At 66.3% G+C, this 57,391-nt stretch carries 48 protein-coding genes (1 of these 48 cut by a window edge); 22 read left to right on the top strand and 26 right to left on the bottom strand.

Translation table 11 applies throughout. The features are described 5' to 3' along the window. The 6 genes from IB268_RS30050 to IB268_RS30025 all read right to left on the bottom strand — a co-directional run. A protein-coding gene (locus tag IB268_RS30050) for an MOSC domain-containing protein (protein WP_192355258.1) crosses the window boundary here: on the bottom strand, positions 1-870 show its 5' portion. It extends 3 nt beyond the left edge of the window; only the first 870 of its 873 coding nucleotides appear in the window; it begins with the start codon at positions 868-870; the stop codon falls past the left edge of the window. Between the two features lie 96 nt (positions 871-966). After that, positions 967-1,893 carry an ectoine hydroxylase gene (gene thpD, locus IB268_RS30045; protein WP_054458697.1) on the bottom strand — a complete coding sequence of 309 codons (927 nt, stop codon included), beginning with the start codon at positions 1,891-1,893 and terminating at the stop codon, positions 967-969. Between the two features lie 17 nt (positions 1,894-1,910). Continuing rightward, positions 1,911-2,315 carry an ectoine synthase gene (locus tag IB268_RS30040; protein ID WP_006387829.1) on the bottom strand — a complete coding sequence of 135 codons (405 nt, stop codon included), beginning with the start codon at positions 2,313-2,315 and terminating at the stop codon, positions 1,911-1,913. After that, positions 2,312-3,619, bottom strand: coding sequence for a diaminobutyrate--2-oxoglutarate transaminase (ectB, locus tag IB268_RS30035; RefSeq protein ID WP_054458699.1), 1,308 nt, complete (start codon positions 3,617-3,619; stop codon positions 2,312-2,314). The genes IB268_RS30040 and ectB overlap by 4 nt, the downstream gene beginning before the upstream one ends. A gap of 123 nt (positions 3,620-3,742) precedes the next feature. Continuing rightward, positions 3,743-4,303: a diaminobutyrate acetyltransferase gene (gene ectA / locus IB268_RS30030; protein ID WP_054458701.1), complete on the bottom strand. Its 561-nt coding sequence runs from the start codon at positions 4,301-4,303 to the stop codon at positions 3,743-3,745. Further along, positions 4,300-4,848 carry a MarR family winged helix-turn-helix transcriptional regulator gene (locus IB268_RS30025; protein WP_054458703.1) on the bottom strand — a complete coding sequence of 183 codons (549 nt, stop codon included), beginning with the start codon at positions 4,846-4,848 and terminating at the stop codon, positions 4,300-4,302. Before IB268_RS30025 ends, ectA begins: the two co-directional genes overlap by 4 nt. Positions 4,849-5,107: 259 nt before the next feature. Here IB268_RS30025 and IB268_RS30020 point away from each other — a divergent pair, with 259 nt between their 5' ends. From IB268_RS30020 to IB268_RS30005, 4 genes are all read left to right on the top strand, one after another. Next, positions 5,108-6,037, top strand: coding sequence for a MurR/RpiR family transcriptional regulator (locus IB268_RS30020; RefSeq protein WP_054458705.1), 930 nt, complete (start codon positions 5,108-5,110; stop codon positions 6,035-6,037). Between the two features lie 48 nt (positions 6,038-6,085). Continuing rightward, positions 6,086-7,426: an aspartate aminotransferase family protein gene (locus IB268_RS30015; protein WP_175163896.1), complete on the top strand. Its 1,341-nt coding sequence runs from the start codon at positions 6,086-6,088 to the stop codon at positions 7,424-7,426. Between the two features lie 156 nt (positions 7,427-7,582). After that, on the top strand, positions 7,583-8,587 hold the full coding sequence (locus IB268_RS30010; RefSeq protein WP_054458708.1) for a TAXI family TRAP transporter solute-binding subunit: 1,005 nt from the start codon (positions 7,583-7,585) through the stop codon (positions 8,585-8,587). 148 nt (positions 8,588-8,735) lie between these two features. Further along, positions 8,736-11,354 carry a TRAP transporter fused permease subunit gene (locus tag IB268_RS30005; RefSeq protein WP_175182326.1) on the top strand — a complete coding sequence of 873 codons (2,619 nt, stop codon included), beginning with the start codon at positions 8,736-8,738 and terminating at the stop codon, positions 11,352-11,354. On the opposite strand, the gene IB268_RS30000 is transcribed toward IB268_RS30005, so the two are convergent. From IB268_RS30000 to IB268_RS29980, 5 genes are all read right to left on the bottom strand, one after another. Next, positions 11,355-12,554 carry a DUF418 domain-containing protein gene (locus tag IB268_RS30000; protein ID WP_192355257.1) on the bottom strand — a complete coding sequence of 400 codons (1,200 nt, stop codon included), beginning with the start codon at positions 12,552-12,554 and terminating at the stop codon, positions 11,355-11,357. Continuing rightward, on the bottom strand, positions 12,551-13,174 hold the full coding sequence (locus tag IB268_RS29995; RefSeq protein WP_175214395.1) for a TetR/AcrR family transcriptional regulator: 624 nt from the start codon (positions 13,172-13,174) through the stop codon (positions 12,551-12,553). The genes IB268_RS30000 and IB268_RS29995 overlap by 4 nt, the downstream gene beginning before the upstream one ends. Before the next feature lie 113 nt (positions 13,175-13,287). After that, positions 13,288-15,627 (bottom strand): DNA topoisomerase IV subunit A, encoded by a 2,340-nt coding sequence (gene parC, locus IB268_RS29990; RefSeq protein WP_192355256.1) that lies wholly within the window; start codon positions 15,625-15,627, stop codon positions 13,288-13,290. A 35-nt stretch (positions 15,628-15,662) separates the two neighbouring features. After that, positions 15,663-16,268: a YcxB family protein gene (locus IB268_RS29985; RefSeq protein ID WP_054458717.1), complete on the bottom strand. Its 606-nt coding sequence runs from the start codon at positions 16,266-16,268 to the stop codon at positions 15,663-15,665. Then, positions 16,268-18,229: a DNA topoisomerase IV subunit B gene (locus IB268_RS29980; protein WP_054458719.1), complete on the bottom strand. Its 1,962-nt coding sequence runs from the start codon at positions 18,227-18,229 to the stop codon at positions 16,268-16,270. Before IB268_RS29980 ends, IB268_RS29985 begins: the two co-directional genes overlap by 1 nt. Before the next feature lie 326 nt (positions 18,230-18,555). Here IB268_RS29980 and trxA point away from each other — a divergent pair, with 326 nt between their 5' ends. Both trxA and rho read left to right on the top strand, forming a co-directional pair. Beyond that, positions 18,556-18,882 carry a thioredoxin TrxA gene (gene trxA / locus IB268_RS29975; protein ID WP_006218534.1) on the top strand — a complete coding sequence of 109 codons (327 nt, stop codon included), beginning with the start codon at positions 18,556-18,558 and terminating at the stop codon, positions 18,880-18,882. 117 nt (positions 18,883-18,999) lie between these two features. Then, complete coding sequence (gene rho / locus IB268_RS29970) at positions 19,000-20,259, top strand: transcription termination factor Rho (protein WP_054458721.1); 1,260 nt, start codon at positions 19,000-19,002, stop codon at positions 20,257-20,259. A gap of 109 nt (positions 20,260-20,368) precedes the next feature. Here rho and IB268_RS29965 read toward each other — a convergent pair whose 3' ends face one another. Continuing rightward, complete coding sequence (locus IB268_RS29965) at positions 20,369-24,034, bottom strand: YhdP family protein (RefSeq protein WP_370540043.1); 3,666 nt, start codon at positions 24,032-24,034, stop codon at positions 20,369-20,371. Between the two features lie 82 nt (positions 24,035-24,116). Here IB268_RS29965 and glnE point away from each other — a divergent pair, with 82 nt between their 5' ends. Both glnE and IB268_RS29955 read left to right on the top strand, forming a co-directional pair. Further along, positions 24,117-26,897 carry a bifunctional [glutamate--ammonia ligase]-adenylyl-L-tyrosine phosphorylase/[glutamate--ammonia-ligase] adenylyltransferase gene (glnE, locus tag IB268_RS29960; protein WP_119451021.1) on the top strand — a complete coding sequence of 927 codons (2,781 nt, stop codon included), beginning with the start codon at positions 24,117-24,119 and terminating at the stop codon, positions 26,895-26,897. 85 nt (positions 26,898-26,982) lie between these two features. Beyond that, positions 26,983-27,657: an epoxyqueuosine reductase QueH gene (locus IB268_RS29955; RefSeq protein ID WP_054458727.1), complete on the top strand. Its 675-nt coding sequence runs from the start codon at positions 26,983-26,985 to the stop codon at positions 27,655-27,657. On the opposite strand, the gene IB268_RS29950 is transcribed toward IB268_RS29955, so the two are convergent. The 10 genes from IB268_RS29950 to IB268_RS29905 form a co-directional block, all read right to left on the bottom strand. Further along, a complete protein-coding gene (locus IB268_RS29950; RefSeq protein WP_054458728.1) occupies positions 27,658-28,617 on the bottom strand; it encodes a helix-turn-helix domain-containing protein in 960 nt (319 codons plus the stop codon). A gap of 148 nt (positions 28,618-28,765) precedes the next feature. Continuing rightward, positions 28,766-29,248, bottom strand: coding sequence for a cytochrome c (locus IB268_RS29945; RefSeq protein WP_225590564.1), 483 nt, complete (start codon positions 29,246-29,248; stop codon positions 28,766-28,768). A gap of 38 nt (positions 29,249-29,286) precedes the next feature. Further along, complete coding sequence (locus tag IB268_RS29940) at positions 29,287-29,808, bottom strand: methylamine dehydrogenase light chain (RefSeq protein ID WP_054458730.1); 522 nt, start codon at positions 29,806-29,808, stop codon at positions 29,287-29,289. Then, the gene (gene mauD, locus IB268_RS29935) at positions 29,792-30,430 is read right to left on the bottom strand and encodes a methylamine dehydrogenase accessory protein MauD (protein WP_054458732.1); all 639 of its coding nucleotides are present in this window, start codon (positions 30,428-30,430) and stop codon (positions 29,792-29,794) included. Before mauD ends, IB268_RS29940 begins: the two co-directional genes overlap by 17 nt. A gap of 11 nt (positions 30,431-30,441) precedes the next feature. After that, positions 30,442-30,999 (bottom strand): MauE/DoxX family redox-associated membrane protein, encoded by a 558-nt coding sequence (locus IB268_RS29930; RefSeq protein ID WP_192355255.1) that lies wholly within the window; start codon positions 30,997-30,999, stop codon positions 30,442-30,444. Beyond that, positions 30,996-32,186 (bottom strand): amine dehydrogenase large subunit, encoded by a 1,191-nt coding sequence (locus IB268_RS29925; protein ID WP_192355254.1) that lies wholly within the window; start codon positions 32,184-32,186, stop codon positions 30,996-30,998. Before IB268_RS29925 ends, IB268_RS29930 begins: the two co-directional genes overlap by 4 nt. Positions 32,187-32,218: 32 nt before the next feature. Continuing rightward, positions 32,219-33,100 (bottom strand): transporter, encoded by an 882-nt coding sequence (locus IB268_RS29920; RefSeq protein WP_054458738.1) that lies wholly within the window; start codon positions 33,098-33,100, stop codon positions 32,219-32,221. 68 nt (positions 33,101-33,168) lie between these two features. Then, positions 33,169-34,680, bottom strand: coding sequence for a phenylacetaldehyde dehydrogenase StyD (gene styD, locus IB268_RS29915; protein ID WP_175164230.1), 1,512 nt, complete (start codon positions 34,678-34,680; stop codon positions 33,169-33,171). A 176-nt stretch (positions 34,681-34,856) separates the two neighbouring features. After that, on the bottom strand, positions 34,857-35,846 hold the full coding sequence (locus IB268_RS29910) for a quinone oxidoreductase (protein ID WP_054458742.1): 990 nt from the start codon (positions 35,844-35,846) through the stop codon (positions 34,857-34,859). Positions 35,847-35,917: 71 nt separating this feature from the next. After that, positions 35,918-36,895, bottom strand: coding sequence for a DMT family transporter (locus tag IB268_RS29905; protein ID WP_175164228.1), 978 nt, complete (start codon positions 36,893-36,895; stop codon positions 35,918-35,920). A gap of 76 nt (positions 36,896-36,971) precedes the next feature. Here IB268_RS29905 and IB268_RS29900 point away from each other — a divergent pair, with 76 nt between their 5' ends. The 5 genes from IB268_RS29900 (at position 36,972) to IB268_RS29880 (ending at position 42,734) form a co-directional block, all read left to right on the top strand. Beyond that, complete coding sequence (locus IB268_RS29900) at positions 36,972-37,865, top strand: DMT family transporter (protein WP_054458744.1); 894 nt, start codon at positions 36,972-36,974, stop codon at positions 37,863-37,865. Between the two features lie 33 nt (positions 37,866-37,898). After that, positions 37,899-38,405, top strand: coding sequence for a MarR family winged helix-turn-helix transcriptional regulator (locus IB268_RS29895; protein ID WP_192355253.1), 507 nt, complete (start codon positions 37,899-37,901; stop codon positions 38,403-38,405). A gap of 96 nt (positions 38,406-38,501) precedes the next feature. Further along, positions 38,502-39,923, top strand: coding sequence for an efflux transporter outer membrane subunit (locus tag IB268_RS29890; protein WP_054458748.1), 1,422 nt, complete (start codon positions 38,502-38,504; stop codon positions 39,921-39,923). 22 nt (positions 39,924-39,945) lie between these two features. Then, complete coding sequence (locus IB268_RS29885; protein WP_119451017.1) at positions 39,946-41,139, top strand: efflux RND transporter periplasmic adaptor subunit; 1,194 nt, start codon at positions 39,946-39,948, stop codon at positions 41,137-41,139. After that, entirely contained in the window at positions 41,136-42,734 is a 1,599-nt protein-coding gene (locus IB268_RS29880) for a DHA2 family efflux MFS transporter permease subunit (protein WP_192355252.1), read from the top strand. Before IB268_RS29885 ends, IB268_RS29880 begins: the two co-directional genes overlap by 4 nt. Before the next feature lie 56 nt (positions 42,735-42,790). On the opposite strand, the gene IB268_RS29875 is transcribed toward IB268_RS29880, so the two are convergent. From IB268_RS29875 to IB268_RS29865, 3 genes are all read right to left on the bottom strand, one after another. Further along, positions 42,791-43,750: a hypothetical protein gene (locus IB268_RS29875; RefSeq protein WP_192355251.1), complete on the bottom strand. Its 960-nt coding sequence runs from the start codon at positions 43,748-43,750 to the stop codon at positions 42,791-42,793. A 32-nt stretch (positions 43,751-43,782) separates the two neighbouring features. Next, positions 43,783-44,850 carry a tartrate dehydrogenase gene (locus IB268_RS29870; protein ID WP_054458781.1) on the bottom strand — a complete coding sequence of 356 codons (1,068 nt, stop codon included), beginning with the start codon at positions 44,848-44,850 and terminating at the stop codon, positions 43,783-43,785. A gap of 152 nt (positions 44,851-45,002) precedes the next feature. Beyond that, positions 45,003-46,529 carry a helicase HerA-like C-terminal domain-containing protein gene (locus IB268_RS29865; protein ID WP_054458783.1) on the bottom strand — a complete coding sequence of 509 codons (1,527 nt, stop codon included), beginning with the start codon at positions 46,527-46,529 and terminating at the stop codon, positions 45,003-45,005. A 161-nt stretch (positions 46,530-46,690) separates the two neighbouring features. Between IB268_RS29865 and IB268_RS29860 the strand changes: the two genes are divergently transcribed. From IB268_RS29860 to IB268_RS29830, 7 genes are all read left to right on the top strand, one after another. After that, a complete protein-coding gene (locus tag IB268_RS29860) occupies positions 46,691-47,422 on the top strand; it encodes a YebC/PmpR family DNA-binding transcriptional regulator (RefSeq protein ID WP_054458755.1) in 732 nt (243 codons plus the stop codon). A 138-nt stretch (positions 47,423-47,560) separates the two neighbouring features. After that, positions 47,561-48,868 (top strand): phosphoribosylamine--glycine ligase, encoded by a 1,308-nt coding sequence (gene purD / locus IB268_RS29855; protein WP_054458757.1) that lies wholly within the window; start codon positions 47,561-47,563, stop codon positions 48,866-48,868. A gap of 12 nt (positions 48,869-48,880) precedes the next feature. Beyond that, entirely contained in the window at positions 48,881-49,792 is a 912-nt protein-coding gene (hemF, locus tag IB268_RS29850; RefSeq protein ID WP_192355250.1) for an oxygen-dependent coproporphyrinogen oxidase, read from the top strand. Further along, entirely contained in the window at positions 49,789-50,376 is a 588-nt protein-coding gene (gene nadD, locus IB268_RS29845) for a nicotinate (nicotinamide) nucleotide adenylyltransferase (protein ID WP_192355249.1), read from the top strand. The genes hemF and nadD overlap by 4 nt, the downstream gene beginning before the upstream one ends. A gap of 75 nt (positions 50,377-50,451) precedes the next feature. Beyond that, positions 50,452-50,853 carry a ribosome silencing factor gene (gene rsfS, locus IB268_RS29840; protein ID WP_013392761.1) on the top strand — a complete coding sequence of 134 codons (402 nt, stop codon included), beginning with the start codon at positions 50,452-50,454 and terminating at the stop codon, positions 50,851-50,853. Between the two features lie 7 nt (positions 50,854-50,860). Next, a complete protein-coding gene (rlmH, locus tag IB268_RS29835; RefSeq protein WP_175164216.1) occupies positions 50,861-51,331 on the top strand; it encodes a 23S rRNA (pseudouridine(1915)-N(3))-methyltransferase RlmH in 471 nt (156 codons plus the stop codon). Positions 51,332-51,365: 34 nt separating this feature from the next. Next, positions 51,366-51,980, top strand: a complete 615-nt coding sequence (locus tag IB268_RS29830) for a nucleoside triphosphate pyrophosphatase (RefSeq protein ID WP_054458764.1) — start codon at positions 51,366-51,368, stop codon at positions 51,978-51,980. Positions 51,981-52,125: 145 nt separating this feature from the next. Here the strand turns inward: IB268_RS29830 and IB268_RS29825 are convergent, their stop codons facing one another. Then, complete coding sequence (locus tag IB268_RS29825; protein ID WP_175164214.1) at positions 52,126-53,499, bottom strand: dicarboxylate/amino acid:cation symporter; 1,374 nt, start codon at positions 53,497-53,499, stop codon at positions 52,126-52,128. A gap of 292 nt (positions 53,500-53,791) precedes the next feature. On the opposite strand from IB268_RS29825, the gene IB268_RS29820 reads away from it, so the two are divergent. Together IB268_RS29820 and IB268_RS29815 are read left to right on the top strand one after the other, a co-directional pair. Then, the gene (locus IB268_RS29820; RefSeq protein WP_192355248.1) at positions 53,792-55,771 is read left to right on the top strand and encodes an ATP-binding protein; all 1,980 of its coding nucleotides are present in this window, start codon (positions 53,792-53,794) and stop codon (positions 55,769-55,771) included. Next, positions 55,755-57,164 (top strand): sigma-54 dependent transcriptional regulator, encoded by a 1,410-nt coding sequence (locus IB268_RS29815; protein WP_175164210.1) that lies wholly within the window; start codon positions 55,755-55,757, stop codon positions 57,162-57,164. The genes IB268_RS29820 and IB268_RS29815 overlap by 17 nt, the downstream gene beginning before the upstream one ends. The last annotated feature ends 227 nt before the right edge of the window (positions 57,165-57,391 follow it).

Below are 57,391 nucleotides of genomic sequence, written 5' to 3'. Positions count from 1 at the left end.
GAAATCCAGTTCGATCCCGACCTCGTCGCCGACCTTCAGGCGCGCGCCCTCGGGCGCGTCCAGGATGGCGTTCTGGCCGAACACCACGCCGATTTCCAGATTGCGGTAGCCGGCCAGTGTGCGGCCAGGCTCTTCATACTGCTGGGCGGTGTTCTGGTCGATGTCGGGGATCGAGCAACGGGTGCAAGGCTTGACGAAAGCCATCTTCACGCCCGCGGCTTCGATCAGGGCGGTGTGGTCTTCCTCGAAGGCTTCCCATTCGCCCTGGACCACGATATTGGGTCGGAAGCGGTCCATCGGCACCGGCGCCACGCCCTTGGCCTGCAGGCGAGCGTTCAGGTCGTCCAGCGAGGCCTGGTTGGCCACCAGCAGCGGGAAGCCGTCAGCAAAGCCAAAGCAGTGCTGGCCCGCGAACGGTTCGGCCAGGTCTGGATGCGCGTCCACCCAGCGCGACACCCAGTCCGGCTTGGCGTTGCGTTGCGCGGCCGCGTCCACCTTGTACAGACGGCACGGCGTCTTCAGGAAGTCGGAAAACCACTGCCCGGCCGCCGCGCTTTCGCGCCGGCCGGACGTGGTATCGCTCCACACGGCCACGGACTGCGCCTCTTGTTCCAGTCCCGATCCGTCCAGGGCAACGTTCAGATCGGACATGCCCGGCGCTGACAGGCGCAGCGTGTCGGCCGTGAGCGCCGTGCGGATCAGGGCCATCGCAGGCCATTGGCGCTGCGTCATGAACTGGCCATCGGCGCCGATCAGCATCCAGCGGCGGTCGTGGGCCAGCCCAGCGCGGTCGATGGGCGATTCGTCCAGGGCAATGCCCGCGCAGGATTTGACCGGGTAGATGTGCAGGCTGAGGATGCGGGCGGACATGGCGTGCGGAGTCTCGATGGGGCGAAGTGCGCAGAGAATAGCAGACGCCCGGAAGAAAAAATGCCCAGGCAGCGCCTGGGCATTTTCACAGGAGGCTCAGCCCCCCACCAGCTTCAAGGTATCCAGCGGGGTGACCGCCTTGAATCCCTTGCGCGTCGCGATGTGCTCGGGACGCGGAGTCAGGCCGTACTTGGGCGGGTTCAGCGTGTTTTCCATGCTGTTGTAGACCATGAACACGTTGGCGCGCGGCCACGGCGAGATGTTGCTGTTGGAGCCGTGCATCGTGTTGCAGTCGAAGAACACCACCGAACCGGCCTTGGCCGTCATGGAGCGGATACCGCCCTGCTCCACCAGCAGCTGCAGGCTGACCGGATCCGGCACGCCGTATTCCTGCTTCTTCAGCGACTGCTTGTAGTGTTCATTCGGCGTCTCGCCCACGCACGAGATGAACTGGCGATGCGATCCGGGCACCAGCATCAAGGGGCCGTTGCACTCGTTGTTGTCGGTCAGCAGCACCGAGCAGCTCAGCGCGCGCATCGCCGGCATGCCGTCCTCGACGTGCCAAGTTTCGAAGTCGGAGTGCCAGTAGAACTCCTTGCCCTTGAAACCGGGCTTCATGTTGGCGCGCGACTGGTGGATGTACACCTCGGACCCCAGGATCTGCCGCGCCACATTGACCAGGCGCGGATCGCGCACCAGGCGCGACAGGATGGGATTGAGCACGTGCACCATGAAGATCGAGCGCACCGCATTGCTGCCGGGCTCGGTGATGGACTCTTCGCGGCGCACGATCGAGGGGTCGCGCGTCATGCGCTCGACCTCGGTGGACAGCGCGCGGATTTCATCTTCGGAAAACAGGTTCTCCAGCAGGATGAAGCCGTCGCGCTCGTATTGCTCGACCTGGCCGGCGTTCAATGCGCTGGCGTACTGGCCGTTTTCATAGACCACCGGGTCCTGGCGGGCGATGATGGCGGAACTTCGATCCGTACGGGAGGCGTACGGATCCTGTGCAGGTGAGATCATGCGAACCTCCTTGTGTTTCAGGCCGCTTGGGCTTCGGCTTCAGGCAAGGCGTAGACGCCTTCTTTGTCATGCACTTCCTGGCCGGTCAGCGGCGGGTTGAAGACGCAGATGACGCGCAGCGGCTCCTTGCCGCCGCACAGCCAGTGCTCGTCGTGTTCGTTCAGGGCGTAGACCACGCCGGGCCCCAGTTCGTACTTCTTGCCGTCGGCGATGGTCTCGATGGAACCGTCGCCTTCGATGCACCACACCGCTTCAAGATGGTTCTTGTAGTGGATGTGGGTGCGGCCGCCCGGAAAGATGGTGGTCTCGTGAAAGGAGAAACCCATGCCGTCCTTCTTGAGCAGCACGCGGCGGCTGACCCAGGTGTCGGTGCGGACTTCGTCGGCGGTGCCGATCACATCTTTGACATTGCGTACGATCATTGACGTTTTCCTCCAAATTTCAGGATGCGGGCGGACTGCCCTTCTTCGGCGAGCGCTTCCGCGACACTGGCTTCGATCACGTCCAGGCCCTTGCCGAGCAGCTCTTCCTCGATGGTCAGGGCGGGCAGCAGCTTGAGCACTTCATCGTGCGCGCCCGAGGTCTCGATCACGACGCCTTTCTTGAAGGCGTTCTGCGCGATGCGGTTGGCCAGCGCGGGCGTGGCGTTGCACACCAGACCCTGGATCAGGCCGCGGCCGCGCACCGACAGGCCGGCGTTGGGATAGCTGTGAACCAGGTTCTCCAGCCAGTCGCGCACCTGGCGCTCCTTGCGCTGGATTTCGGTGGCGAAGGCGGTGTTAGCCCAATAGGTTTCCAGCGCCTGCGCGGCCGTGACGAAGGCCAGGTTGTTGCCGCGGAAGGTGCCGCTGTGGGCGCCGGGTTTCCAGATGTCCAGCTCGGGCTTCATCAGCACCAGCGACATCGGCAGGCCGAAGCCCGACAGCGATTTCGACAGGGTAATGATGTCGGGGCGGATACCGGCGGACTCGAAACTGAAGAACGTGCCGGTGCGCCCGCAGCCAACCTGGATGTCGTCCACGATCAGCAGCATGTCGTGGCGCTTGCACAGCTTTTCCAGTTCCTTCAGCCAGCGCAGCGTCGCCACGTTGACGCCGCCTTCGCCCTGCACCGTTTCCACGATGACGGCCGCCGGCTTGTCCATGCCGCTGCTGGGATCTTCCAGCATGCGTTCAAGATAGGCCATGGTGTCCACGTCCGGACCGAAGTATCCGTCGTAGGGCATGAAGGTGGTGTTGCCCAGCGCATAGCCGGACGCGTCGCGGAACTTCATATTGGCCGTCACCGCCAACGAGCCGCCGCTCACGCCATGGAAACCATGGGTGAAAGAGATGACGTTGGGACGTCCCTTGACCTGGCGCGCGATCTTCAGCGCAGCTTCAACCGCGTTGGTGCCGGTGGGACCGGTGAACTGCAAGGTGTATTGCCAGTTCCGCGGCTTGAGCAGCACGCGGTCCACCGTCTCCAGGAAACGCTTCTTCGCGCTGGTGGCCATGTCCAGGCCATGCACCACGCCGTCCGACTGGACGTACTCCAGCAGCTTTTCCTTGAGAACAGGATTGTTGTGGCCATAGTTCAGCGTGCCGGCGCCGCTGAAGAAATCGATGTATTCGGTGCCGTCCTCATCGATCAGGGTCGAGCCCCTGGCCTGGCTGAATATCACGGGGAACGACCGGATGTAGCCCCGTACCTCCGACTCCATCCGGTCAAAGATCTTCAAGTCCATGATTAATCCTCCCTTTTCATCTCATGAGTGGACGGACGGCCAGAACCCTTCCGGGTGCGCTTGCGCATCCGGATCGGCCAACCATCCCGGTAATTCGATAAGACCGCTGGGCTTGCGCCGCCCCTAGGGGGCTGGCAAGGCGAACGGACCTATCCTCAACAACATCTCGTCGTCATGGTCCGCGCCGCCGAAAAGCTGCCGGTCGAAGAACGGCTGCTCGGAGACGTGGGCGCCGAGTTCGCTGGCCAAGCCGGCAAAGCTGCGGCGCGATGCCTGGTTGTCAGGCCCCACCGTGGTTTCGAGATAGCGGACATGCTCGAGACCCTTGCGGCGCAAGAGCTCGCGGAGCATGGCGCGGCCCAGTCGATGGCCGCGTGCGCGGGTGTGCACCGCGACCTGCCAGACAAACAAGGTGTCGGGCCGGTCCGGGATCACGTATGCGGAGATAAAACCGTCGATGCGTCCGCCGGCGCTTTCGGCCAGGACGCAGGTGTCGCGGAAATGCTCAGCGAGGAGCAGGTACGCGTAGAGGGAATTCAGGTCGAGCGGCGGGCACTCGGAAATGAGGCGGTGGATGGCGGCGCCGTCTTTGCGGTCGGGCAGACGCATGGTATGGGTCTGCGCGCTGACCGCCGGCGCCACGGCACTTGAGAGGGTTGGGGTATCCAGTTCGGTTTTCTTCATGCAACGATTCCCGATTCAGGGGGTGCCCCGCCCGTGGGCACTTCAAGGATGGGCGAAGACACGTCGCCATGCGTGTCGACGGCGGCCTGGCCGTCCTGCTCCATGAGCGCCACGATGCGCTCCAGGGACAGCGTGATGGTGGCCTGTTCCAGTTCGGGCAAGGCATTGAGCGCGTCGGCCAGATGCTTTTGCAGCGGCGACGGCGCGCCTTGCGCCAGTTCGCGGCCCGCGTCCGTGGCCGTGACGAATACGATGCGACGGTCTTCGCGGCCGCGTTCGCGGCGGATCAAGCCCTTGTCTTCCAGGCGATCCAGGATCCCGACCACGGTGCTGGGACTGACGTGCATTTCGCGGCTGATCGCGGTGGCCGTCATCGGACCGTTGGCGATCACGGTGCGCAGGCACATCAGTTGCGGCGCCGTAATGTGGCTGACGGCGGACAACTGGCGCGAATGCAAGGCGATGGAACGCGTGATGCGGCGCAGGGCCCGCAAGATGCGCAAATCGTATTGCTGTGCAGGGTCGGATTTCGCGGTGTCAGTCATGGGAAAACGTGTTCGGTCAAATTCATTTCTACACAAATGATATGCGCACGATTCATTCCCGTCAAACAAAAATCCCGTTGCGTGATGTAAGTAAATGAGCGCCGATTTGCGGGAATTGGCAGCGAATTTCAAGGACTTACCCGCGAGCGAGCTTGCCTAGACCGTCAGACGCTCTAGGTGGAACCCCTTATAAAAACATATGTTTTTTTATTGATTCAAGATTTATCATCTGTTTTTTTACAGCCTCTTCCCGCCGTACATGTCCTTGCCGTCCGACCTCCTCCTGACCCTCCAGGAAAAACTGGAACAACTGCCGCCGGAACTGCAGCGGGCGGCGCATTGGGTCGTGGCGCATCCCGCCGAGGTCGGCCTGTGGTCCATGCGGCGCCAGGCCCAGACCCTGGGCGTGGCGCCGGCAACCATGCTGCGGCTGGCGCGGGCCGTCGGTTTTTCCAGCTACGAGGATTTCCGTCAGCCCTTCCAGCAGGCCCTGGCAGGGCAGGCCGCGCCGGGACTGCGCGAGCGCGCCGCCGCGCTGCAGGCCGCGGCGGGCGAACCCGCGGCGCCCGGGCACGACGTGCTCACCGACTATCAGGTTCGGGCCATGAGCTCCGTCTGCGCGCTGAACCCGCCCTCCGCCTTCGACGCCGCGGTGCAGACCCTGCTGGAAGCCAGGCAGGTCGGCTTCCTGGGCACGCGCTCAGCCTTCGGCATTGCCTTCCAGATGCGCTACGCCTACCAGCTGGTGCGGCGCAACAGCGTGCTCATAGACGGCCTGGGCGGCGCGCCCGCCGAGCAAGCCGACAACCTGGGACCCGGCGACGCGCTGATCGTGATCTCGCAGGCGCCCTATCCCACCGCCACCGTGCAACTGGCCCGCCAGGCCGCGCAGCGCGGCGTGGCGCTGATCGCGCTGACCGATGACCCCTTGTCGCCGCTGGCGGTCGACGCCCGCCACACCCTGCGCTTCGCGCCTCCTGACCGCGAAGGCGTGCGGGCCCGCCCGGCGCGCCAGGGGCCCGGGTCGTTCTTCCACACCACCGCCGGCCTGCTGGGCCTGGCGGAGCACCTGATCGCCCGGCTGACCGCGCGCGGCGGCGAGGAGGTGCTGAACCGGCTGACCGAAGTGGAACAGCGCCTGCTCAACGACAACGTTTACTGGAGCGCGCCGCCGCGCCGCCCCGCCTGACATCCCGTCCGGATTCGCCTTCAACCTCCTGCATTGCGGAATTGCCCCATGAGCCACACCCATGTCATGCATCGTTCATTGCGCCAGACGCCTCCCGTCGCGGTCCGCGGCCAGGGCGTGTGGGTCTACGACAGCGCCGGCCGCTCCTACCTCGACGGTTCGGGCGGCGCGGCGGTCTCCTGCCTGGGACACAACCACCCCGACATCCAGGCCGCCATGCATGCGCAGATCGACGCGCTGGCCTATGCCCACACCAGCTTTTTCACGACCGAGGTCGCGGAGCAATTGGCCGAGCGCCTGGTGGCCGATGCGCCGCCGGGCATTTCCCATGCCTACTTCGTCTCGGGCGGCTCGGAAGCGGTCGAAGCCGCGCTGAAAATGGCGCGGCAGTACTTCGTGGAAATCGGCCAGCCGGAACGCCGCCACATCGTCGCGCGGCGCCAGAGCTATCACGGCAACACGCTGGGCGCGCTGGCGGTGGGCGGCAATGCCTGGCGCCGCGCGCAGTTCGCGCCGCTGTTGATCGAGGTCGAGCACGTGTCGCCCTGCTACGCCTACCGCGACCAGCGCGAGGGCGAAAGCCCCGAGCAATACGGCGAGCGCCTGGCGCAGGAACTGGAACAGACCTTCGAGCGCCTGGGTCCGGGCACGGTGATGGCTTTCGTGGCCGAACCCGTGGTCGGCGCCACCGCCGGCGCCGTCACGGCTGTGCCGGGTTATTTCCGCCGCGTCCGCGAAGTCTGCGACCGTCACGGCGTGCTGCTGATCGCCGACGAGGTCATGTGCGGCATGGGCCGCACCGGCACGCTGTACGCAGTGGAACAGGAAGGCGTCACGCCTGACCTGATCACCATCGCCAAGGGCCTGGGCGGCGGCTATCAGCCGATCGGCGCGGTGATGGTGCAGCAGCGCATCGTGGATGCCATGCAGCAAGGCAGCGGCTTCTTCCAGCATGGCCACACCTATCTGGGCCATGCGATTGCCTGCGCCGCGTCGCTCGCCGTGCAGGAGGTGATCCGGCGCGACGGCCTGCTGGCGCGCGTGCAAGCGCAGGGCGCAGGCTTGCGCCAGCGGCTGGAGAGCGCGCTGGGCGCGCATCCGCACGTCGGCGACATCCGCGGCCGCGGCCTCTTCATGGGCATCGAGCTGGTGCAGGACCGCGCCAGCAAGCAGACCTTCGACCCCGCGCTGTCGCTGCACGCGCGCATCAAGCGCGAAGCCATGGCGCTCGGTTTGATGGTCTACCCGATGGGCGGCACCATCGACGGCCGCCACGGCGACCACGTGCTGCTCGCCCCGCCCTTCATCATCTCCGACGATGAACTGGACCAGTTGACCGAACGTCTGAGCGGCGCCATCGACGCCGCCATCGCGCAGGCGCGCGCCTAGCCGCCTGCTGCAAGCGCGGCGCAAGCGATTGCGCCGTGCCGCCCGCCTGGCGCGGGCTCGTGATGATACGCACAGGGTGCTCCGCGGCTCGCGGGGCGCACCAACCGCCGGCCAAGACCGGCAATATCACGGGGAAAAACCCCAAAAGGAGTTTGCATGACCACGTCCGTCAAACACCCCTTGGGCCATCGCAACGCCTGGACGCTCGCAGCCGCGGGCCTTGCCACGGCATTGCTGTCCACGGCGCCGGCGCCCGCCGCCGCCCAACAGAAGTTCGTCAGTATCGGCACGGGCGGCGTCACCGGCGTCTACTATGCCGCCGGCGGCGCCATCTGCCGCCTGGTCAACAAGGATCGTTCCAGCCACGGCATCCGTTGCTCGGTCGAATCGACCGGCGGCTCGGTCTTCAACGCCAACACCATCAAGGCCGGCGAGCTGGACCTGGGCGTGGTGCAATCCGACGTCGGCTTCAACGCCTACAAGGGCGAAGGCCAGTTCAAGCAGGCCGGACCGTACACCAAGCTGCGCTCGGTGTTCTCCATCCACCCCGAGCCCTTCACCGTCGTGACGCGCAAGGAAGCGAACATCAAGAGCTTCGAAGACCTCAAGGGCAAGCGCTTCAACGTCGGCAACCCCGGCTCGGGCACGCGCGCCTCGATGGAGGAGTTGCTGAGCACCATGGGCTGGACGCTGAAGGACTTCTCGCTGGCGTCCGAACTGCGTCCCGACGAGCACGGTTCCGCGCTGTGCGACGGCAAGATCGACGGCTTCTTCTATGGCGTGGGCCACCCCTCGGCCAACATCCAGGACCCCACCACCAGCTGCGGCGCCAAGCTCGTGTCGCTGACCGGTCCCGCCGTGGACAAGCTGGTCGAGAAGTACCCGTACTACGCCCACGCCTCGATTCCGGCCGGGCTGTATCCGAACAACCCGACGGAAACCAAGACTTACGGCGTGACCGCTACCTTCGTCACTTCCGCCGACGTGCCCGAGGCGACGGTCTACACCGTGGTCAAGGCGGTGTTCGACAACTTCGACGACTTCAAGAAGCTGCACCCCGCGTTTGCCAACCTGAAGGCGGCGGACATGGTGAAGAACGGACTGTCGGCGCCGCTGCATCCGGGCGCCGAGAAGTACTTCAAGGAAAAGGGCCTGCTCTGAGGCCCAGGCCCAAGGGCCGCTGAAACGGCACGCATGTGTGGCCGGGTCCAACCCCGCCACGCAGGCTGCCGTCCCCTGCGCACAGCAAGCGCGGGGGCTCAACGCGCGCCGCGCCGCCGGCGCGCGCCATGACACGTAGGGGAATTTCATGAATAAAGAGCCGCATACGCCGGCCCCGGACCTGGAACAGCTGGTCGCCGACGCCGACCGCGGAGGCCGCAATGTGCGCGGCCTGGCGGGCGCCACCTTGGCGGCGGGCGCGCTGATCTGGTCCCTCTTCCAGCTCTGGTACGCGTCGCCGCTGCCGTTCTCCCTGAATTGGGGCATCTTCAACGACACCGAGGCGCGCGCCCTGCACCTGGGCATCGCCATGTTCCTGGGCTATCTGGCCTACCCCGCCAGCAAGCGCTCGGCGCGCGACCGCATGCCCTGGTACGACTGGGCGCTGGCGCTGATGGCGGGCTTCTGCGGCAGCTATCTGTACGTCTTCTACAACGAGCTGGCGGGCCGTCCCGGCCAGCCGACCACCATGGACGTGGCCACTGCCGCGATTGGCCTGGCGCTGCTGCTGGAGGTGACGCGCCGCGCGCTCGGCCTGCCCATGACCGTGCTGGGCCTGGTGTTCGTGGCCTACGCGCTGGCCGGTCCCTGGTTGCCCGACGTGCTGGCGCACCGCGGCGCGTCGCTGGAACGCCTGATGTCGCACATGTGGCTGACAACGGAAGGCGTCTATGGCGTGGCGCTGGGCGTATCGGTGTCGTACATCTTCATCTTCGTGCTGCTGGGCTCGATGCTGGACAAGTGCGGCGCGGGCAACTACATGATGCAGGTGTCGTTCGCGCTGCTGGGGCACCTGCGCGGCGGGCCGGCCAAGGTGGCGGTGGTGTCCTCCGCCGTCAACGGCCTGGTGTCGGCGTCGTCGGTGGCCAATGTGGTGACGGGCGGCATCTTCACGATTCCGCTGATGAAGAAGGCCGGATACGGCGGCGTGCGCGCCGGGGCCATCGAGACCGCCTCGTCCGTCAACGGCCAGATCATGCCGCCCGTGATGGGCGCAGCCGCCTTTTTGATGATCGAGTATGTCGGCATTCCTTACACCGACATCATCCGCCACGCGATCCTGCCGGCCGCGATCTCCTACATCGCGCTGTTCTACATCGTCCACCTGGAAGCCCTGAAACTGGGCATCCAGCCCATGATGGCCTCGGGTCCCGCGCGCACGCCGCTGCAGAAGCTGGCCGGATGGGGCATGGGCATCAGCGGCACCTTGCTGGTGATGGGCGCGGTCTACTGGATAGGCACGGGCGTGCAGGCCGTGGCAGGCGCCGCGGCCATCTGGGTGTTGCTGGCCATCCTGGCCGTGCTCTATCTGTGGCTGCTGCGCGTGGCGGCGCGCCACCCCGACTTGCCGCAGGACATCGACATCAACCATCCCGTGCGCCCGCAACCCTGGCCCACGGTGCGCGCCGGGCTCTACTTTCTGATTCCCATCGGCATCCTGGTCTGGTGCCTGAGCGTGGAAGAGCTGTCGGCCGGACTGTCGGCGTTCTGGGCGGCGATGGCGATGCTGTTCCAGATGGTGACGCAGCGTCCGCTGATCGCCTGGTTCCGCAAGCAGCCGGTGTCCGCGGCCTGGCGCCACGGCTGGCGCGACGCCATCGGCGGCCTGGAGGACGGCGCCCGCAACATGATAGGCATCGCCATCGCCTGCGGCACCGCCGGGCTGATCGTGGGCGCCATCACCCTGACCGGCCTGGGCCTGCGCATGACGGCCTTCGTCGAACTGGTGTCCATGGGCAACGTGCTGCTGATGCTGATCTTCACGGCGGTGGTGTGCCTGATCCTGGGCCTGGGCATGCCGACCACGGCCAACTACATCCTGATGGCGACGCTGATGGCGCCCGTGGTGGTGGAGCTGGGCGCGCAGAGCGGCCTGGTGATTCCGCTGATCGCGGTGCACATGTTCGTCTTCTACTACGGCATCATGGCCGACATCACCCCACCCGTCGGCCTGGCGACCTTCGCGGCCGCCGCCATCTCGGGCGAGGACCCGATCAAGACCGGCATCCAGGGCGTGACCTACGCGGCGCGCACGGCCATCCTGCCGTTCATGTTCGTGTTCAACCCCATGCTGCTGCTGATCGACGTCACCTACGGTTGGGAACTGGCGCTGGTCGTGACGGGCGCCACGATCGCCTCGCTGACCTTCGCCGCCGCCACCATGCGCTGGTTCCGCGTGCGCTGCACGCTGGCCGAAGTCGGCGTGCTGCTGCTGGTCACGTTCATGCTGTTCCGTCCGGACTGGTTCATGGACCATTTCGCGCCGCGCCATGAAAGCCGTCCGGCCTCCGAGATGCAGGCCATCGCGGGCGCGCTGCCCGACAATGGAAGGCTGACGGTGGTGCTGCGCGGCATTAACCTGGAAGGCGACGAACTGACCAAGACGGTGGCCGTTGCCCTGCCCGAATTGACGGACAACCCGGGCGGGCAGGACGCGGGCCGCAAGCGCCTGGCCGAGGCCGGACTGACACTGATGAGCCTGGGCGAGCAGACGCAGATCGGCGGCGTGCGTTTCGGCAGCCGCGCCCAGCGCGCCGGCTGGGAACAAGGCTGGGACGTGCTGGAAGTGAAGGCGCCCAACCCGCAGCGCTGGTCCGACTTCTGGGTATATGTGCCGGCGTTGCTGCTGCTGGCAGGCATGTGGGCGCGCCAGGGCCGGCGCGACGGCGGCGCCCCCGTCGGCCGGCTGCGCGCCAAGCCGGTCTGATCAGTCAGCCCGCGCGCGCCGCCAGGCCGGCCAGGCGCCGATGGTGAGCGCGCGCAGGAACCACTCGACCGGGCCGTAGGCGTGGCGCCGCAGCCACCAGGCGGACAGCGGCAACTGCGCCGCGAATATCGCGACGGCAATGCAGAACGTCGCCAGGGGCGAGACCGAGCCGAACAGGCGCAGGCCCCAAGCGGTGAAAAGAAAGGCGCAGACCACGGATTGCATCAGGTAGTTGCTCAATGCCATCCGCCCGGCGGGCGCGAGCCAGCCCGCCAGCCGCGCCCCCGGCTGCGTGCGCATGGCCAGCAGCAAGGCCGCCGCGTACGACATGCTGAGCAACGGCGCGGTCAGCAGGTCCACCGCCAGACCCGGCAGTTCCCAGGCTGCCCCCGCTGACGGCAGCGTGCTGAAGGCGTAGGCCGCAGAACCGGCCAGGCCTGGCGCCAGGCCCAGCGCGCACAGCAACCACAGCACACGAGGCTGACGCCAGGGATCGGCCAGCGCGTTACGGCGGCCCAGCGCGTAGCCCGCCAGGAACATTGCGAACGCGAACGGCCCTTGCACGAACAGCACCGTGAACCACACGCCCCCGGTCAGCTCTTTCCAGTGCTGCGCGATGGTCGTGCCTATGCTGCCCCGGTAGGCGTCGATCGCCGCCAGGGCGTCCGCGTGGTACTGCGCCTCGTACCCGGGCGACACCGGGTCCAGATAGCTCAATGCGCCCAGAATGGCCCACAACGAGGCCGTCAGCACGATGAGCCACAGCGAAATGCGCAGCGCCCGCCGCGGCTCCATCCGCCGGCACAGCAGCAGCGCCAGGCCCAGCAATGCGTAGGTCAGCAGTATGTCGCCCTGGTAGAACAGCACCGCGTGCGCCAGCCCCAGCAAAGCCAGGCCCGCCAAGCGGCGCAGGAAGCGCGGCGCAAAAGCCGCCTGGCTGCGTTCGGCAGCGGTCATCTGCAAGTTGAAGCTGTACCCGAACAGGAAAGAGAACAGCAGGTAGAACTTGGTCTCGAACAGCCACGCGATCAGCCAGCGCACGGCCAGGTCCAAGGGCTGCGAGTACGCCGGGTCGGCCACGCCGGCGCCATAGAACGGCGACGAGAACACGCCGATGTTGACCACCAGGATGCCGAAGAGCGCGAAGCCGCGCAGCGCATCGACCTGCTCAAGCCGCGCATGGGTTGCCGTCGCGCTCATGCCTGCCCCCCTGCGGCTGCGCCTTGTTGCGCGTCGCCAGGCAGGCACCGCGACAAGGCCTGTTCCAGGAGACGGCTGCCGGCCGCCGCGCCAAAGGCGGGGTCGACCACCGACCGGCTGTAGACGCCGTCCAGCAGCAACAACAGCGTATCGGCCATCTCGGCTGCCGCCTGCGGCGGCGTGCGTTGTGCCCACACCGTTTCCAGCAAGGCCATCAACCCGGCCTTGCGCGCCGCCTCGTTCTCCAGCACCAGCGCGTGCACGCGCGGGTTGCGCACGGCTTCGGCCAGGATCTCCATGCCCAGCCTGACGTAGGCCGGGTCTTGATGCTGCGCCAACTGCGCGGCGACCCAATCCGTCAACGCCCGCCTCGCGTCGGGCGCGGCGCACGCTTGCCGCATGCGTTCGCGCGCGGACTCGGTATCCGACGCAATCATCGCTTCGATGATTTCCGCCTTGCTGCCGTAGTAGTGGAACAGGTTGCCGGGGCTCATGCCGGCGCGGGCGCAGATCTGCGCCGTCGAGGTCGAATGGAAGCCCTGCTCTGCAAAGCAATCCGCTGCGGCGGCCAATATCTGGGTGCGCCGTTCCTGCTGCTTGATGGGGTCGATCTTGCGCATGCTATTAATAGACTGAATGATCTATCTATTAAATACCGGGATCGCGCAGCCGGTCAACAGACGAAAAAATGGCGGGCCGCAGCCCGCCATTCTCTTGTCTGCCCGCCCGGAACCTAGCCCAGCACCGGCGACAGCACCACCGGCTGCTTGGGCCGCACATCCAGCGCCCGCCCCTTGCGGGCGCGCTTGCCGATGTACGGCGCCAGCGCGTCGCCCGCCAGGATGTCCTCGGTGTGCTTGTTGCGGTAGATGCCGGCCGCGCGCAGGCCGCCCGCGCCGATGGGCACGGTCTGGTCCAGCTTGTCGGTCCCGTCCAGCCCCATCAGGATGGTGCCGCGGCCGCCGCCGGACAGCGTCTTGACCTCGTCCAGGCCGAACACCAGGAACTTGCCCTTGTGCGACAGCAACGCCAATTGCTTGGCGCCGTCGAACAGCGGCACCGGACGCAGCAGTTCGTCGCCCTCTTCCAGGGTGATGAACTGCTTGCCGGCGCGCTGGCGGCTGACCATGTCGGACAGCTTGGCGGCAAAGCCGTAGCCGCCGCGCGTAGCCAGCAGCCAGCGGCTGTCGGGCGCGGCCGCGATCGTGTGGACGATACGCGTGCCGCTGCCCAGGTCGATCATGGTGGTGACCGGCTGGCCGTCGCCGCGGGCCGAAGGCAGCCCGGCGACCGGCACCGAATAGACGCGGCCGTTGTCGCCCATGGCGATCAGCGTGTCGGTGGTGCGGCACTCGAAGGCGCCGTACAGATCGTCGCCCTGCTTGAAGCCGAATTGCGACGCATCGTGGCCGTGGCCCTGGCGGGCGCGCAGCCAACCCTTCTGCGACACGATCACGGTGACGGGCTCGTCCAGCACCTTGGTTTCGAGCACGGCGCGTTCGGCGGTCTCGATCAACGTGCGGCGGTCGTCGCCGTATTGCTTGGCGTCGGCCTCGATTTCCTTGATCAGCAGGCGCTTGAGCGAAGCGGGATTGTCCAGCAGTTCCTGCAGGCGCACCTGTTCGTCACGCTTGTCGGCCAGTTCCTGCTCGATCTTGAAGCCTTCCAGGCGGGCCAACTGGCGCAGGCGCATTTCCAGGATGTCCTCGGCCTGGCGTTCGGACAGCTTGAAGCGTTCCATCAGCGCGGCGCGCGGCTCGTCGGATTCGCGGATCGTCTGGATGACTTCGTCCACGTTCAGGTAGACGACCATGCGGCCTTCCAGCACGTGGATGCGGTCGATGACTTTGTCCAGGCGGAAGCGCGTGCGGCGCACCACGGTATTGGTGCGGAACGCCAGCCACTCGACCAGGATGTCGCGCAGCCCCTTCTGGCGCGGCCGGCCGTCAGTGCCGATGCACACCAGGTTGATGGACGAGCTGCTTTCCATGCTGGTCTGCGCCAGCAGCGTGTTGACGAATTCGTCGCGGTCCACGCGCGAGGTCTTGGGTTCGAAGACCAGGCGCACGGCGGCGTCCTTGCCCGACTCGTCGCGCACGGCGTCCAGCAGGTTCAGCATCACCGCCTTGGCCTGCGTCTGCTCGGGCGTCAGGCTCTTCTTGCCGGTCTTGACCTTGGGGTTGGTGATTTCCTCGATCTCTTCCAGCACCTTCTGGCCCGAGGTGCCCGGCGGCAGCTCGGTGACCACCAGTTGCCATTGGCCGCGCGCCATTTCCTCGAACTGCCAGCGCGCTCGCACCTTGAGCGAACCGCGGCCGCCCGCGTAGATCTGGGCGATGTCCTCGGCCGGCGTGATGATCTGCCCGCCGCCCGCGAAATCCGGACCCGGGATCAGGGCGTGCAGCTCGGCGTCCGGCATCTGCGGATGCTTCAGCAGCGCCACGCAGGCCTGCGCCACTTCGCGCAGGTTGTGCGGCGGGATCTCGGTCGCCATGCCGACCGCGATGCCCGAGGCGCCGTTGAGCAGCATCACGGGCAGGCGCGCCGGCAACATCTGCGGCTCTTGCTGGCTGCCGTCGTAGTTGGGCACGAAGTCCACGGTGCCTTCGTCCAGCTCGTCCAGCAGCAGCTTGGCGATGGGGGTAAGGCGAGCTTCCGTGTAGCGCATGGCGGCGGCGTTGTCGCCGTCGCGCGAACCGAAGTTGCCCTGGCCGTCGATCAGCGGATAGCGCAGCGAGAAATCCTGCGCCATGCGCACCATGGCGTCATAGGCGGCCTGGTCGCCGTGCGGGTGATACTTGCCCAGCACGTCGCCCACGACGCGCGCGGACTTGACGGGCTTGGCGCCAGCGGCCAGCCCCATCGCCTGCATGGCGAAGAGAATGCGCCGCTGCACGGGCTTCTGCCCGTCGCCCACGTCCGGCAGGGCGCGGCCGCGCACCACGGACACCGCGTAGTCCAGATAGGCTTGCTCGGCGTAGCGCGCCAGGGTGATGGCGGCGTCGCCATCGCCACCGCCATCGCCGCCGGGCGGATTGGAATCGAACAAGCCGGGTTGATTGCTGTCGGTCATGATGTATTCAGGTAGACAATTTCATCGAAACGGCGTCAAAGCGCCTGCGCGGACGACATCAGCTGCGTATCGGCGACATGCGCGCGCAACTGGGTCCGCACCGCATCCAACGTGGCGGCGTCCTGCCCGCGCTTGGGGATGATCACGCCTTGCAAAGTGCCGAGAATGACATAGAGATGCTGCGGGGTTTCCTCGACCCGCCGCACATCGGACCAGTCCATGCGTCCGGAGGCGGTGGCAGTGGTATCCGTGATGCCGTCGGGGCCGAAGTCCAGCTGATGCCGTCCCAGGAACAGCTCGTCGGGCTGACGCTTCAGCATGCGGCGCGTGTTCATCCTGACCAGCGAGGGCAGGACGTACTCGTAAGCCAGCGCCAGGAGCGCAAGAATGCCCAGGCCCACCGCCAAGCCCTGGAAATACACGGGCAGGATCCGCCCCCAGTTCGGCGTATTGCCGTCCCAGGTCTGCCAGATCAGGTAGGCCAGCAGGGCCACGATCATCAGGACCGCGAAACGCAGATGGGAGCGGTAGCGGCGGCGGCGCAGCTCCGGCCGCTTGTACACGTAAGCGGCGAAGTCGGCGTAGTCGTCGGCAGTCATCTGGACGTCCATGCGGGCCGAGCCGGGCGCGGACCCGGCCATCAGATGTCCAGCTCCGCCAGATTGCCCTTCTCTTCGATCCAGGCGCGGCGCTGCGAGGACTCGCCCTTGCCCATCAGCATGTCGAACATGCGGGTGGTGTCTTCGGGCGTCTGGTCGCCATAGCCCACGGGCAAGAGGCGGCGCGTGTCCGGATTCATGGTGGTTTCCCAGAGTTGCTCGGGATTCATTTCGCCCAGGCCCTTGAAGCGGCTGACGGCCCAGGCGCCTTCACGCACGCCTTCCTTGCGCAGCTTGTCCTGCGCGGCCTCGAGTTCGCCTTCATCCAGGCAGTAGATCTTGCGCGCCGGACGCTTGCCCTGCGCCGGCACGTCCAGCCGGAACAGCGGCGGCTTGGCCACGAACACGTTGCCGGCTTCGACCAGCTTGGGGAAGTGCTTATAGAACAGCGTCAGCAACAGCACCTGGATGTGCGAACCGTCGACGTCGGCGTCGGACAGGATGCAGATGCGGCCGTAGCGCAGGCCCGACAGGTCCGGGGTATCGCCGGGACCGTGCGGGTCCACGCCGATGGCGACGGAAATGTCATGGATTTCGTTGTTGGCGAAGAGCCGGTCGCGATCCACTTCCCAGGAATTGAGCACTTTGCCGCGCAGCGGCAGGATGGCCTGGAATTCCTTGTCGCGGCCCATCTTGGCCGAACCGCCGGCGGAGTCGCCCTCGACCAGGAAGACTTCGGTGCGGGTCGCGTCGCTGGATTCGCAATCGGTCAGCTTGCCCGGCAGCACGGCCACGCCCGAGCTCTTGCGCTTTTCGACCTTCTGGGCCGAGCGCTGGCGCGCCTGGGCCTGGCGGATGGCCAGTTCGGCCAGCTTCTTGCCGTATTCGACGTTACTGTGCAGCCACAGGTCCAGCGCGCTCTTGGAGAAGCCGCCGACCAGGCGCACCGCGTCGCGGCTGTTCAGGCGTTCCTTGATCTGGCCCTGGAACTGCGGATCCAGCACCTTGGCCGACAAGACGAAGCTGGCGCGGGCGAACACGTCTTCCGGCAGCAGCTTGACGCCCTTGGGCAACAGGCTGTGCAGCTCGGCGAAACCCTTGACCGCGCCGAACAGGCCTTCGCGCAGGCCCGATTCATGGGTGCCGCCGGCAGGCGTCGGAATCAGGTTCACGTACGACTCGCGCACGGCGTTGCCGTCCTCGGTCCAGGCCACCACCCACTGGGCGCCCTCGCCTTCGGCGAAGTTCTCGTGGTCGGCCCCGGCGTACTGTTCGCCTTCGAAGAACGGCACCATCAGCTCCGCCCCGGCCAGCGCCTCGGACAGATAGCCGCGCAGGCCGTCCTGGTATTGCCAGGTCTTGGTGTCGCCGGTTTTCTCGTTGACCAGGGAAACCTTGACGCCCGGCAGCAGCACGGCCTTGCTGCGCAGGAGGTGCGTCAGCTCGCCCAGCGGAATGTTGGGGCTGTCGAAATACTTGGCGTCCGGCCAGACGCGCACGCGGGTACCGGACTTCTTGCGGCCACCCTGGTCGTAGGGCGCCAGGGGCTCGGCCACGTCGCCGCCCTTGAAGACCAGGCGGTTGACGGCGCCATCGCGCCACACCACCACTTCCAGGCGCGTGGCCAGGGCGTTGGTGACGGACACGCCCACGCCGTGCAAGCCGCCGGAAAAGGCGTAGGCGCCGCCGCCCGCCTTGTCGAACTTGCCGCCTGCGTGCAGGCGCGTGAACACCAGCTCCACCACGGGAGCGTTCTCTTCAGGGTGCAGGCCAACGGGAATGCCGCGCCCGTCGTCCTCGACGGAAACGCTGCCGTCGACGTGCAGCGTGACCTGGATCTGCTTGCCGTATCCGGCCAATGCCTCGTCTGCGGCGTTATCAATGACCTCCTGCACGACGTGCAGGGGGTTTTCGGTTCGGGTGTACATGCCCGGGCGCTGGCGCACGGGCTCCAGTCCCTTCAGGACGCGAATGGACGCCTCGGTGTAACGTGGAGTGGCCAAGTTATCCCCAACATCTGTGGAAAAAAACCGACATTTTACGGATAAGTCCAGATTCTGCGCGGCTCCCAGTGGGATGAGCACGACCTGACCAGCTCCGAATTCGGTAGGATGGTGACAGTCACAGCCAGCGCATCGGGTCGGTACCGCCCGGATCGCGACAACTGCGCCGCAACATCCTACACAAATCCAGCAACTCCTGTTGTTATTAACAGTGGTATGCCTGTTGATATTGACAGTGGTATGCTTGAGTCCATCCACAAACAAGAACAACGGCGGGGCGCGTCCCTTTTTACGCGCCTTTTGCTGCCGAACCGAGAATCACCATCATGAGCGACCAAATCAAGAACGTCAGTGACGCCAGCTTCGATGCCGATGTGTTGAAATCCGGCCAGCCGGTGCTGGTGGACTACTGGGCTGCCTGGTGCGGCCCCTGCAAGATGATTGCCCCGATCCTGGAAGAAGTCGCCACGGAGTACGCTGGCCGCCTGACGATCGCCAAGCTGAACGTCGATGAAAACCAGGGTACCGCCACCAAGTACGGCATCCGCGGCATTCCCACCCTTATGCTCTTTAAAGACGGCCAAGCTGCCGCCACCAAAGTTGGCGCGCTGTCGAAGTCGCAACTGACCGCATTCCTGGACGGCGCGCTGTAAGCCGCGTGCCGTGAACGAAGGCGCCGCCCTCGGGGCGGCGCTCATTCAATACCGCGTGTGCCCGTCCGTGGCGCGCCGCCAGAACTCTCCTTCACTTTCCCCCAAAAATCCACCGCGATGCACCTCAACGAACTGAAGGCGCTGCACGTCTCGCAGCTGCTGGAAATGGCCGCCGGCCTGGAAATCGAGAACGCCAACCGCCTGCGCAAGCAGGAGCTGATGTTCGCCATCATGAAACGGCGCGCCAAGCAAGGCGAGCAGATCTTCGGCGACGGCGTCCTGGAAGTCCTGCCCGACGGCTTCGGCTTCCTGCGCTCGCCCGAGACCTCGTATCTGGCCAGCACGGACGACATCTACATCTCGCCCTCGCAGATCCGCCGCTTCAACCTGCACACCGGCGACTCGATCGAAGGTGAAGTGCGCACGCCCAAGGACGGCGAGCGCTATTTCGCCCTGGTGAAGGTGGACAAGGTCAACGGCGTGGCGCCGGAAGCGATCAAGCATCGCATCATGTTCGAAAACCTGACGCCGCTGCACCCGAACCGCAACATCCGCCTGGAACGCGACATCAAGAGCGAGGAAAACCTCACGGGCCGCATTCTTGACGTCTTCGCCCCCATCGGCATGGGCCAGCGCGGCCTGATCGTCGCCAGCCCCAAGTCCGGCAAGACGGTGATGATGCAGCACATCGCGCACGCCATCACCACCAACTACCCCGACGCGGTCATGATCGTCCTGCTGGTGGACGAACGCCCCGAGGAAGTGACCGAAATGCAGCGCACCGTGCGCGGCGAAGTGGTCGCCTCGACCTTTGACGAACCCGCCACCCGCCACGTGCAGGTCGCGGAAATGGTCATCGAGAAGGCCAAGCGCCTGGTCGAAATGAAGAAGGACGTGGTGATCCTGCTGGACTCGATCACCCGTCTGGCCCGCGCCTACAACACCGTGGTGCCGGCCTCCGGCAAGGTGCTGACCGGCGGCGTGGACGCCAACGCGCTGCAACGCCCCAAGCGCTTCTTCGGCGCGGCCCGCAACCTGGAAGAAGGCGGTTCGCTGACCATCCTGGGCACGGCGCTGATCGAAACCGGCAGCCGCATGGATGAAGTCATCTATGAAGAATTCAAGGGCACCGGCAACTCCGAAGTCCACCTCGAGCGCCGCCTGGCCGAAAAGCGCGTCTACCCGTCGATCAACCTGAACAAGTCCGGCACCCGCCGCGAAGAGCTGCTGATCGCCCCCGACCTGCTGCAGAAGGTCTGGGTGCTGCGCAAGTTCATCCACGACATGGACGAAGTCCAGTCGATGGAATTCATCCTGGACAAGATGCGCGCCACCAAGACCAACGCCGAATTCTTCGATATGATGAAGAAGAAGTAAGCTTGGTCAGAGCCTGCGGTCCGCGGCGCCCGCGCCTTGGACCCGGCCATGAAAAACGCCCTGGAGCGCGCTTGCGCCCAGGGCGTTTTTCATGGGCCGAACAGGCGGCTCACTGCCCTCCCATGAACTCCTCCAGCGTGCCAGGCTGCGGCGCCGGACGCGGGGTCTGCTTGTTGCCGGCCGGCTTGCCGGACGCGTCTATCGGCTCGATCTTGGGATCGTCCCAGCTGCCGGTGACGGCGTATTCCATGGTCATGGCCCGCGCCAGCGGCTGCTTCAGCAGCCACTGCGTCACGAAGGCTCCCAGGCCGATCAGCGGATTGACCGCCAGCGCCGTCACCATGGCCGCCCCGCTGGCGTCCAGGTTCGGAATCACCACGGCCTTCATGTCCCAGCGTTCGCGGATGATGTTGACCCCGCCGGCCAGCACGATGGTCGCCACCGGCCCGTTGATCTTGTAGCCTTCGGTCGAAGCCGTGCCGTCGGCCAGCTTGACCTTGCCGCGGATGGTGTCGAAGGGGAAGCCGTCGCGCAGCAGATTGGTGGGATTTACGTCCAGCCGCGCCAGCCGCTGCAGCGATTGCAGGGACAACAGCTCCAGCAGCCGCGCGGTGCGGGAGTTGACGTGCATGAAGCGGCCCTTGTCCAGGTTGACGTCGACCTCGCCCGTCAGGTCTTCGATCTTGTGGGTCCAGGGCAGATTGCGCCAGGTGGCCTTGCCCTGCATCGTGCCCTTGCCACCCGACACCACCTTTTCGAAGCCGATGCGGTCCAGGAACTTGCCCACGTCTTCGAACTTGACCGAAGCGTCCACGGTCAGGCCGCGGCTCTGGCCTTCCAGGTTCCAGTTGCCGGTGGCGTTGAGCGAGGCCGCGTCGTTGACGATGGACAGCTTGTCCAGGCGCCATTGGCGGCCGCGCTGCAGGTTCGTGCCCTGCACCTGGAGTTCGCCCACGTTCTTGCCGTACAGCAGGAATTCCTTGGCTTGCAGGTCGATCGCCGGGATGTCTGACAGGTCGTTGCCGGAGGACAGCGCCTCGTCGGCCTTGTTGGTGTCGCCCTCGCCGCCCAGGGACAGATGCTTCAGGCGCGCGGTGATCTGGCCGGCGATGGCGCCCGAGGCCTCGCGCCATTCGAGCGAACCCGTGGCCTGCTTGGATTGCAGATCCACGCGCCATTGGGCGGGTCCCGGCCGGGTCGCGTACAGCGTCAGGTCGTTCAGGGTAAAGCCGCCAGTCCGCAAGACACCGGCCGCCAGGCTGATGCGTTCGGCTGCGGGCAGCATGGGCTTGGGCGCGGCACGGCCCTTGCCAGCAGGCGCGCCGAAGCCGTCGGACACGCTTTCCCAGGCATCCAGGTCCAGTTCAGGCAGGCTCGCGTTCAGGCTGAATCCGCGTTCCGGCAGGCTTGCCGGACGGTTGATGCCCAGCGCGCCGCGCGCGAAGTAGGACGGCGACCCTTCGGATGGCGCCCGTTCGAACAGCGCGTTGACGGCATCTCCCAGGCTTGCGGTGAGCCAGCGCCGGTTCTGCGCTCCGCGGTCCTGCGCGGGCGACCATTGCACCTTCAGCAACTGCGAAGCCTGGGCGGCCTTGCCGACCGGAGCGGGCATGTCGATCGCCATGCCCACCAGATCGGACTCGACGGAAATGTCCACCGCGCCGCCGCGCTGATAGCCCATCTTGCCCTTGTAGGCCGCCTTGCCCGAAAAGCGCGACATGGACGGCGTGTTGCTTAATTGAGTCAGCGCCGGCCCGGCCAGCGTACCCTCGAAGCGCAAGGCGTCCGTGCTCTGCGCCAGGCGTCCGTAAATCCGCGCCGGGCCGCCCAGGAACAGGGCCCGCAAGTCCTTGGCCTCGACGCCCTTCTCCGAAAACTCCAGGTCGCCGTGCATCTGGCTGAGCAGCGGCATCTCCGGCATGAAGGTGAAGGAGTTGCCCGCGAACAGGATGTTCCCCTGGACCTGGGTGTCGTCGGTGTTCAACAGAGGCACCTTGAGCTTGAGCCCCACCCGCCAGTCGCCGGTGCCGCGCGCCTCGTCCAGCGCGCCATCCAGCAACTCGCCCAAGGGCGAGTTGGCTGCCAGCGCCAGATAGGCCGGCACGGCGCCGGACGTCTCGCCGGTCAGCAGCAGTTCGGAGTTCTCTTCCATGTTGGGAATGGTTGCGGAAACCGCCCCCAGCGTCACGGTATGTCCCGATCCGGTATGCGCGACCGCGCCGCCCGGACTGTCCAGCGCCAGGCTGACCTTGTCGATGCGGAAATTGCCGGACAGGTTCTCCAGCATCGGCCAGCCCTTGCGGCGCTCGCGCGCCGGCGCGTAGTCGACCTTGGCGCCGCTGAATGCGCCGGCGATCACGAAATCGCCCTGAGCCCCAGGCGCGCCAAAAGGAAATTCGTCGAGATCGCCCTTGAGCGTGATGGAGGCCGATTGCATTTCGCCCGCGGGCAAGCCGATGGCCAGCCATTCGCGCGCATCGGCGTTGACCTCCAGCGGCAGGTAGCGATGGATGGCGGACATGGAGCCGCGCGCCATCACGCCGTGCATGTCGACGCTGCCCGCCGCGGTCCTGCCTTCTGGCCGCCACTGCCCTTGCACGCGCACGTCGAGATCGTCGTTGACCAGTTGCAGTTGGCCTACGTCCACGAACCAGTGCTTCGCATCGGGCCCTTTGACGGCGGCATCCAGCGCCACGTCGCGCACAGCCAACGTGGGTTGCTCGAAGACGCCCGGCAAGGACAGAGTGAGCTGTTCGGCCTTGGCGCTGACCGACACCGCCGGGGCGCCAGGGCTGCGCGCCAGCGGCACGCTGTCCAGCTGCATGAAGTCGCCCGGCAAGCCCTGGACGCGGGCCTGGACGTACCCGGCCCTGAAGCCTGGAGCAGCGGTCCCTTGCGCGGTCTCGGTCCATTGCAGGCCGCGCACGGCGGCGTCCGCGGTCAGATCGGTGAACTTGCCGCGTTCCAACTGCAGCCATGCCCGCCCGCTCAGGCGGCCCGCCACCGCCGGGACCTCGAACCAAGGCTGCCAGGCCAAGGGTTCAGCGTCGTCCAGCTGTACATATAGCTGGCCGCCCCAATTGCCGGGATTCGCCGCGTTCACCGAAAACAGGCTGCGATTGAATTCGCCGCGCAGCTCGACGTTGCGCGCCAGCGCCTCGCCCGCCGCGGCCTTGAGCACGAAACGATGCGACAAACTGCCGTTGCGCGCCAGGAAGTCGACGCCCGTCAGGGTGAGCTCCGGCGCGCCGCGCAACTCGTCCTGCCAGCGTATGGTCGCGCCGCGGATGCGCAGCTCGCGTTGCGCGCCCAGCCAGCGCAGCGCTGGATGGTCCAGGTCGGAACGCTGGTCGTCGTCATTGAGATCGATGTTCTGGCCCGCGACCCATAGATGATTTTCGGGATCGCGCCGCAACAGGAGTTCGGGCCGGTCGAGCTGCAACCGCAGCAGCTTGGGCGACAGGACCAGAATGCTGCGCCAGGCCAGCACCGCCGAAACGGAAGGCAAGGACAACACCGGGTCCACCTCATCGTCGTAGACTTGGACGGAGGTGAGATCGAGTTTGGGGTTCAGGCCTTGCCAGTTCGCCTGGATGGAGCCGATGGTCACTCGGGAGCCCAGCGCCTTGCTGGCGTAGGCTTCGATCTGGGGACGCCATTGGTCCGCGCGGGGCAGAACCCAATAGCGCACGCCCAGCAGTCCGAGGGCCACGACGCAATAGACGGTCAGCACGGCCCAGAACACCCAACAGAGCACTTTTTTTGAAACAGACACGGATCGGTGGGCAGGAGAAGAGGTCTTGCAGTATCGTCCCCACTTATACCTGAAACGCGCCCATCGCGCCGCCCCTTTCGCCATGTCCACGCCCTCTACGCTTGCCCCCGCCCTCGCCTGGTCCGGCCATCTGCGCCGCCGCCTGGATGCCCACCCGGATCTGGCCGCCTGGCTGAACGATGCCGTGCGCGAACCCGTCACGCCCGCGCAGATCGCGCGCTGGCAGGCGGAGCTGGCCGGACCGCAGGCAGGCGAGACGCTACCCGTGGAGGTCTGCCGCATGGTGCTGCGCAAGCTGCGCGAACGGGTCTTCAACACACTCATCGTGCGCGACCTGACCGGCCAGGCCGATCTGGAAGAAGTCGTGGGCGCCATGACCGCGCTGGCCGACACCGCGGTGGCCGCGGCCTATCGCAGCGTGGCGGCGGACCTCGCCGCCGTGCATGGCGTGCCGCGCGATCCGGCCACCGGCCAGCCGCAGGAAATGCTGATAGTGGGCATGGGCAAGCTGGGCGGCTGCGAATTGAATGTCTCGTCCGACATCGACCTGATCATGCTGTACGGCGAAGAAGGCGAAACCGACGGTCCGCGCCGCATCAGCCATCACGAGTTCTACGGCCGCCTGACGCGGCGCATGATGCCGGTGCTGTCCGAAGTCGACGCCAACGGCCAGGTGTTCCGCACCGACCTGCGCCTGCGCCCCGACGGCGACGCCGGTCCCCTGGCCTGGAGCCTGGACGCGCTGGAGCACTACCTTATCGGCCAGGGCCGCGAATGGGAACGCTACGCCTGGCTCAAGGCCCGGCTGATCCCGGCCCAGGCCTTCGAAGGCAGCGACAGCGCCGCCCAGGCGCGCCAGCTGGAAAGCCTGCGCGTGCCGTTCGTCTATCGCAAGTATTTCGACTTCGATGCGCTCTCGGCCCTGCGCGCCCTGCGCGAACGCATCCGCCAGGATTGGCAGCGGCGCGCCAGCGCGCGCAACGGCATCGACAGCGCCAACAACATCAAGCTGGGCGATGGCGGCATCCGCGAAATCGAATTCGTGGTGCAGCTTGCCCAGTTGATCCGCGGCGGCCGCATGCCCGCGTTGCAAAAACGCGGCCTGCTGGAAGCGCTGCACGCGGAGAGCGCCGCCGGCCTGGTGCCCGAGGAAGACGCGCGCCGGCTCGAAGAGGCGTACCGCTACCTGCGCCGCACCGAGCATGCCCTGCAATACCGCGAGGACGCCCAGACCCATTTGCTGCCGGGCGACCCCGAACAACGCGCCGGATTGGCCGCAGCGCTGGGCATGAGCCCCGCTGACTTCGAAAGCACGCTGGCCGCGCACCGCCAATTCGTCTCGCAGACCTTCCGCAACGTGTTCCGGCTGGTGGGCATGGGCGACGCCGAAGTGCCGGCGCCCGCGCCCGGCGCCACCGACCCTGGGTCCGGCCCGGACGAACCAGACAGCAGCTGCGAGCTCGCCGAACAAATCAGCCAGGCCTTCGGCGACGACGCGCAGGACCTGTTGCGCCGTACCGAGACCCTGCTGGGCAGCCACCGGGTGCGCAGTCTGCCCGAGAGCAGCCGCAAGCGCATGGACGCGCTGCTGCCGGCCGCCCTGCGAGCGGCCCTGCAAACCCCAGCCCCGCTGCAAGCCACGGTGCGGCTGTTCGACCTGATCGAGAAAATCGCCCAGCGCAGCGCCTACCTGGCCCTGCTGGCCGAATACCCCGACACCCTGGCGCGCGTGGCGCGCATGGTCGCCGCCAGCCCCTGGGCCGCGCAATACCTGACCCAGCACCCTCTGCTGCTGGACAGCCTGATCGATTGGCGCACCCTGTTCGAGCCGCTGGACTTCGGCCAGATCGCGCGCCAGCTGACCGCCGACCTGGACGCCTGCCGGCTGCCCGACGGCGATCCGGACATCGAGCGCCAGATGAACCTGATGCGCGACATGCAGCGCCAGGCCAGCTTCCAATTGCTGGCGCAGGATCTGGAAGGCGAACTCACCGTGGAGAAGCTGGCCGACCAGCTGTCCGCGCTGGCCGACCTGTTGCTGACCGAAACCATCCGCCGCACCTGGCCGCTGGTCAACAAGGCCGAGGGCGCCGAACCGCGCTTCGCCGTCATCGCGTACGGCAAGCTGGGCGGCAAGGAACTGGGCTATGCCTCGGACCTGGATCTGGTGTTCCTGTTCGACGACCCGCGCGACGACGCCGCCGAGGTCTACGCAAAGCTGGGCCGGCGCATGACGTCGTGGCTCTCGACCATGACCTCTTCGGGCCGCCTGTACGAAGTCGACCTGCGCCTGCGGCCGGATGGCGACGCCGGCCTGCTGGCGGTGTCCGTGGAAGCATTCGAGCAATACCAGCACAAGCACGCCTGGGCCTGGGAACACCAGGCGCTGACCCGCGCCCGCTACGCCTCGGGCGACGCCAGCGTCGGCGCGCGTTTCGAGCAGATCCGCGCAGACATCCTGGTACTGCCACGCGACGCCGCCAAACTGCGCGAGGAAGTGCTGGCGATGCGCGAAAAGATCAATGCTGGCCACCCCAACAGCAGCCCGCTGTTCGATCTGAAGCACGACCGCGGCGGCATGGTCGACGTGGAGTTCGTCACGCAATATCTGGTGCTGTGCCATTCGGGCACGCATCCGGTGCTGGTGCGCAACCTGGGCAATATCGCCTTGCTGCGCCTGTCCGGCGAGGCGGGCCTGATTGCTCCCGAACTGGCCGCGCGCGCCGGCGACGCCTACCGCACCCTGCGCCGCGTCCAGCACCAGATGCGCCTGCAGGGGGTGGAAAAGGCGCGCGTCCCGCAGGACCAGCTGCAGGAAGAGCGCGCCGCCGTGCGCGAGCTCTGGGATGCCGTGCTGGGCTGAGCGTATTGGGGGACGGGGGCGCCCCCTTCAGCGGCAACTCAGCGTAAAATAAGGAGTTTTCCGCCTTATTTGTTTCCTGCAAGCCATGTCCGAACTCGTGCGCCCCAAACTCGACCTGCCCGCCGGCCGCCGCAAGGTGCTGATGCACTCGTGCTGCGCGCCCTGTTCCGGCGAAGTCATGGAAGCGATGACCGCCTCAGGCATCGATTACGCCATCTACTTCTACAACCCGAACATCCACCCGGTCAAAGAGTACGAAATCCGCAAGCAGGAGAACATCCGCTTCGCCGAGCAGCACGGCATCGAATTCATCGACGCCGACTACGACATGGACAACTGGTTCGACCGCGTCAAGGGCATGGAAAACGCTCCCGAACGCGGCGAGCGCTGCACGGCCTGCTTCGACATGCGCTTCGAACGCACGGCGCTCTACGCGCACGAGCATGGCTTTGACACCATCACCAGCTCGCTGGGCATTTCGCGCTGGAAGGACATGAACCAGATCAACGGCTGTGGCGAACGCGCCGCGGCGCGCTACGACGATCTGATCTACTGGACCTACAACTGGCGCAAGGGCGGCGGCTCGGCCCGCATGATCGAAATCAGCAAGCGCGAAAACTTCTACCAGCAGGAATATTGCGGCTGCGTCTATTCGCTGCGCGACACCAACCGCCATCGCCGCTCGCAGGGCCGCGAACGCATCCACATCGGCGTGAAGTTCTACGGCAAAGAAGACCTGATCAACGAGGAACAGCTCTGATCAGGACGGGCGTCCATGGCGCCGGTATTCCGACGGCGACACGCCGAAACGCTTGCGAAACGCATGGCTGAAACGCGCCGCATCTGAGAACCCGAATCTGTAGGCGATGTCGCCTATCGGCCGCGCCGCCTGAGCGGGGTCGCACAGCGTATCGCAGCAACGCTCCAGCCGCGCGCTGAGGATGAAATCGGCCGGGGTCGTGGAAGCCTGCGCGAACAGGTTGTACAAATAGCGGCGCGACATCCGGAAGGCCGCTGCAGCGGCCGCTGGCGACAGCGCCGGATCATGCAGGTTTTCAAGCATGTGCTGCTGCACCCGGCGCAATTGCGCCTGCCGCAGTTCGGCCTGGTCATGTTCGGCCTGCCCGCCTGCCCGCTCGCTGATATCCAGTCCCATCATCTGCAGCACCGCATTGGCGGCATCGCGCGAGGCGCTTTCGGACAGATGCGCGTGCTCGGTCAGCGCCACGCGCAGCAGGTCCATCGCCATGCGCCCGCACCCCTGGCGCGCGCTGAAGCTGCGCGCCACGGCATTCTGCATGAAAGACTGCCACGCCTCGAAATGCTTGCCGGGCACCTGCATGACCAGGAAGTGCGCGCCATCGTCGACGTCGACTTCGTACGGCCGGGTGGTGTCGTAGATGCTCCATTCGCCCGGCACCAGCAAGGCGCTGCGCCCCGACTGGCGGATCTCGCTGCGGCCAGCGAGCTGCAGCGTCACCTTGTAGCCGGACGACTCGGAACGGTTGGCCAGCAGCTTGCTGCGGCGCACGCGCTGGGCGCTGCTGCGCAACTCGCAGACCTGCATCCAGCCCAGCGAATCCACCGCCACGCTATTGCGGAAACGGGCCGGAAACACCGCGGACACTTCCAGGGGAACGAAGGTATCGCTGACATTTTCCTGCCAGCTTGCGCAGTCCAGGAAGTGCCTGGGCTCGCTGCGCAGAAGGGATGGGGACATGGCGACTCCGGCGTCTCGAAACGGCGTGCCTGTTTGCCTGGAACGGCCTGCCTGGCGACACAGCTACAGCGTTGAATGGAATGCTGCCTCTTTCTAGCATCGGTCGGCGCCAGGGAATATCGGTGACAACCCCTAAGTGCCTGTTCCTCTACGGTTTTCTGTCGCTGCCATAAGAATAGTCGGCCAACTGGAAGCCGAGCCGCGCCAGCGCCTGAGCCAGTCCATGACGCACCGGCACCACGTCCTCGTAGCGGCGCGGGCGGACCTGCGCGACTTCCTGTTCCGTGTACGGCCGGAAATCCGCCGGCAACTGCGCCGGGCTGAATTCCCGCACCACCCAGTTCAGCACGGCCGCGAGTTCGGCATTGCTGAGCTGCGATTGCGCGGCGCCCGGCACGCGGACCAGATACTCGCGGCCCTGCGGCAGATGCACGAACGCGCCCACCGAATTGCGGAAATCAGGAATGCCGTGGCGGCCGCTGCCACGGCCGTCCACGCGATGGCAGCCCGCGCATTGCAGCACGTAGTCGGCGCGGACGGCCAAACGCAGCCTGTCGGCGTCGGCGGCGTCAGCGGCCGCCTGCTCTGCGGCGGCCGTCCGGCCCACGCAGAGCAGGACGGCGGCGCACAACCCGCGCCACCCGCGCCATGGCGGTCGCCCTTCTGGCCTCATGATTTCGGCTTCGGCTTGGCCAGGCCCACGATCACCGAGGTCGTGCAGTGGAAGATGGAGGACTCGTTGGACATGCACCAGTTCACGTCGTTGTGCAGGAACATCTGATAGCCGGGCCGCTCGCGCTCGGCGGATGCGCACATGCATTTGCCGCAAGCAGCCTTGCCGCAGCAATCGTTGTAGCTGATCAGGTAGTCCTTGCCGTCCAGCGGATTGTGGCAGGTGCCAACCCACGACACGGCCGAAGGCGAGGTGCCAGGCGGGCAGGACGTCATGCTGCCGCCGCAGCATGAACACAGAAAGCCGTCCACCGCGCAATAGCGCCAGTAGTCGCACGCCGTGTCGTCCATCTGCGGTTTCTTGGGATCAGCGGGCGCTGACCGCGCCACCGGCAGCACCGGCATGAGGAATGCCGTTCCGACCAGCGCCCGGCCGATGCGGTTGAGCACGCTGCGCCGGGAAGTGGTGTGCGCAACCGAGCGCGCGGCGCGCTCCGCGAGTTTATCCAGCCATTGCATTGCCGCTCTCCTTGCGGGAAATCCGGGTTTCTTCCAACGCGCCGGCGGCCAGGAATTCCTGCACCGAAGCCACGCCCAGCTCCTTCGCGGTGAACAGGCTTTCGAGCTGTTCGCGCGAGTTGATCAGGCCCTTGGCGCGCAAGGTTCCGGTTTCATCGATCAGCACGGCATAGGGCAGCTTGCTGATCTGGAACTTCATGCCCAGTTCGGTCGACAGCAAGTACGGAAAACGCTCCAGGCCCGCCTGCTTGTAGAACGCCAGGTGCTCGGGCATTTCGCCATCGCTGGCCAGCACGATGCGCAGCCAGGCGCTTTCCGTGCTGGCCACCGACTTGAGGATAGGCAGCAGCTTCTTGCAAACCGGGCAGGTCGGGGAAAGAAAGAACAGCAGCTGGCTGTGCTGGCCGCGTTCGCCGATGACGATACGGCGACCCAGCAGATCCGGCAGTTCGAAGCGCGGAGCGGGCTCGCCCACGCCAGGGCCCTTGTCCATCGTCAGCGCCCCCATCGGCGCCACGCGCTCGTACAGCACGCCGATCTGCCGCGACAGCGCCAGGATGACCAGCACCAGGCAGAGCACCACGCCCCACAACAGAAAATTGGAAATGATCAAGGCATCCATGTGAGTTTCCTTCAGAGATTGCGCAATTTGAGATGGGAGGCCAACAGGTGATTGGCGGTGAAGTACAGGCCCACGGCAGCCATCGCCAGGCCGAAGACGGCGGCGGAGTCGGCCCACTGCAGACCGCGCGATTGGCCCGCCGCGGAGATCAGCGCGGGCGCAGTCCACAGCGCCAGCGCCGCGTTGCGCAGCACCAGCCACCACGACAGCCCGCCACGCTGCGCGCCGCGCCCCGGCCTGCCGGCGGCGGGGCCGCCGCAGCCGCAATCGATGTCGCGATGCCCGCGCAGCAGATTGAAGGCCAGCGCCAGCGTCGCCGCCGCCAACACCAGCAGCGCCAGTTGCGCGCCCGCCGCCTGTCGTGCCGGCGCCAGCAGCAAGGCGCCGGACAGCGCTTCGCCCAGCACGAAGAGCCACGCGAACGCGCCGCTCCACCCCGCCGGCAGGATACGGTAGGCCGACACGATAGCGGCGAAGCCCGCCATGTCCCTCAACTTTTCCAGCGCCCCCAGGAGCAGCACGCAGGCCAGCGCCGCGCTCGCGGCATACAGCAGCACGGGATCGTTCATCGCGCACCTCGCGGTTGCGGTTCGACCTGCAGCGCGGTTTCGCCGGCGGCCTGGATCGTGCCCTTGAGGACCGGCGCGGCCGGCGCGGCGTCGTAGACGTTCACGTTGCCGCCGTCGATCGTGTACAGGCGCGGCTGGTCGTCCTGCGAGACCGACATCGACAAGGCATTCTGGCCCGGCACCCGCGCCACCCGCTTGTGCGTGGCCAGGTCGTAGACCCAGATCTCGGCGGCCGGCGTCTTGTGCGAGCCCTCGGCGCCGTTGGGATGCATGCCCACATACAGCCGCTTGGCGGCCTTGTTGATGGCCAGCAGGTTGTAGCCGCCAGGGCGCCAGCCCTGGTCCTTGCCCGACGCGTCCAGCAGGGACCAGGGTTTGCCGACAGCCGCGTCCTTGCCGCTGAAGTCGGCGCTGTAGACATTGCCGTTGTAGGACACGAAGTAGTAGGTGTCGCCCAGGTTCTCGGTGTGCGTGAAGATGGGGTCCTTTTCGGGATCGAACATGGGCTGGCTGCGCTGCTGCCCCGCCGGCTTGCCGGCCTGGTCCAGGTCCACGGTAAGCAGCGCGCCGTCGCCGCAGATGCTGGCGAAGCTGCGCGGGCGCGACGGCAGCACGATGATGCTCCAGCACCCTGCCGCCGCGGTGACCTCGTCCGCGAACTGGCGCGTCGTCAGGTTCACCACCGTGACCGAGGACGCGGGCGTAGCGTTCTGCACGAACAGCAGTTCCCCGTCCGTGCTCTGCTGCAGATAGTTGCGGTAATTCAGCGCCTGGGCGCGTTTCTGCGGGATCGGCACCTCGTACTTGGGCGTGAGCGTTTCGGCGTCCCAGGCCTCCACCACGTCGGTACGCTTGCCGCGGTTCAAGCGCTCGTAGTAGGTCGTCATGACGTAGATGTCCTTGCCGTCCGCGGACACGGTCATGTGGCCGTTGAATGACGCGGGCACCATGCCCAGGAACTTGAAGGAGTCGCCGTCATAGATGTTGACCCGGCTGTCGACCAGGTGATTGAAGACGGCATCCATCACGTACAGCCGGTGCGGCGTGGCCGGCGGCAGGCGGGTGCCGCCCTTGAGCTCTTCCACGGGCAGATCCGCCCGGGCTAGCCCCGCCGACGCCGCCAGGACGGCGCATAGCGCCCACCGTCCGGCCCGCGATGCGCATGTTCTGGCGCTAGGCGCGTTCATCGATATTCTCCTGGTCTCATGGTCCGGTTCTCCTAGAACGCATAGACGTAGCGCAACTGCACGCCACGCATCCGCGGTCCGTTCTCGACCTTCAGGTCGTGGATGTACTGCATCTGAATCTGGTTGGCGTCGTTGATCTGATGCGTCAGTTCGACGGCCAGCTGGTGATTGCGCGCCCGCGTGGCGACGGTCTCGCCGGACGAGGTTTCCTTGCCGCCAGTCTCGTAGCGGTAACGGATGCCGGTGTAGGTATCGGGCGTCAGGTTGGTCGAAGCCAGCGCGAAGAAACGGAACGAGGGATCCTTCTTCAGCGTCTGCCCATACCAGTCCGTATTGCGGCCGTAGATCTCCACCTCGGCGATGGCTTCGAGATAGGTGGATTCGCCGAAGCCCTGCACGAACGCGAAATCCTGGATGGTGGACCAGCGGTTCTTGCCCGGAGACACGTCGGGACGCGAACCGTCATAACGGCCCACCGGCGCCACCACAAAGGGCTCCCAGGCGAACCAGGTCTTGGTCTGCTCGTTGTTGTACAGCCAGATGGCCGACCCGAGCGTCACGTCGCCGATGCCGGTCTGGTGGTCGCCGGGCGCGCCCGGCAGGTCCAGCGAGGTCCGGTACATCGGCACGATGAATTCGAGCTGCATCGTCTTGCCGTAGAAGTCGCGATAGTGCATCTGGCGGTACACCAGCGCATTCACGTCGACGGACGCGCCGTCCACCCGCTGCCCCTCGGCATACAAGCCCGAGGATCGCAATCCCGCCAGATACCCGGCGATGATATTGGTGCCCACCGGCGCGGGTATCCAATCCCGCGCGCTGGGGTCTCCTGCCCATGCCGCCTGCGACGCTGCCGCGCACGCGAGCAACAGCGTGGCCCGTCGGCGGCCCCGGCTACCTGTCCTGCCTGCCATGTCTTCCCCTTGGTGTCATGAAAGCGCGGCCACCGGTATTTCCCGGCTTGGGCCGCGCGCTCATCGTTCTAGTAAGCGATGCAAACGGACTTCCGCTCCAGGTACATCTCCAGCACGGCGCGGCCGTGTTCGCGGCCGATGCCGGACTGCTTGAATCCGCCGAAAGGCATGTTGGGATCCAGCATGTTGTGCGTGTTCACCCAGACGGTGCCGGCATCGATGCGCGGGATCAGGCCTTGCACGCGGGAGAGATCGTTGCTCCAGAGGCTGGCGCCCAGGCCGTAGGCGCTGTCGTTGGCCAGCCGCACCGCATCGTCCAGCGTATCGAAGGGCTGCGCCACCACGACAGGTCCGAAGATCTCCTCGCGAACGATACGCGCCCCCGGCGGCACGTCCGCGAAAACGGTGGGCTGCACGAAGTAGCCCGAGCCGCTGCCGCTGCCTCCTCCCGCCAGCACCCGTCCGCCTTCGCTGCGTCCGAGGCCGATGTAGTCCATGACGCGCTTCTGGTGGCGGGCCGACACCAGCGGGCCGACCTGGGTGGCGGGGTCGAATCCGGACCCCAGCTTCATGCCGGCGGCCAGATCCGCCAGTCCCTGGACGACCTTGGGATACAGGCCTTTTTGCACATACAGGCGCGAACCCGCCGTGCAAACCTGGCCCTGGTTGAAGAAAATGGCGGCCGCGGCGCCCTGCACCGCGCGGTCGACGTCGCAGTCGTCCAGCACGATCACGGGGGACTTGCCGCCCAGCTCCAGCGAAACCCGCTTCATGTCGTCCATCGCGGCGCGCCCGATGAGCTTGCCGACTTCGGTCGACCCCGTGAACGCGATCTTGTCCACGCCGGGATGCGCAACCAGCGCGGCGCCAGCGGTCTCGCCCCGGCCGGTCACGACGTTGACGACGCCGGGCGGAAAGCCCGCCTCCAGCACCAACTCGGCCAGGCGCAGCGCCGTCAACGGCGTTTCCTCGGCGGGCTTGAGCACCACGGTGCAGCCCGCCGCCAAGGCGGGCGCGATCTTCCAGATCGCCATCAACAGCGGAAAATTCCACGGAATGATCGCGGCCACCACGCCCACCGCCTGCGGCAAGGTATAGGCGCTGTACCGCACGCCCGGCGGAAACGGTATGGACAGCGACAGGGTGTCGCCCGTAATCTTGGTCGCCCACCCCGCCATGTAGCGCAGCCACTGCGCGCCCGACCCGACTTCCAGGCCCTGCGCCACGCCCAGCAGCTTGCCGTTGTTCAGGGTTTCCAGACGGGCCAGTTCGGTGCCGTGCTGCTCGATCAGGTCGGCCAATTTCAGCAAGAGGCGTTCGCGCCCTGCAGGCAGCATGTCACGCCAGGGACCGGATCCGAAGGCGCGCCTGGCGGCCTGCACCGCCAGGTCCACCTGCTGCGGCCCGGCGTCGGGCTGATGGGCGATGACGTCGCCCGTGGCGGGATCATGGACGGCGATGGGCGCGCCTTGTCCTTCGCGCACCGGCTTGCCATCGATGAGCATGGCTTCCCGGATGGCGGCCAGTTCCGGGCGATCAGAACCGGCGTGGCCGGCGGCGCTTGCGCTTGCTGAAGACATTCGAAGCTCCAACGAAATGGTTGAAGCCAGGATAGCAACGGCCTTCCCGGAAGGCTTGTCGGACCGTGCATGGCGTTTTGTCATTCTGCGCACGGCAAAAAAAACCCGGCAACGCGCAGCGCGGTGCCGGGCCTGGCGCGGCGCCCTTGTGGGCCCCGCGCATCGCTGACGTCGAATCAATCCAGCATCAGCACCGTGGCGCCGGTGGTCTTGCGCGCGGCCAGCGCAGTCTGGGCCTCGCCGGCCTGCTCCAGCGTGTAGCGCTGGTCGATGCGGACCTTGATCTTCTTCTTCAGGACCAGGTCGAACAGCTCCTCGGAGGCGGCTTGCAGCTTGGCCAGCGTGTTCACGTGCAGGCCCAGCGACGGGCGCGTCACGTACAGGCAGCCCTTCTGGTTCAGCGTCGCCAGGTTGACGCCAGACACGGGGCCGGACGCGTTGCCGAAGCTCACCATCAAGCCGCGCGGCTCGATGCAGTCCAGCGAGGTTTCCCAGGTGTCCTTGCCCACGCCGTCATACACCACCGGCACCTTCTTGCCGCCGGTCAGCTCGAGCACGCGCTCGGCCACGTTCTCGCGCGAGTAGTCGATGGTTTCCCAGGCGCCATTGGCGCGGGCCAGTTCGGCCTTCTCGGGGCTGGAGACGGTGCCGATCAGCTTCACGCCCAGGGCCTTGGCCCATTGGCACGCGATCAGGCCCACGCCGCCTGCGGCCGCGTGGAACAGGATGGTCTCGCCGCCTTGCAGACGGTAGGTCTGGCGGAACAGGTATTGCACCGTCAGGCCCTTGAGCATCAAAGCCGCGGCTTCGTCAAAGCCGATGCCCTTGGGCACCTTGACGACCTGCGCGGCCGGAACGTTGCGCGCCTTGGCGTAGGCGCCGATGGGGCTCTGGCCGTAGGCGACGCGGTCGCCCTTTTTCAGATGCGTGACGTCGGCGCCGACCGCGGTCACGACACCCGCGCCCTCGAAGCCCAGGCCGTGCGGCAACGCGTGGGGATACAAGCCCGTGCGGTAATAGATATCGATGAAGTTCAGGCCGGCGGCGTGCTGCTCGATCGTGACTTCATTGGCGGCGGGCGGAGGCACTTCCACCTCGACCAGCTTCAGGACTTCAGGACCACCGTGCTGCTCGATACGAATTGCCTTGACGAGATTGCTGGCCATGCTGGCCTCCTTTCATTGGAAAAAATGCTAACGAGAGCCTGTCTGCGGCCCCTGAACGAGAAAAACCAGATTCAACGCGATGGCCGGGTCCCGTCCTGCCTGGCGGACGCCAGCCTGCCGGCCCCGCCCCCCATCAGCACGAATACCCCTGCCAGCACCAACGCGGTCCCCGCCATCTGCCACACAGTGATGGGCTCTTGCAGAAACCACGACGCCAGAAACAGCACCGACACCGGCCCGATCATGCCCAGCAGCGACGCGGTGGGCGCGCCGATCAGCGCCACCGCCCACATCAGCATGAACACCGGCACCACGGTATTCAGCGTGGCGTGGATCACCGAATACCCGTAGACCCCGGCAGGCTGGATCAGCATGGACGGGGGATGCACGGCAAAGAACTGGATGATGCAGGCCACGCAGGACACCAGCATGGCATACGCCACCAGGCGCGTCGCCCCCAAGCGCTTGACCAGTTCCCCCGAACAGATCAGGTACACAGAATAGCTTGCGGCCGACCCGAAAACGAACAAAGACCCTAACAGCACCTCGCCGCCGCCGAAGGACAGGTCGTGGGCGAACACCAGCACCACCCCGGCATAGGACAGCGCCATGGCCATCCACTGGCGGCGCTCCACCGCGCGCTTGAACCAGAACGCCGACAGCAACACCACCAGCGAAGGCGACAGGAACAGGATCAGGCGCTCCAGGCTGGCGGTGATGTAGCGCAGCCCCAGAAAGTCCAGGAAGCTGGACAGGTAATAGCCCAGCAGGCCCAGCACGCAGACCTGCGCGCGCTCCTTCCAGGTCATCACGGGGATTTCGCCGCGCGCCGCGCGGCGCGACTGATGCCAGGCCACCGCAGCGAAGAACGGCATGGCGAACAGCATGCGGAAGGCAATGAGGGTGACCGCGTCGATGCCGTAGCGGTAAGTGAACTTCACCACGATGGCCTTGGCCGAGAACAGGACTGCGCCCAGGGTCGCCAGGAAAAAGCCGGCAGTGCGGTTGGAAAGGCGGAAGGACGGCGAAAGCTTGGCAAGGCGATTCATGCGATGATTTTATGTTCAGTGCAAAAACACCGCACGCCTTTACCCACGCTTTCTTCGCCATACGCCTGCCTCACGCATGACCCGACACCGCGCCCTCACCTACATCCACGTTGCCGCCGTGCTTTTCGGCCTGACCGGCGTGTTCGGCGAATTGATCCAGGCCAGCGCCGCCGTGATCACGCTGGGCCGGGCCGTCTTCGCGGTGCTCGCGCTGGGGCTGTTCGCCCGCATGCGCCGCAAGCCGCTCCTGGGCGCCCTGACGCCGGCGCAGCTGTTCGTGCTGGTGGTGTCCGGCGCCCTGCTGGCGGGCCACTGGGTCACTTTCTTCATCGCCGTGAAAGTCGGCGGCATCGCCATCGCCACGCTGGGTTTCGCCAGCTTCCCCGCTTTCATCACCTTGTTCGAGGGCCTGCTCTTCCGGGAACGCATCCGTCCGACCGAATGGCTGCTGCTGGGCCTGGTGACTGCAGGCCTGGTGCTGGTCACGCCCGCGTTCGACCTGGCCGACCAGGGCACCATCGGCCTGGCCTGGGGCCTGTTGTCGGGCCTGAGCTTCGCGCTGCTGGCGCTGAGCAACCGCCGTTCGGCCTCGGGTATGGACCCGATGCAGGTGGCCTGCTGGCAGAACCTGATCGTGGCGTTGGTAATGCTGCCCTTCGCCGTATCCCAGTTGCCTGCGCTGCCTGCGCTGGACTGGTTCTGGCTGGCGCTGCTGGGCATTTTCTGCACCGGCTTGTCGCACTATCTGTTCGTGTCCAGCCTGACGCGGCTGAACGCGCGCAGCGCCGGATTGGTCATCGCGCTGGAGCCGGTCTACGCCATCGCCTTCGCGTGGGCGCTGTTCAGCCAGGAGCCCACGCCGCGCATGATGGCGGGCGCCGCCCTGATCGTGGCCGCCATCGTCTGGTCGGGCCTGCGCAAGCAGGCGCCCGCCGCACAGCCGGACATCGCGGCGAAAACGCAGCCTTGACAATAACTGACTAGGCAGTAAAATTCGGCGCATATGACTGCTGCGCCTCCCTCTTCTCCGTCCGACGGCCCCGTCCATTACCGCGCAGACGCCAGCTGCGTAATGGATGAAAACGCCGGCTTCCTGATCAAACTGGTTTCCAATTCCCTGAACCGGATGCTGGACCAGGAAATGGCCCCGCTGGAACTCACCGCGATGCAATGGCGTCCGGTGCTGCTGGTGTTCCAGGGCCGCGCCGATACGCCCGCTGAACTCGCCAGGCTTACAGGCATGGACACGGGCGCCATGACCCGCGCGTTGGACCGGCTGGAAGCCAAGGGACTGCTGCGCCGCAACCGGTGCCAGACAGACCGCCGGGTCGTCAAGATCGAACTCACCGAGATCGGCGAGGCCAAGGCGCGCGCGATCCCGCCCAATATCGCGCGGGTACTGAATTACCACCTGCGCGGGTTTTCCAGCGACGAAGTCGCGCAGCTCAAGCACCTGCTGCGCCGGATGATCGCCAACGGCTCCGCCTCGTCAGCCCCCCCAAACCGCTAAGGTCCGCCAGCGAACCCCGGCTTTCGGGGTTTTATTTGGCATAATGATTGCCTAGGCAAATACAGATCAATCAATTACTTTCAGCAAACAGTCAGGATGAAACGCCTTCTCACTACCGTATTGGTGCTGGCCCTGAGCGGTTGCGCATTGATGGAATCCGGCTCCGAGCCGGTGGCCGCGCTGGACGGCGCCAAGCTGGGGCTCACCAGCCAGGACACCGTCTGGCCCGAAACCCAATGGTGGCAGCGCTACGGCGATCCGCAGCTCAATGCCTTGCTGGACGAGGGCTTGGCCAACAACCCCTCGATGAGCGCGGCGCAAGCGCGCCTGGCCAAGGCCAATGCCGCCGTCGGCATCGCACGCGCCCCGCTGCTGCCCCGGGTGGATGCCAACTACACGCTGACCCGCGAACACCTGTCCAAGGACTACATCTACCCCGCTCCCATGGGCGGCTCGGTCGTCAGCGACAACCGGCTGGCTCTGGACTTCAGCTATGAGCTGGACTTCTGGGGCAAGAACCGGTCGCGCCTGCAAGCGGCCGTATCGCAGCAAGCCGCCGCCGCGGCCGATGCGCAGGCGGCGCGCAATTTGCTGGCCGGCGCCCTGGTCCGCGCCTACCTGAATCTGCAGAACGCCTTTGCCCAGCGTGACGTGCTCAACCGCGTGCTGGCCCAACGCGCCGAGGTGCTGTCATTGACCCAAGGCCGCTACACGGCCGGGCTGGACACCCAGGTGGAAGTCAAACAGGCGGAATCGTCGCTGGCCGCCGGCAAGGTGGAACTGACCCAGACCGACACCACGTTGGCGCAGCTGCGCAATCAGGTCGCGGCACTGGCCGGGGCCGGTCCGCAACGCGGGCAATCCTTGCAGCCGGTGGCGCTGACCGCTCCCGCCGGCGGCGTGCCCGCCAACGTGCCGCTGGACCTGCTGGGCCATCGCCCCGACGTCACCGCTGCGAAATGGCGCGCCGAAGCCGCCCGCCACGCCATCGACAGCGCCAAGGCCGAGTTCTACCCCAATGTGAACCTGGCGGCGTTCGTCGGCTTCCAGGCCATGGGCACCGGCAATCTGCTGGGCGCGGATGCCCGTATGGCCGGCTTCGGCCCGGCGGTCACGCTGCCGATCTTCCACGGCGGCGAATTGAACGCCAACCTGGCGGGCCGGCGCGCCGACGCCGACCTCGCGGTGTCGGACTACAACCAGACCGTGCTGGACGCCGTGCACCAGGTGGCCGATGCGCTCGACGGCCTGCGCCTGCTGGACCAGGAAAAGGCCCAGCAGCGCCAGGCCCGCGAAGCCATCGACGCCGCCTATGACCTGGCGGTCAAGCGCTACAAGGCCGGCATGGGCAACTACATCTCCGTGCTCATTGCGCAGACCGGCGTGCTGACACAGGCGCGACTGGACACCGATCTGCGCATCCGCGCCTATCAGCTGGACGCCAATCTCGCCAATGCGCTGGGCGGCGGCTACGCCCCCGCGGCCGAGCCGGCCCCCGCCACGAACTCCACCCATTGAACGCTCCCCGGACTCAGACGTCATGACCGCAGCCACTCCCGCCGCCAATCCCGCCCGCAAACGCCTGCTGCTGCTGGCAACCGGCGCCTTCATCCTCATCGCGATCGCTTACGGCATCTGGTGGGCGCTCTTCGGCGCTCATTTCGAGAGCACCGACGACGCCTACGTGCATGGCAACCTGGTGCAGATCACGCCGCAAGTGCCCGGCACGGTCGTGGCCATCGAGGCCGACGACACGGAAACCGTGGCCGCCGGCCAGCCGCTGGTGCGCCTGGACCCGGCCGACACCGACGTGGCCTTGCAGCAGGCCCAGGCCAAACTTGCGCAAACGGTGCGCCAGGTGCGCACCATCTACGTCCAGAACGACGCCCTGGCCGCCGACGTCGACCTGCGCAACGCCGACATCCTGCGCGCCCAGGCCGAACTGACCCGCGCGCAAAGCGACGTCAACCGCCGCCAGCAACTGGCCAAGTCCGGCGGCGTCAGCGGCGAAGAGATCCTGCACGCCGAAGCCGCGCTGAAGTCCGCCCAGTCGGGCCTGGCGCAAGCCCGCGCCGCGCTGGCAGCCTCCCGCGCCAAGCTGGCCACCAACCAGGCGTTGACCCAGGGCACCACGGTCGCCGACCACCCCGACGTGCAGCAGGCCGCAGCCGGCCTGCGCAACGCCTGGCTGGCGCAATCGCGCACCGTGCTGCCCGCTCCGGTGGGTGGCGTGGTGGCCCGGCGCAGCGTGCAGGTCGGCCAGCGCGTCGCGCCCGGTTCGGCCCTGATGACGGTGGTGCCGCTGGACCAGGTGTGGATCGAGGCCAATTTCAAGGAAGGCCAGCTGCGCAAGATGCGCATCGGCCAGCCGGCCAAGATGGTGGCCGACCTGTACGGCAGCTCGGTCACCTACCACGGCACCATCGCCGGCCTGGACGCCGGCACCGGCAGCGCCTTCGCCCTGCTGCCCGCGCAGAACGCCACCGGCAACTGGATCAAGGTGGTGCAACGCGTGCCGGTGCGCATCGCGCTGGACCCCGAGGACCTGAAGAAGCACCCGCTGCGCGTGGGCCTGTCGATGGACGTGGAAGTGGACGTGGGCAAGCAGGAAGGCGAACCGCTGACGCAGGCCGAACGCAAGGAGCCGGCCTGGTCGACGCGCGCCTTCGAGCCGGCCCATGACGAAGTCGACGCCATGATCAGCAAGATCATCGAGGCCAACCTCGCATCATGAGCGCAGCCAAGCAGCCCACCGCCGCGCCGGCGCCCCCGCCCGGCGCCCACCCGCCGCTGGAAGGCGCGACCCGCATCATCGGGTCCATCGCGCTGTCCACGGCGGTGTTCATGAACGTGCTGGACACGTCCATCGCGAACGTGTCCATCCCGACCATCTCGGGCGATCTGGGCGTCAGCACCAGCCAGGGCACCTGGGTCATCACGTCGTTCGCCGTGGCCAACGCGATCACAGTGCCGCTCACGGGCTGGCTCACGCAGCGCTTTGGACAGGTGCGGCTGTTCCTGATCTCCACCCTGCTGTTCGTGCTGGCGTCATGGCTGTGCGGCTTTGCGCCCTCGCTGGAAGCGCTGATCGCGTTCCGCGTGCTGCAAGGCGCGGTCGCCGGGCCCATGATTCCGCTGTCGCAAGCGCTGATGCTGGCGAGTTTCCCCAAGTCCAAGGCGGGCATGGCGCTGGCGGTCTGGTCCATGACCACGCTGGTGGCGCCCGTCGCCGGGCCCTTGCTGGGCGGCTGGATCTCCGACAACTACACCTGGCCGTGGATCTTCTACATCAACGTGCCGGTGGGCCTGCTGGCCGCCTGGATCAGCTGGCGCATCTATGGCGACCGCGAATCGGTCACGCGCAAGCTGCCGATCGACAAGGTCGGGCTGGCGCTGCTGGTGGTATGGGTAGGCGCGCTCCAGATCATGCTGGACAAGGGCAAGGAGCTGGACTGGTTCGCCAGCGGCACCATCATCGCGCTGGCCGCCACCGCGTTCGTCGCCTTCGTCTTCTTCCTGATCTGGGAGCTGACCGACGCCCACCCCGTGGTGGATCTGCGCCTGTTCAAGATCCGCAATTTCACGGTCGGCGCGCTGACGCTGGCGGTGGCCTACGGCGTCTTCTTCGGCAACGTGGTGCTGCTGCCGCTATGGCTGCAAAGCAACATGGGCTACACCGCGACCTACGCGGGGCTGGTGACCGCGCCGGTGGGCCTGCTGGCGATCCTGCTGACGCCCATCGTCGGCAAGATGCTGGCCACGCGCGATCCGCGGCAGATCGCGACGGTGGCGTTCCTGATCTTCGCGCTGGTGTGCTTCATGCGTTCCGGCTTCAACACCCAGACCGATGTCCGCACGCTGATGGTGCCGACCATCATCCAGGGCGCGGCCATGGCGACGTTCTTCGTGCCGCTTACGTCGATCACGCTGTCCAGCATCGAGCCGTGGCGCATTCCCGCGGCCTCGGGTCTGTCGAACTTCCTGCGCCTGACCGCGGGCGCGTTCGGCACGTCCATCGCCACCACCCTGTGGGAAAACCGCGCGACCATGCATCACGCGCAGCTCACCGAAGTCGCCAAGCCCGGCCAGCAGGCGTTCGACCAGACCATGGCGACGCTGCAGAACGGGCTGGGCGTGACGCATCAGCAAGCGCTGACGATGGTGGACGGACTGATCAATGCGCAAGCCTTCACGATGTCCGCGGTAGACGTGTTTTACGCCTCCGCGATCATCTTCCTGGCACTCACCGGCCTGGTCTGGTTCGCTCGTCCCCGGTCGGCCAAGGCGGGCGGCGGCGGCGCGGCCGAAGCGGCGGCCGGCGCCCACTGAGGCGCAGCGCCAGGCCCCGGACCGATCTGCGTCCAGGGCCTGGCGGCACAAGAACGCTATTCCTTCAGCAAGACCTGCCAGTCGGCGCGCTCGATGACGTCGGCCGGCAAGGCGCTGGTGGGCGACAGGTTGAACACCGAGATGCCACGAGCGCGCCATTGCGCGGCGGCGAAGCGGAACGACGGCTCAATCAACTGCGAAAACTTGCGCGCTAGCCTGCTCGACTGGCGCGAGGTCCCTTCATCATAAAAGCGCACGCCATTTTGCAACGTCAGATCCAGCCCGTGCGCGTAGACCTTGCGGGCGCCGCTGGACACCAGCACCTGCAAGGCGGCATAGGCCACTGTATCGGCGTCGAACACGCCCAAGGCCACGTTGAAGCTGAAGCCCATGGCCTGTTTTGCGTCCAGCAACTGCACGTCGGGCGAGGCCGCCGCCATGCGCTGGAGCACGGCTGGCGCGGAGATGCGTTGGTAGGCCCGTGCGGAGATCAGTTCAATGACGCAGATGCGGCAGCGGATCGACTCCTGCGGCAGCCCCTGCATGATGTAGCGCAGAACCTCGGGCAAGACGTACAGCGTCAGGTCGCGCGACACGATCTCGCGAACCAGCTCGATACGCTCGCGCACGAAGTTCTGGTCAATGATGCAGTAATACTTGAACGGCAGGTCGAACTTGCGCGCCAGCATGATGGCGCCATTCACGCCCATCGCGACCCGGATGTCGAGCCGGTCGTAAGGTATCTGCGTGACCGACGGGCCGCTCAGGATGAGATGTACTTCCTGGTCGGCGGAATCGTACCCTTGAGCCAACGGCGTGACTGGCTGCGGTCGGCCAAAGGCGCGAAAGCCGCAGATGGCGCCTGACCTATCCCTGCGGATCCGGACGAAAGGCCACAAGTGCTGGTTATGCCTCTGCGTGCGCGACCGAAGCACGCGGTACAGCTTGCGCACGAAACGGTCGGCCCGCCCGCTACCCACGTGGGCAGCGGAGAAGGAAAAGCCAGATTCGTCCATTGACTAGCCGAAGGGTCTGGCGAGGACTTGCCTCAGCCCGCCGCGATCAGTGCGGCAATCGCGCTGCCGACGTCGGCGGTGGAGGCAGTGCCCTTCATGTCCCGGGTACGCGGACCTTCCGCCAGGACGGTTTCGATGGCCTTGACCACCGCAGCCGAAGCGTCCGGATAGCCAAGGAAGTCCAGCATCAGCGCGCCGCTCCAGATCTGGCCGATCGGGTTGGCGATGCCCTTGCCGTAGATGTCCGGCGCCGAACCATGCACCGGTTCGAACAGGGACGGGAACTTGCGTTCCGGGTTCAGGTTGGCCGAAGGCGCGATGCCGATGGTGCCCGTGCAGGCCGGTCCCAGGTCGGACAGGATGTCGCCGAACAAATTGGAAGCCACCACCACGTCGAACCAGTCGGGATGCTGCACGAAATGCGCGCACAGGATGTCGATGTGGTACTTGTCCCAGCGCACGTCCGGGTACTTCTCGCCCATCTCGGCCACGCGCTCGTCCCACCAGGGCATCGAAATGGAAATGCCATTGGACTTGGTGGCGGCGGTCAGGTGCTTGCCGCGCTTCTGCGCCAGTTCGAAGGCGAACTTGAGGACGCGGTCGGCGCCGATGCGCGTGAAGACGCTTTCCTGGATGACCACTTCGCGTTCGGTGCCCGCGAACAGGCGGCCGCCGCTGTTGGAGTATTCACCTTCGGTGTTCTCGCGCACGATGAAGAAATCGATCTCGCCGGGCTGGCGGTCCTTCAGCGGAGAGGGCACGCCAGGCATCAGGCGCACCGGGCGCAGGTTGATGTACTGGTCGAACTCGCGGCGGAACTTGAACAGCGAGCCCCACAGCGCTTCGTGGTCAGGCACCGTGGCGGGCCAGCCGATGGAGCCGAAGAAAATCGCTTCGTGCTGGCCGATCTGCGCCTGCCAATCGTCCGGCATCATCTTGCCGTGCTTGGCGTAGTAGTCGCAGCTCCAGTCGAAATGGTCCCACTGAAAATCGATGCCGAATCGCGTTGCGACCGCGTCCAGCACCTTCAAGCCCTCAGGCACGACTTCCTTGCCGATGCCGTCTCCAGGAATCACCGCAATCTTGTGTTTCTTTGCCACCACGTCTTCCTTTGTTTTCCTTGGATGCACTATGCGCGCCGCGGGTCTGAGCGGCCACGCGCAGCCTCCATATCATTGCACGGAAATGTTACTCGATACGGCCCCGAATCGGACGCGCCAGCCACTGCTGGCAGGCACGCAGGATCAGGATTTCAACGCCGGCCTTTCGAGCCCAGCAAGGAGCCCAAAATGCCTCGGGTCAGTTCACGCGCGATCGACCGGACCGTGCTCTTGGCCATGGTCTGCACCACGCCGTCGCGCTTGCCGCCGCGCGGCCCCGTCGACCCGAACAAGACCTCGTTCAGGCTGTCCATGAGGCCGCCACCCGATTCCTCGGCAGCGCCCTTGCCTGCGGGCTGCGCGGAACCGTTCCCGGCCGCGCCGGCCTGGTCCGCCGGCTTGGCCGCACGCCCGGCCAGCACTTCATAGGCGGACTCGCGGTCTATGGATTTCTCATACTTCGACGCCAGCGGACTGCCCTGGCGCAACGCCTGCCGCTCCGCGTCGGTCGCCGGGCCGATCCGGCTGGCCGGCGGCACGATATAGGCGCGTTCGGTCGGCATTGGCCGCCCCTTGGGATCCAGCAAGGAAACCAGCGCCTCGCCCACGCCCAGCTCGGTGATGGCGGCCTCGATGTCCAGCCCCGGATTGGGACGCATCGTCTGGGCCGCCGTCTTCACGGCCTTCTGGTCACGCGGCGTGAATGCCCGCAAGGCGTGCTGGACGCGATTGCCCAATTGGCCCAGTACGGTGTCGGGGATGTCCAGCGGGTTCTGTGTCACGAAATAGACGCCCACGCCCTTGGAGCGGACCAGGCGCACCACCTGCTCGATCTTGTTCAGCAGAGCGGCGGGCGCATCGTTGAACAGCAGGTGGGCCTCATCGAAGAAAAACACCAGCTTGGGCTGGTCCATGTCGCCGACTTCGGGCAGCTTCTCGTACAGGTCCGCCAGCAGCCACAACAGGAAAATTGCATACAGGCGCGGCGCCTGCATCAGCTTGTCCGCGGCCAGCACGTTGACCATGCCGCGGCCCTGCGCATCCGTGCGCATCAGGTCGGCCACGTCGAGCATGGGTTCGCCGAAGAATTTCTCCGCACCCTGCGATTCCAGCGCCAGCAAGCCGCGCTGAATGGCGCCGATGCTGGCGGAAGACACATTCCCGTAACGTGTCTTCAGCTCCGAAGCGCGGTCGGCGACGTTCTGCAGCATGGCGCGCAGATCCTTCAGGTCCAGCAGCAACTGGCCTTCGTCGTCGGCGACCTTGAAGACCAGCGTCAGCACGCCTTCCTGCGTGTCGTTCAATTCCAGGATGCGGGACAGCAGCAGCGGCCCCATGTCCGACACCGTGGCGCGCACCGGCAACCCCTGCTCGCCGAACACGTCCCACAGGGTGACGGGGCTGGCCGCCCAGGCCGGTTCGTTCAGGCCCAGGTTCTTCAGGCGTTCCAGCAGCTTGGGAGTCGCGGCGCCGGCCTGGGAAATGCCGGTCAGGTCGCCCTTGACGTCGGCCATGAACACCGGCGTGCCGATACGGGAGAAGGATTCGGCCAAAACCTGCAAGGTGACGGTCTTGCCGGTGCCCGTGGCCCCCGTAATGCAGCCGTGGCGGTTTGCCAAGGCGGGTAGCAGCGCCAATTCGGTCTGTGCATTCTTGGCGATGACGATGGGGTTGGGCATGTGCAGCTCTCCGGACCAGGGAATCAGATGGATGCCCAAGTGTAGAGCCTGCCGCGCCGCTTGTGCGCGTGGCAATATGGACACATGCGGTCCGCCCCCGGGCGCGCCGGGCGCTGGCACGGTAAAATGCCATTTTTGCAGACAAATTACCCTGGGAAGCCATGGCCGGACACAGCAAATGGGCCAATATTCAGCACCGCAAAGGGCGCCAAGACGCCAAGCGCGGAAAGCTCTGGACCAAGATCATTCGTGAAATCACCGTGGCGGCGCGTGCCGGCGGCCCTGACCCGGACAGCAACCCGCGCCTGCGCATGGCCTGGGACAAGGCCACCGACGCCAACATGCCCAAGGACAACATCCAGCGCGCCATCCAACGCGGCGCGGGCGGCGCCGACGGCGAGGCCTACGAAGAAGTCCGCTACGAAGGCTATGGCATCGGCGGCGCAGCCGTCATCGTCGACTGCATGACAGACAACCGCACCCGCACCGTCGCCGAAGTGCGCCACGCCTTCGCCAAGAACGGCGGCAACCTGGGCCAGGAAGGCTCTGTCGCCTTCATGTTCAAGCATTGCGGCCAATTCGTCTTCGCCCCCGGAACCTCGGAAGACAAGGTCATGGAAACCGCCCTCGAAGCCGGCGCGGAAGACGTGACGACCGACGAGGAAGGCGTGATCGAAGTGGTCTGCGCCCCGGCTGACTACGCCGCCGTGCGCGGCGCCTTCGACGCCGCCGGCCTGAAGGCCGAAGTGGACGGCATCGTCATGAAAGCCCTGAACGAGACCGAACTCGCCGGGGAAGACGCCATCAAGATGCAGAAACTGCTCGACGCCCTGGAAGGCCTGGACGACGTGCAGGAAGTCTATACGAACGTCGTTTTCGACGAAGCGCAGTAACTCCATTACCCCGGCGCCGGGCGGGCCTTGCCTGCCCGGCGCCACGCTGTCACCGGATCCGGGTCCGCCTGGATCCTGGCCTACTCCACGGGCTGGCGCCTTGCGGCGCTCGACTGGCAACCTAAAGAACCTCGCAACATGAAACTCCTGGTAATTGGCTCTGGCGGCCGAGAACACGCCCTCGCCTGGCGGCTGGCCCGCTCCCCGCGCGTCCACAAGGTATACGTCGCTCCCGGCAACGGCGGCACGCAACGCGCCGAACAGATCGAGAACGTCCCGTTCACCAATGCCGAGGAATTGGCCGATTTCGTGCAACGCGAAGGCGTCGCCCTGACCGTCGTCGGCCCTGAAGCCCCCCTGGCCGCTGGCGTCGTCGACGTGTTCCGCGCCCGCGGCCTGAAGATCTTCGGCCCCACCAAGGCCGCAGCGCAGCTGGAAAGCTCGAAGGACTACGCCAAGGCCTTCATGGTCCGGCACAACATCCCGACCGCCCGCTACGAAACCTTCACCGATCCGGCCAAGGCGCACGCCTACATCGACCAGGAAGGCGCTCCCATCGTGATCAAGGCCGATGGCCTGGCCGCCGGCAAGGGCGTGGTGGTCGCCGCCACGCTGGAAGAGGCGCATGCCGCCGTGGACGCCATGCTGGGCGACGGCTCCATGGGCGCCGCCGGCGCGCGCGTCGTCATCGAGGAATGCCTGGTGGGCGAAGAAGCCAGCTTCATCGTCATGTGCGACGGCCGCAATGTGCTGGCCCTGGCCACCAGCCAGGACCACAAGCGCCTGCAGGACGGCGACCAGGGTCCCAATACCGGCGGCATGGGCGCGTATTCGCCCGCGCCCATCGTCACCCCGGAACTGCACCACCGCATCATGCGCGAAATCATCCTGCCGACCGTGCAGGGCATGACGCGCGATGGCATCCCGTACACGGGCTTCCTGTACGCCGGCCTGATGATCGCCCCGGGCGACGACCCCGACCGCGAGATCAAGACCCTGGAATTCAACTGCCGCATGGGCGATCCTGAAACCCAGCCCATCATGATGCGCGTCAAGAGCGACCTGCTGGACGCCCTGGAGCATGCCGTCGACGGCACGCTCGACCAGGCCGACATCACCTGGGACCGCCGCACCGCCCTGGGCGCCGTGCTGGCCGCGCACAACTACCCCAACACGCCGCGCACCGGCGACGTCATCCGCGGCCTGCCCGCCGACGCCGAGGACTGCATGGTGTTCCACGCCGCCACCAAGCTCGACGGCGACGAAGTCAAGACCACCGGCGGCCGCGTGCTGTGCGTCACGGCGCTGGGCGACTCCGTCAAGATGGCCCGCGACCGCGTCTACGAAGCGATCGACGGCATCCACTTCGACGGCCGCCAGTATCGCAGCGACATCGGCTGGCGCGCGCTCAAGCCTTCGCAGCAGAAGTCCAAGCCCAACGCCTAGCCGGAACCGTCGATGAACGCCTTGCCCGTCTCTTCCGTCCGGGACTACCTCACCGGCTTGCAGGCCCGCATCGTCGGCGCCCTGGAAGCCGCCGAGGGCGCGGCCTTCCGTACCGACGAATGGGTCCGCCCCGAGGGCGGCGGCGGGCTGTCGCGCCTGCTGGAAGGCGGCTCGCTGTTCGAACGGGCCGGCGTGCTGTTCAGCCATGTCCAGGGCAGCAAGCTGCCGCCCTCGGCCAGCGCGCACCGCCCGGAACTGGCCGGCCGGTCCTGGGAAGCCATGGGCGTGTCCATGGTGCTGCACCCGCGCAATCCCTACGTGCCCACCACGCACATGAACGTGCGCATGTTCCTGGCGGCAGCCCGGCCCGGCCACGACGAGGCCGACGTCTTCTGGTTCGGCGGCGGCATCGACCTGACGCCCTACTATCCCTACGAGGAAGACGCCCGCCATTTCCACGCCACCTGCCGCGATGCCCTGGCCGGCCATGGCGCCGACTACTACCCGCGCTACAAGCGCTGGTGCGACGAGTACTTCTTCCTAAAACACCGCAATGAAACGCGCGGCGTGGGCGGCATCTTCTATGACGACCTGAACGCTTCCGGCTTTGACGCCTCGTTCGCGCTGACCCGATCGGTGGGCGACGCCTTCCTGCCGGCCTACATGCCGATCGTGGAACGCCGCCGCGACCAGGCCTACGGCGAGCGCGAGCGCGATTTCCAGGCCTACCGCCGCGGCCGCTATGTGGAATTCAACCTGGTCTTCGACCGCGGCACGCTGTTCGGCCTGCAGTCCGGCGGACGCACCGAGTCGATCCTGCTGTCCATGCCGCCGCTGGCGCAGTGGCGCTACGACTGGCAGCCCGAGGCAGGCACGCCCGAGGCCGAATTGGCCGCCTACCTCAAACCGCGGGACTGGGTTTGAAGCGCATCGGCCTGCTGGGCGGCAGTTTCGACCCCGTCCACGTCGCGCACATCGCCCTGGCGCAGAATGCCTTGCAGACGTTGGGCCTGGCCGAGGTGCAGCTCATCCCCGCGGCCAATCCCTGGCAACGCGCAGCGTTGCACGCCACGGCCGAACAACGCCGCGACATGCTGCAACTGGCCATCGCCGGCCATGCGGGTCTGGTGGTCAATCCCATCGAAATCGACCGCGGCGGCGCGACCTACACCATCGACACGCTGCGCGCCCTGCCCCAGGACGCGCGCTACGTCTGGCTGCTGGGCACCGACCAGTTGGCGAATTTCTGCACCTGGCGCGACTGGCAGGACATCGCCACCCTGGTGGACCTGGCCGTGGCCACCCGCCCGGGCACGGCGCTCAGCGCCCCGCCGGCGCTGGCCGAACACCTGCGCGGTCAGGGACGCGAACTGCAGGAACTGCCTTTTGCTCCCATGCCGGTTTCGGCCTCGCAGATCCGCCAGCGCCTGGCGCAAGGCGAATCCACCGAAGGCCTGCTTGCCGCTCCGGTGGCCGCGTATATTGCGGCGCACCATCTTTACCGATAAACCTACACCCGCGGTGCGCTGAAAGCGCCACGGGGCCAGCATCCGCTGTCCGCCCGCGGGTTATATTTACTGACTATGGATATACAAAAACTCCAACGCGCCGTCATCGACGCCCTCGAAGACGTCAAGGCGCAAGACATCAAGGTCTACAACACCACGCATCTGACCAGCCTGTTCGATCGCGTCGTGATTGCAAGCGCCACCTCCAACCGCCAGACCCGCGCCCTCGCTTCCAGCGTGGCGGATCGCGGCCGTGCGCTCGATCTCTCCGGCATCACCATCGAAGGCGAAGACACGGGCGAATGGGTCGTGGTCGACCTGGGCGACGTGGTCGTGCACATCATGCAGCCCGCCATCCGCCAGTACTACAACCTGGAAGAGATCTGGGGCGGCAAGCCGGTGCGCGTGAAGCTCCTGCCCGAGTCCACCCGCCCCGCGCCGGTCGCCAACGACGGCGCGCACGACGCCGAGTACTGAGCGCGCCGTGAAGCTGATCGTCGTGGCCGTGGGCACGCGCATGCCGGACTGGGTGCAAACCGCCTGGGACGACTACGCCAAGCGCCTGCCGGCCGACTGCGCGCTGGAACTGCGCGAAATCAAGCCTGAACCCCGCACCACCGGCAAGACTCCCGCCCAGATGATGGCGGCGGAAGCCAAGCGGATCGACGCCGCCCTGCCCGCCAGCGTCTTGCGCCTGGCGCTGGACGAACGCGGACGCGACCTCACCACCATGGCGTTGTCGCAGAAGCTGGAACAATGGCGCGCCGGCGGTCAGGATGTTGCTTTTCTCGTCGGCGGCCCGGACGGGCTGGATGCCGACCTGAAGGCATCCTGTTCCGGCCAATTGCGCCTGTCGTCGCTGACGCTTCCGCACCCCATGGTGCGCGTGGTGCTGGCCGAACAGCTCTACCGGGCCTGGGCCATCATGACCAATCATCCCTACCACCGCGCCTGACCGCTGGCCGGGCCGGCGCCCATCCTGCTGACGCATGACCGACACCGCAACCTCCGCGCGCCTCTACCTTGCCTCCGCCAGTCCCCGGCGGCGCGAGCTGCTGACCCAGGTCGGCCTGGCCCACGAAGTCCTGCTCGTACCCGCCCCGCCGGGCGAGGACGAACCCCAACATCCCGGCGAAAGCGCCGCCGACTATGTCCAGCGCACTGCGCGCGACAAGGCCCTGCGCGGACGCGACTGGATGCTCAGCCAGGACCTGCCGCAACTGCCGCTGCTGGCCGCCGACACCACGGTCATCCTGGCGGGCGCAGTACTGGGCAAACCGGCCGACCGCGACGACGCCATGCGCATTCTGCGCGCGCTGTCCGGCTCCGCCCACGAAGTGCACACCGCCGTCGCCGTCTGGACTGGAAACCAGTTGCTGGAGGCCGTGTCCATCACCGAGGTCCGCATGCGCGCGCTGACGGATGAGGAACTCGGCCGCTACTGCGACAGCGGCGAACCCTACGGCAAGGCCGGCGCCTATGGCATCCAGGGCCTGGCGGGCACGTTCGTTTCGCATATCGCCGGCAGCTATACCGGCGTGATGGGCCTGCCCTTGTTCGAAACTGCAAACCTGTTGCGCGCGGCAGGGATACAGGTGCCCTGAAAACCGCGGCCTCCGGTCGAAAAAAATCCCCCGAGACCGTCGAGGTCCGGGGGATTTTTTTTCCGGCGGGCAGTCCTTCTAGCCGCGGTTTACAGCTGCATCAATAGTTGCGGCCGCCTGCAGGCAGCCGCGGATCTACGCTGTTTCAGCCATGCTGCAGCGGCTGGCCCATGGGTACGCCGCCAGCCCTCGGCGCTTCCTGAACCGGAGCCGCGGCAGGCACGGGCGCGGGCTGAAGCTCGCCCTCGAGCGCGGCATGCAGCTGCTCCTTATCCAGCTCCCCTTCCCAGCGCGCCACGACCACGGCGGCAGTCGCGTTGCCGACCAGGTTGGTCAGCGCGCGGCATTCCGACATGAAGCGGTCCACGCCCAGGATCAGCGCCATGCCGGCGACCGGAACGGAAGGCACCACCGACAGGGTTGCGGCCAGGGTGATGAAGCCTGCCCCGGTCACGCCCGCCGCGCCCTTGGAGCTCAGCATCGCCACCAGCAGCAGCAGGATCTGGTCGCCCAGCGACAGCGGAATATCGCAAGCCTGCGCGATGAACAGCGCCGCCATCGTCATGTAGATGTTGGTGCCATCCAGGTTGAACGAGTAGCCGGTGGGCACGACCAACCCGACCACCGACTTCGAGCAGCCAGCGCGTTCCATCTTCTGCATCAGCGTGGGCAACGCGGCTTCGGACGAACTGGTGCCCAGCACCAGCAGCAGCTCTTCGCGGATGTAGCGCACCAGCTTCAGGATCGAAAAGCCGTTGTAGCGCGCCACCAGGCCCAGCACCACGACCACGAACAGCACCGAGGTTGCGTAAAACGTACCCACCAGCATCGCCAGGTTGATGACGGACTTGATGCCGTACTTGCCGATGGTGAAGGCCATCGCGCCAAACGCGCCGATGGGCGCGGCCTTCATCAGGATGGCGACCAGCTTGAAGACGGGCTGTGCCAGGGCAGTCATGAAGTTCAGTATCGGCTGGCCGCGTTCACCCACCATGGCCAGCGAAATGCCGAACAACACCGCCACGAACAGCACCTGGAGAATGTCGCCGCCCACGAACGGACTGAAGATCGTGGTCGGGATCACGTTCATCAGGAAGCCCGTGATGGTCGAGTCATGCGCCTTGGCCACGTAGCCCGAGACCGCCTTCTCGTCCAGCGTCTTGGGGTCGATGTGCATGCCAGCGCCCGGCTGGACGATATGGCTGACGATCATGCCTACGATCAACGCAAGCGTGGAGAACACCAGGAAGTACAGCATGGCCTTGCCCGCCACGCGGCCGACCTTCTTCAGGTCGCTCATCGCCGCGATGCCGGTGGCCACGGTCAGGAAGATCACCGGCGCGATGATCATCTTCACCAGCTTGATGAAGGCGTCGCCCAGCGGTTGCATCTGCTGGCCGAGCTCGGGTTTGAATGCGCCCAGCAGCACGCCCACCACGATGGCGAAAATCACCTGCACATAGAGGATTTGATAGAACTTGAGCTTGCGCGCGGGCGCGACTTGATCCACGTCGATCATTGGGATTGTCCCCACCAAGGCCCCTTGCTCCGGGCGGTTCAGCGCGGGCGTTGGGGCGTTATCTGTTTTCTGGCAAGCGCGTATCGCCGCAAGCCGATTTCACCCCGCAGGCAACGCCGCCGGGCTTGGCTTTACTAATGCAAGAGGCGTGCCAACATCGGCAGACCTTCCTCTTGCGCTCCAAGCCCTTGATCAAAAAAGGAATTTTTCTTCTCTCAGCGCACTGCCCCGACTTTCACTGGCGGAATTTCACACAAAAAAGAGATAGAATGTGCGAAAAACCGCACAACCCATGTCGACCCACTCCTCTCCCCGCGATGCCCGACCCGGCGTGGACCAGGCCAGAAAGCCGCGGCGCCCACGGAACACGCCTGTCTGGCCTTGGCCCTGGAAGGCCATCGCCATCCTGCTGGGTGTCGCGGTCGTCTATGGCGTACTGCACGCCGCCACGCTCTGGGCGCGCGACGGCGCGCTGAAGAATGCCGGGGAGCAGGCACGCGTGGCAGCCCAGCTCAACGCGGCATTGCTGCGCAACAACCTGGACAAATTCAGGGCGCTGCCCTTTGTCCTGACGCGCGATGTCGACGTGCGCGCGGCGCTGCAGGGAGGCTCGCACGTGCAGATCGAATCCCTGGACGACAAGCTCGATACGTTGAGCCGCGGCGTCGGCGCATCCGCCATCTATGTGCTGGACAAGAAGGGCCTTGCGATCGCTGCCAGCAACTGGCGTGAACCCGCCACGTTTGTCGGCGTGGACTACCAGTTTCGGCCCTATTTCCAGGGATCGGTAGCCCATGGCTCGGCCGAACACTTCGCTTTGGGCACGATCAGCCACGAAGCCGGGCTGTACTTGTCGCGACGCGTGGATGACGTCAACGGCGCCATGCTGGGCGTGGTCGTGCTGAAAGTGGATTTCCGGGACCTGGAGGCCGACTGGCGCCAATCGGTTTCGCCCATTTTCGTCACGGACGAGCATGGCGTAGTGCTATTGGGCAGTATCTCCGACTGGCGTTTCGATGTGCTGGCTCCGCTCACCCCAGACTTGGCCCGGGCCTTGCGCAGCAGCCTGCAATTCGGCGACGCGCCCTTTTTCCCGCTACCCTTGCGGCCGCAGCTACAAGCCATCAGCCACGGCCAGCTGGTGCGCGCCGACGTAACCCTGCCACAGATCCCCGCAGGCGCGCCGCTGGTGCACACGACGTTACCCATTGTCGAGTCCCCAGGTTGGACACTGCATCTGTTGTCGCCCGTGCAGACGGCCATCAACCAGGCTACCGCCAACGCCCAGCTGGGCGCGCTGCTTGCGCAGTGCGCGCTAGCCGCCTTGGTCGGCATCGTTCTCTTTCGCCGCCACCGCGACCGTGAGCGCGCCGAGCAGCAGGCCGCCATCCACGAACAGCTGGCCTCCCTGGTCGATGAACGCACGGCTCAGCTGCTGCAAGTCAACGAACAACTGGTCGATGAGATGGACGAGCGCCAACGCACCGCCGCCCGTTTGCACACCATGCAAGAGGAACTGGTCCAGGCCAGCAAGCTCGCCCTGCTGGGACAGGTGGCAGCCGGCGTGGCGCACGAGATCAACCAGCCTGTCGCGGCCATACGCGCCTATGCGGACAACGCCGCCGAGTTCCTGCGCAGGCAAGATGAAGGCTCGGCGCAGGAAAACCTGGGTACCATCGCCGCGTTGACGGAGCGGATCGGCCACATCACCGGAGAATTGCGCGCCTTTTCGCGCAAGGCCGACACGTCCATCGGTCCCGCGAACCTGAAGGATTGTCTGGAGGGCGCGCTGTTGCTGGTTGCGCCGCGCGCGCGGCGCCAGGGCATCGTCCTGCAACGTCCGCCCGCGGGTCAGAATTACCGGGTGCTGGCCAATCGCATACGGCTGGAACAGGTGCTGGTGAATCTGCTGCAAAACGCGATGGAAGCGCTGGAAGGCCGGCCCGACGGCCGCATCGTCGTGGCGCTGCAGGACCTGGGCGCGACCGTGCAGGTCTACGTCAGCGACAACGGTCCCGGCCTGTCGGCCGAGGCGCGGGCGCACCTGTTTACTCCCTTCTATACGACCAAGGCCGAAGGACTCGGACTGGGGCTGGTCATCTGCCGCGACATCGTCACCGAATTCGGTGGCGACCTGATCGCCGCCGGCCCGGCCGATCCCGTCTTTCCCGCTCCGCATGCCCCGGGCTGCGGAGCCATGTTCATCCTGACGTTGCGCAAGGCGTCTGGCCAGCAACACGCTACCGAGCTACACCATGAACCGCGCTCCTGAATTTCCGCCAGCCGCGCCGGCATCCATTGACGACAGCCAGCGCCAGCCGTTTTTGCCGCGTGCGGTATTCATCGACGACGACGACGAACTGCTGCGCGCCAATACGCAGACGCTGAAGCTGCACGGCATCGCCGTGGACGCGCATGCCAGCGCACGCTCTGCCCTGCCCACACTAACGCGCGATTTCGACGGCGTGGTCGTCAGCGATATACGCATGCCCGACATGGACGGCCTGCAACTCTTCCAGCGCTTGCGGGACATAGACCCCGACATCCCCGTCATTCTGATCACCGGCCATGGCGACATCGCCACGGCCGTGCAATGCATGCGCGACGGCGCCTATGACTTCCTGGCCAAACCCTATGCCGCCGACAGGCTGATCACCGCCATCATGCACGCCGCGGAAAAGCGCCATCTCGTGCTGGAAAACCGCCGGCTGCGCGAAGCCGCGTTCGCCGTCCAGGCCGACGAGGTGCCTTTCATCGGCACGACGCCGGCCATGCAGCGCATCAAGCAAACGCTGCGGCATATCGCGGATGCCGACGTGGACGTACTGGTCGAAGGCGAGACCGGAACCGGCAAGGAAGTCGTTGCCACCGCCTTGCATCGCCTGAGCCGCCGCAGGCACCGCGCGCTGGTCGCGATCAACTGCGGCGCCCTGCCTGAAAGCGTCATCGAAAGCGAGCTCTTCGGCCACGAGCCCGGCGCCTTCACCGGCGCCCAAAAGAAGCGTATCGGCCGGATCGAGCATGCCAGCGGCGGTACGCTATTCCTGGACGAGATCGAGAGCATGCCGCTGGCGGTGCAGGTCAAGCTGCTGCGCGTGCTCGAATCTCGCCAGATCACTCCTCTGGGCAGCAACGAAGTGCGCAATCTGGACCTGCGCGTGGTCGCCGCCACCAAGGAAGACCTGGGCAGTCCAGCCATACGCGCCAAGTTTCGCGAAGACCTGTTCTACCGCCTCAATGTGGTCACCATCCGGATTCCGCCGCTGCGTGAACGCCGCGAGGACATTCCGCTGCTGTTCGCCCACTACCTCGGCCACGCATCGCGCCGCTTCCAGCGCGACATCCCGGAAATGCCGGCGTCCATCAAACAACATCTCATGACGCACGACTGGCCCGGCAACGTGCGTGAACTTGCGCATTTCGCCGAGCGGGTCGTGCTTGGCGTGTTGAATATCCCTGCCCCGCCAACCGCCGTGGCCCAAGACGCCGCGTCAAGCCTGCCGGAACGGATGGAGCGCTTCGAAGCGCAGCTCATCCGCGAGGCGCTCCAGGCGCACCAAGGCGACATCAAGGCCACCCTGGAGTCCCTGGGCATTCCGCGCAAGACCTTCTATGACAAGCTGCAGCGCCACGGCATAGACCGCCAGCAATACACGCAGCAGTAGGCCGTTCAGCGCCCAGATTGCCGGCAGTAAAACAAAACCCCTCGCAGGATATTCCTGCGAGGGGTTTTTCATTGGACTGCGGCTGGCGGTATCGCGCGAGAGATCCCGAGCGCAATACATTCGGTCGCCACAAAGACAAAACCCCACAGGGGTTACCTGTGGGGTTCTGCGGAATAAAAGCTTGACGATGACCTACTTTCACAGACGTCCGTCCACTATCATCGGCG

This window comes from Achromobacter sp. ACM01, from assembly GCF_014851745.1.
In the GTDB taxonomy this organism is placed as follows: domain Bacteria; phylum Pseudomonadota; class Gammaproteobacteria; order Burkholderiales; family Burkholderiaceae_B; genus Achromobacter; species Achromobacter aegrifaciens.
This window is presented reverse-complemented; position numbering and strand designations above follow the sequence as displayed.

What these genes read in the sequence shown, in the direction of transcription:
- hemF (WP_192355250.1), top strand. Translation starts at nt 48,881, where the DNA reads ATGAACGCCTTGCCCGTCTCTTCCGTCCGGGACTACCTCACCGGCTTG.
- IB268_RS29940 (WP_054458730.1), bottom strand. Translation starts at nt 29,808, where the DNA reads ATGCAATGGCTGGATAAACTCGCGGAGCGCGCCGCGCGCTCGGTTGCG.
- IB268_RS29900 (WP_054458744.1), top strand. Translation starts at nt 36,972, where the DNA reads ATGACCCGACACCGCGCCCTCACCTACATCCACGTTGCCGCCGTGCTT.
- IB268_RS29910 (WP_054458742.1), bottom strand. Translation starts at nt 35,846, where the DNA reads ATGGCCAGCAATCTCGTCAAGGCAATTCGTATCGAGCAGCACGGTGGT.
- rsfS (WP_013392761.1), top strand. Translation starts at nt 50,452, where the DNA reads ATGGATATACAAAAACTCCAACGCGCCGTCATCGACGCCCTCGAAGAC.
- rho (WP_054458721.1), top strand. Translation starts at nt 19,000, where the DNA reads ATGCACCTCAACGAACTGAAGGCGCTGCACGTCTCGCAGCTGCTGGAA.
- IB268_RS29890 (WP_054458748.1), top strand. Translation starts at nt 38,502, where the DNA reads ATGAAACGCCTTCTCACTACCGTATTGGTGCTGGCCCTGAGCGGTTGC.
- IB268_RS29905 (WP_175164228.1), bottom strand. Translation starts at nt 36,895, where the DNA reads ATGAATCGCCTTGCCAAGCTTTCGCCGTCCTTCCGCCTTTCCAACCGC.
- mauD (WP_054458732.1), bottom strand. Translation starts at nt 30,430, where the DNA reads ATGGATGCCTTGATCATTTCCAATTTTCTGTTGTGGGGCGTGGTGCTC.
- IB268_RS29880 (WP_192355252.1), top strand. Translation starts at nt 41,136, where the DNA reads ATGAGCGCAGCCAAGCAGCCCACCGCCGCGCCGGCGCCCCCGCCCGGC.
- glnE (WP_119451021.1), top strand. Translation starts at nt 24,117, where the DNA reads ATGTCCACGCCCTCTACGCTTGCCCCCGCCCTCGCCTGGTCCGGCCAT.
- IB268_RS29995 (WP_175214395.1), bottom strand. Translation starts at nt 13,174, where the DNA reads ATGCGCAAGATCGACCCCATCAAGCAGCAGGAACGGCGCACCCAGATA.
- IB268_RS29950 (WP_054458728.1), bottom strand. Translation starts at nt 28,617, where the DNA reads ATGTCCCCATCCCTTCTGCGCAGCGAGCCCAGGCACTTCCTGGACTGC.
- IB268_RS29825 (WP_175164214.1), bottom strand. Translation starts at nt 53,499, where the DNA reads ATGATCGACGTGGATCAAGTCGCGCCCGCGCGCAAGCTCAAGTTCTAT.
- thpD (WP_054458697.1), bottom strand. Translation starts at nt 1,893, where the DNA reads ATGATCTCACCTGCACAGGATCCGTACGCCTCCCGTACGGATCGAAGT.
- IB268_RS30015 (WP_175163896.1), top strand. Translation starts at nt 6,086, where the DNA reads ATGAGCCACACCCATGTCATGCATCGTTCATTGCGCCAGACGCCTCCC.
- IB268_RS29815 (WP_175164210.1), top strand. Translation starts at nt 55,755, where the DNA reads ATGAACCGCGCTCCTGAATTTCCGCCAGCCGCGCCGGCATCCATTGAC.
- IB268_RS30000 (WP_192355257.1), bottom strand. Translation starts at nt 12,554, where the DNA reads ATGAGCGCGACGGCAACCCATGCGCGGCTTGAGCAGGTCGATGCGCTG.
- IB268_RS29820 (WP_192355248.1), top strand. Translation starts at nt 53,792, where the DNA reads ATGTCGACCCACTCCTCTCCCCGCGATGCCCGACCCGGCGTGGACCAG.
- IB268_RS30020 (WP_054458705.1), top strand. Translation starts at nt 5,108, where the DNA reads ATGTCCTTGCCGTCCGACCTCCTCCTGACCCTCCAGGAAAAACTGGAA.
- IB268_RS29885 (WP_119451017.1), top strand. Translation starts at nt 39,946, where the DNA reads ATGACCGCAGCCACTCCCGCCGCCAATCCCGCCCGCAAACGCCTGCTG.
- IB268_RS29925 (WP_192355254.1), bottom strand. Translation starts at nt 32,186, where the DNA reads ATGAACGCGCCTAGCGCCAGAACATGCGCATCGCGGGCCGGACGGTGG.
- IB268_RS29920 (WP_054458738.1), bottom strand. Translation starts at nt 33,100, where the DNA reads ATGGCAGGCAGGACAGGTAGCCGGGGCCGCCGACGGGCCACGCTGTTG.
- IB268_RS29875 (WP_192355251.1), bottom strand. Translation starts at nt 43,750, where the DNA reads ATGGACGAATCTGGCTTTTCCTTCTCCGCTGCCCACGTGGGTAGCGGG.
- IB268_RS29955 (WP_054458727.1), top strand. Translation starts at nt 26,983, where the DNA reads ATGTCCGAACTCGTGCGCCCCAAACTCGACCTGCCCGCCGGCCGCCGC.
- IB268_RS29860 (WP_054458755.1), top strand. Translation starts at nt 46,691, where the DNA reads ATGGCCGGACACAGCAAATGGGCCAATATTCAGCACCGCAAAGGGCGC.
- IB268_RS29830 (WP_054458764.1), top strand. Translation starts at nt 51,366, where the DNA reads ATGACCGACACCGCAACCTCCGCGCGCCTCTACCTTGCCTCCGCCAGT.
- ectB (WP_054458699.1), bottom strand. Translation starts at nt 3,619, where the DNA reads ATGGACTTGAAGATCTTTGACCGGATGGAGTCGGAGGTACGGGGCTAC.
- IB268_RS29865 (WP_054458783.1), bottom strand. Translation starts at nt 46,529, where the DNA reads ATGCCCAACCCCATCGTCATCGCCAAGAATGCACAGACCGAATTGGCG.
- IB268_RS30025 (WP_054458703.1), bottom strand. Translation starts at nt 4,848, where the DNA reads ATGACTGACACCGCGAAATCCGACCCTGCACAGCAATACGATTTGCGC.
- purD (WP_054458757.1), top strand. Translation starts at nt 47,561, where the DNA reads ATGAAACTCCTGGTAATTGGCTCTGGCGGCCGAGAACACGCCCTCGCC.
- parC (WP_192355256.1), bottom strand. Translation starts at nt 15,627, where the DNA reads ATGACCGACAGCAATCAACCCGGCTTGTTCGATTCCAATCCGCCCGGC.
- IB268_RS29985 (WP_054458717.1), bottom strand. Translation starts at nt 16,268, where the DNA reads ATGGCCGGGTCCGCGCCCGGCTCGGCCCGCATGGACGTCCAGATGACT.
- styD (WP_175164230.1), bottom strand. Translation starts at nt 34,680, where the DNA reads ATGTCTTCAGCAAGCGCAAGCGCCGCCGGCCACGCCGGTTCTGATCGC.
- IB268_RS30010 (WP_054458708.1), top strand. Translation starts at nt 7,583, where the DNA reads ATGACCACGTCCGTCAAACACCCCTTGGGCCATCGCAACGCCTGGACG.
- ectA (WP_054458701.1), bottom strand. Translation starts at nt 4,303, where the DNA reads ATGAAGAAAACCGAACTGGATACCCCAACCCTCTCAAGTGCCGTGGCG.
- IB268_RS29895 (WP_192355253.1), top strand. Translation starts at nt 37,899, where the DNA reads ATGACTGCTGCGCCTCCCTCTTCTCCGTCCGACGGCCCCGTCCATTAC.
- IB268_RS29930 (WP_192355255.1), bottom strand. Translation starts at nt 30,999, where the DNA reads ATGAACGATCCCGTGCTGCTGTATGCCGCGAGCGCGGCGCTGGCCTGC.
- IB268_RS30005 (WP_175182326.1), top strand. Translation starts at nt 8,736, where the DNA reads ATGAATAAAGAGCCGCATACGCCGGCCCCGGACCTGGAACAGCTGGTC.
- IB268_RS30040 (WP_006387829.1), bottom strand. Translation starts at nt 2,315, where the DNA reads ATGATCGTACGCAATGTCAAAGATGTGATCGGCACCGCCGACGAAGTC.
- trxA (WP_006218534.1), top strand. Translation starts at nt 18,556, where the DNA reads ATGAGCGACCAAATCAAGAACGTCAGTGACGCCAGCTTCGATGCCGAT.